This is a genomic window from Saccharophagus degradans 2-40 (genome assembly GCF_000013665.1).
Classification (GTDB): Bacteria; Pseudomonadota; Gammaproteobacteria; order Pseudomonadales; family Cellvibrionaceae; genus Saccharophagus; species Saccharophagus degradans.
Map to the genome: position 1 here is coordinate 3,448,185 of NC_007912.1, position 57,671 is coordinate 3,505,855.

Below are 57,671 nucleotides of genomic sequence, written 5' to 3' on the forward strand. Positions count from 1 at the left end.
GCGCATTTTCAAACTCTTCTTCGGTAACTAAGCGCTTATTGCCACGGGCAGCTAGCAAAGCGGCCTCGTTAACAAGGTTGGCCAAGTCGGCACCAGAGAACCCTGGCGTACCGCGCGCAATAATAGAAGCTTTAACTGCATCGCTAATGGGCACTTTACGCATATGCACTTTAAGAATTTGCTCCCGGCCTCGCACATCTGGCAAGCCAACGTTTACTTGGCGGTCGAAACGGCCTGGGCGAAGCAATGCTTTATCCAGTACATCTGAGCGGTTCGTTGCAGCAATAACAATTACACCTTCGTTACCTTCAAAACCGTCCATCTCTACTAGTAACTGGTTGAGCGTTTGCTCGCGCTCGTCGTGACCCCCACCATGACCACCGCCGCCACGATGGCGACCCACGGCATCGATCTCATCGATAAAGATAATACAAGGAGCCTGCTTTTTAGCCTGCTCAAACATGTCTCGCACGCGGGATGCACCCACACCAACGAACATTTCTACGAAATCTGAGCCCGAAATAGAGAAGAAAGGTACTTTCGCCTCACCCGCAATTGCTTTTGCGAGCAGCGTTTTACCTGTACCGGGAGGCCCAGACATTAAAACACCACGGGGGATTCGGCCACCTAAGCGCTGAAACTTGCTTGGATCGCGCAAATATTCCACCAACTCAGACACTTCTTCTTTGGCTTCATCTACGCCGGCTACATCTGCAAAGGTTGTTTTAACCTGATCTTCGCCAAGCAAACGCGCTTTACTTTTAGCAAAGCTCATAGGCCCGCCGCGACCACCGCTACCACCCTGCATTTGACGCATAAAGAATATGAACACAGCGATAAACAACAATACAGGTACGGTTGCCAGTAGCAAGTTCTCAAAGAACCCAGCCTCTTCTTTTTTCTCGGCCTTAAACGCTACGCCGTTTTCAACTAGCTCGCTGCGTAAATCCAAATCGATTGTTGGTAGCATTACCACTCTAAACGGCTGGTTGTTATACCCAACACCGCGAATAATGTTGCCCTCAAAAACCACTTCGCGCACATTACCTGCGCGCACTTCGGTAACGAAGTCTGAATAGGCCATTTCTTGCTGTACAGCCGGCTCATTAAAGTTTTTAAAGACCATAAACAGTACAGTGGCAATAACCAACCAAAGTACCAAATTCTTAGCCATATCGTTCAAGGATGTTTCTCCTTCGTTTATTCACGGTGCTGGCAAGCACCAATTCCCTAGCATTATTAATTAGCAATACTAAGAGTCTTACTTACTTTTTACATTACGGGCTAGCTATTCTATTAAGCCTAGCTTAACTCTCACTAACCTTTGTAACCTTTTGCGACAATATACACTTCGCGCGAGCGAGGCCTAGAGGCAGAAGGTTTTCTTACTAATACTTTCTGAAAACACTCGCGACAAGCTAGTACTAACTCATCAAAACCTTCACCTTGGAATACTTTACAGGCAAAACTGCCGCCAATTTTAAGGGTGGTTTTGGCCATATCCAGCGCTAACTCAACTAAATACATCGATTTTGGCTGATCAACATCGGCTATACCACTCATATTGGGGGCCATATCCGATATTACAAGATCTGCTTTCGCCTCCCCCAGTAATTCAAGCAACTGCTCAAGCACGGCTTCTTCGGTGAAGTCGCCCTGCACGAAATCAACGCCTGCAAGGGAATCCATTGGCAGAATATCAGAAGCGACTACTCTACCTCCATCGCCAACAATCTGCGCGGCCACCTGAGACCAGCCACCAGGGGCTGCACCTAAGTCAACCACGGTTTGACCAGACTTAATAAGCTTATCTTTGTCGTTTAGCTCAATAAGCTTATAGCTTGCGCGAGACCGGTAACCATCTTTCTGGGAATCTTTAACGTATTGATCGTTGAAGTGCTCTTGCAGCCAGCGGCCACTACTTTTAGAACGGGACATATATAAATGACTACAAAATAGACTATATTAAAGCCGTAAAACATGTTTACGGGTGTGCGCTAACGCAACAACGGGTACAATAGCGCGCTTTTACGGCTATGTTAACGCCTAAAGCGCCTTTTATGGGTGACTCAACGCGTTTTTCTCACATTTCAGGTTCACTTTATATGCCTCTTAGTACAGATCGCAAGAAACAATTTCGCTCAATTGCTCACGCACTTAACCCTATAGTAACAATCGCAGGTAACGGCCTTAACGATGGTGTTCGCGCCGAGCTTGAGCGCGCGCTAGACGACCATGAGCTTATCAAGATCAAAATTGCGATAGCAGACAGAGAAATAAGAAAAGAAGTGATCACAGAAATGTGCACCTCCTGCCGCGCAGAGATGGTTCAACAAATAGGCAAAGTCGCTGTTATTTACCGCGAATCAAAGCAACAGCCTGCACCGCGTAACTCTAACGTTCGCTAACGCCCCCCTGCGGCCTCGCCCTTAGCCATTTGCGGCTTAGGGCCTCCCCCCAAAACTATGCAAACAAATAGCAAGTCGCGAGCCCCATATTGAAATAGTGTGGCCAGCTAGCAATACTCACACTATGAAAAGCATTAAATTTAAAATCTGGCTCGCCTTTTTTATTACCCTTACCGTATGTATGGCTACCATGCTTGTGGTAACGCATACCACAATGAAAAAAGGGTTTTTGCGATACGTAAATATCGAAACCATCAACAAGCTAGATCTGCTCAAAAATGAAATAGCTGAAATTTACACCCGCACTGGGTCGCTAGAGCTATTTACCACCAAGCCGCACCTTTGGGACAAACTAAAATACAAAGCCTATAGCCCCTACTTAAAAATTCGCGCAGACCAACGACGTAACGACGGCCCACCAGCGCCCCCCAAAAGTAAAGAGTTGCCCCCCAAAGACAAACACGGTGTGGGCCGCCATCAACGCGAGTTTATGGAAAGGTTAATTTTGACCGATGAGAACAAAAATGTAATTTCTGGTCGCTACCGCAAAAACTCTGATTACAGCTGGTCGGCAATAAAAGCAGAAGACAAAATCATCGCCTACGTGGGTTATGTGGCCCCCTCAGAATTTTTGCGCGATGTAGATAAACACTTCTTGTATAACCAACTTCGCGCGCTCTCTAAAATTAGTATTTTCTTGGTGATCATCTCATTCATAACGGTGCTAATCATCTCCCACAAGCTGGTTAAGCCATTAGTTGCCCTATCGCGCAGTGCAAAGCAGCTAGCTGCCGGCGAGTACAACGTGCGCATACAACCTCAAACCTCCGACGAGGTTGGCGAGCTGTGCCACAACTTCAACGAGCTTGCCCACACCCTAGAGGCTAACGAACAATCTCGGCGCCAATGGGTAGCCGATATTAGCCACGAAATGCGCACACCATTAGCTGTAATCAAAGCGCAGATTGAATCAATGCAAGATGGTATCCGCCAGCCCTCCCAGGCCAACTTAGCCCTTTTAAAAGACAAAACAGATTCGCTAAATGCGCTGGTTAACGACCTCTACGAGCTTTCGCTTTCAGATTTGGGCGCGCTTACCTATAGCAAAGAGGTATTTAGTTTTAACCAACTGTTTGAGCACACGCAAGACGAAGTGGAAGTGCGCACCAATGGCAAAGAACTAACGCTTACCATCGAAAACAACTTAAACGAGCAGCATAAAATTTACGGCGACAGCAGCCGCTTAGCGCAGCTAATTAACAACTTGATTGAGAACAGCCTGCGCTACACAGATACCCCTGGCCAAATAAAAATATGGTCTGCTGAAACGCAGGGCAATCTTGAGTTCCACATTGAAGACAGCGCGCCAGGCGTTAACCCAGATCAGCTAGATAAAATTTTTGACAGGCTTTACCGCTTAGATTCTTCGCGCAACCGCGCTACAGGCGGCGCCGGCCTAGGCTTATCTATATGTAAAAACATCGTAGAGGCCCACAACGGCACTATTCGAGCACTGCAATCGAAGCTCGGAGGCATTCATATAATCATTTCACTGCCACGTTGGACGAGGTAACCCCATGACAGATTCAATTGCGCCTAGAGTGCTTATAGTAGAGGACGAGCCAGACCTCGCGCAGTTATTGAATGAATACATGCAAGCCGCGCAATATAGCACTACAGTTATAAATAACGGCACCGACGCAAACGACTGGCTACAAGCTAATGAAGTAGACATAGTACTGCTAGACCTAATGCTGCCCGGCATGAGCGGGCTAGACATTTGCCGCGACATACGCAAAGCGTCGGATGTACCGGTAATAATGATTACCGCTAAAGTAGAAGAAATAGATCGCCTAATAGGGTTAGAGCTTGGCGCCGACGACTACATCTGTAAGCCCTACAGCCCGAGAGAGGTGGTGGCCAGAACAAAGGCGGTGTTGCGACGCACACTTTCTGATACATCCAGCAGTGAAGATCAAAACCAAAGTGTGGTGCTGTGTGAAGAGCGCAGTAGTGTTATTGTACACAAACAAGAAATTGAGCTTACTCAAATCGAATACCGAATGTTTAAGCTATTATTTGAACAACCCGGACGAATATTTTCACGGCAGTTCATTATGGACAACATCTACACAGACTATCGTGTGGTAAGCGACCGAACTGTCGACAGCCACATAAAAAAATTAAGGAAGAAATTGCAAGCCGCCGCCCCAGAGCAAGACATCATTCGCTCGGTATATGGCGCGGGTTACAAATTCGAAAACCTGTAACGATGATAAAAAGCGCAATAAAAAAAGTAACAAGTAACATAATAATCAAAAGCACCCTAGCACTAGCCGTTGCAGTCACCCTGCTGCAAGGCTGCACAAGCTACGATGTTCCAGCAGGTAGCAGCCTGCAATTTAGAACAAAAATCACTAGCACTGCTTTAAAACACTTTGAAATTAAACTTCTGCGCAAAGACGGCAAAATCGGCTCTGGCGCCGAAAGTATTATTCCTCCCAGAAATCAACCCGCGACAGCGGCTAGATCTGGCCGCCAACTTAGCCAAACCGATAAGATTGAGCGTATTCTTGCAGTACAACTAGAAGAAAAGCTGAAAGAAACCGAATATTGCCGCACAGGCTTTTGGGTGATTGATAAATATTCCTATGGCGAAGAGCCCTACTTGCGCGGCGAATGCAATGAAACGGCCACTGCCGAAGATCGCAAGCAGTTTCCCGACACGCTCGCCAACTGGTAGCACATTCACCTTCCTTTTTTCGTCCATTTTCTTTGCACAGTGTATTGGGATACTAAACCTGTAGTAACCCTGTAGTACCCCTATAGCAACCCCATACCCACTGGAGAATAGATATGAAAAAATGGTTAATTGCCTTCACCCTAATCAGCGGCTTTTCTGGCATTGCACTAGCAGGCTCTGGCAACCACGAAGAAAAAGCCGACAAAATCATTTCAAAACTTGAGCTAGATGACGGCCGCGCTACAGAAGTTCGCGCAATTTTAGAAGCCACTCACACGGCTCGTAAAGCTCTACACGAAGAAATGCGCGAAAAGCAGCAAGCTTTACACGCCCAAGCTAAACAAGACTTAGCAACCGTACTTACTGAAGAAGAGCTCGCTAAGTTCGACGCCATAATGGAAAAGAAAAAAGATCGAATGAAAGACAAGAAGAAAGACAGAAAAGAGTGCAAAGACGATAAGTAAGTTCTTGAGGTTGGCAACAACTTAACACTTGCATTAAAAATGCAGACATAAAAAAAGCAGGCCTAGGCCTGCTTTTTTTCGCTTAAACAAAAATTAAATATGTTTTACTGAATCAATTTCATATTCAATTTCGCCACCGGGCGCACGCACAACGGCAACATCACCTTCCTCTTTACCAATTAGCGCACGCGCAATGGGAGAAGTCACTGATATTTTATTTAGCTTAATACTCGCTTCATCTTCACCCACAATAGTGTAAGTGATGGCTTCATCGGTTTCTACGTTAATTAAGTCAACGGTTGTACCGAAAATCACCTTACCTGAGTGTGGGATAGTCTTAACATCAATAACTTGCGCGTTAGAAAGCTTGGCTTCAATTTCTTGAATTCGCCCTTCGCAAAAACCCTGTTGCTCACGCGCCGCATGGTACTCGGCATTTTCTTTTAAGTCGCCGTGCTCACGCGCCTCTGCAATAGCTTGCACAATGCGTGGACGATCGACTTTTTTCAGCCTTTCCAACTCTTCGCGCAAAGCAAGTTCGCCTGCGACAGTCATTGGGTATTTAGTTAAGCTCATTTAATTATCCTTATATTACGCTTTTGCAAGTTTTGCAGTACGTACATGCAGTTCTTGCAGAGTGCGCACTTCGTGATTTTTACCAAATCGCAATGCCATACAAAGCGCATTAGCCGCTGCCAACGTTGTGGTGTAGTAAACATGATTATTTTCGGCGCTGCGACGAATAGACGCAGAATCTTTAATCGCTTTTTTGCCTTCGGTGGTATTAATTACCATAGCAACTTCGCGGTTTTTAATCATATCAACAATGTGTGGGCGACCTTCGCCTACCTTGTTAACCACTTTAACGCTTAAGCCGGCCGCCTCTAACGTTTTTGCGGTGCCGCGAGTAGCAACAACACTAAAGCCCATATCGGTAAGCTCTTTAGCAACTACCACTATGCCGTCTTTATCAAAGTCTCGCACACTAATAAATGCCGTACCAGATGTTGGTAAATCACCACCACTGCCAACCTGCGCCTTAGAGTAAGCTTCGGCGAAGGTATCACCTACACCCATAACTTCACCGGTAGATTTCATTTCTGGCCCAAGTATTGGGTCAACAGCAGGGAATTTATTGAACGGGAATACCGCTTCTTTCACGCTGTAGTAATCGGGCACGATTTCTTCGGTAAAGCCTAGCTCTTCTAACGTTTTGCCTGTTTGACAAAGCGCAGCAATTTTAGCAAGCGATACACCAATACACTTAGATACAAACGGTACAGTACGCGAACCACGAGGGTTAACTTCAATCACGTAAATACGACCGTCTTGATATGCAAGCTGCACGTTCATCAAACCAATAACGCCTAGCTCGCGCGCCATTTTGCGCACTTGCTCGCGCATTTCATCTTGCACATCTTCAGGTAGAGAGTACGGCGGCAATGAACATGCAGAGTCACCAGAGTGAACACCACATTGCTCAATGTGCTGCATAATTCCGCCAATAACAACGCGCTCGCCGTCAGACACTGCATCAATATCAACTTCAATTGCGTTATTTAAGAAGTGATCTAGCAATACAGGCGAATCTTCAGAAGCCTGCACCGCTTCGCGCATGTAAGTTCTTAATTCGTTTTCGGTGTATACAATTTCCATAGCGCGGCCACCCAATACATAAGATGGGCGTACAACTAATGGGTAACCAACGGTAGGTGCTATATGAATAGCCTCTTCTGTTGAGCGCACAATAGCATTAGGTGGTTGCAACAACTCTAATCGCTGAATCATTTGCTGGAAGCGCTCGCGATCTTCCGCGCGGTCGATAGCTTCTGGGCTGGTACCAATAATAGGTACACCTTCAGCTTCTAAGGCGTTAGCTAGCTTAAGTGGCGTTTGGCCACCAAACTGCACAATTACACCTTTTGGCTTTTCTCTATGAACAATTTCTAACACGTCTTCTAAGGTAACCGGCTCGAAATACAAGCGGTCGGAAGTGTCGTAATCGGTTGATACTGTCTCTGGGTTACAGTTAACCATAATGGCTTCGTAGCCCGCTTCACGCGACGCCAAAGCAGCGTGTACACAGCAGTAATCGAACTCAATACCCTGTCCAATACGGTTAGGCCCGCCACCAATAACCATGATTTTTTCACGGCTCGTAGGGTTAGATTCACACTCTTCATCGTACGTGGAATACATATACGCAGTAGAGGTTGAGAACTCTGCTGCACAGGTATCTACGCGCTTATACACAGGGTGCACGTCTAACTTATGACGATGCCCACGCAAGGTTTTTTCGGAAACACCTAACAGCTTACCTAAGCGCTTATCGGAAAAACCTTTGCGCTTAAGGTTGAACATAATGCGCTTATCAACATCTACCAACGGCATAGAAGAAAGCGCCGTTTCGGTGTCGATAATGTCTTTAATTTGCACCAAGAACCAAGGGTCAATAGCAGATTGCTCGTGCACTTCTTCTACGGTCATACCTGCGCGGAATGCGTCGGCCACATACCAAATACGCTCAGCACCCGGGGTAGAAAGGTCGCGACGAATAAGCTCTAACGCATTGTCGCCAGTCAAATCTACACGCGGTTCGAAACCAGCAGAACCAACTTCTAAGCCGCGCAATGCTTTTTGCAAAGACTCTTGGAAGTTGCGACCAATTGCCATTACCTCACCTACAGATTTCATCTGCGTGGTTAAGCGCGCATCGGCATCGCCGAATTTTTCGAAAGTAAAACGAGGGATTTTTGTTACAACGTAATCGATACTAGGTTCGAACGAAGCAGGAGTTGCGCCGCCGGTAATATCGTTTTGCAATTCATCTAGGGTGTAACCTACAGCGAGCTTGGCTGCAATTTTTGCAATTGGGAAGCCAGTAGCTTTAGAAGCAAGCGCGGAAGAGCGCGATACACGCGGGTTCATTTCAATTACAACTAAACGGCCATCTTCGGGGTTAACCGCGAACTGCACGTTGGAGCCACCCGTTTCAACACCAATTTCACGCAGCACCGCAATCGATGCGTTACGCATAATTTGATATTCTTTATCGGTAAGGGTTTGCGCTGGCGCAACCGTAATAGAGTCACCGGTATGCACGCCCATTGGGTCAAAGTTTTCGATGGAGCAAATAATAATGCAGTTGTCGTTTTTATCGCGAACAACTTCCATTTCGTATTCTTTCCAACCCAACAACGATTCATCAATAAGCAATTCGTTGGTTGGCGATAAATCTAAACCGCGCGTACAAATTTCTTCGAATTCTTCCCAGTTGTAGGCAATACCACCACCGGAACCACCCATAGTAAACGACGGGCGAATAATACATGGGAAACCAAATTCTTTAGGTACTTGGTTTGCTTCTTCCATGGTGTGTACAATTTTAGCTCGCGCACACTCCAAACCAATTTTCTTCATGGCTTGGTCAAAACGGTTACGGTCTTCTGCTTTATCAATTGCGTCTTCGGTTGCGCCAATTAGCTCAACACCAAACTCTTCAAGCACACCGTGTTTGTGCAATGCCAAAGCACAATTCAGCGCAGTTTGGCCACCCATAGTAGGTAGTACCGCGTCGGGGCGCTCTTTCTCAATAATTTTTGCTACCGTTTCCCAAGTAATTGGCTCGATATAAGTTGCATCGGCCATGGAGGGGTCGGTCATAATGGTGGCGGGGTTAGAGTTAACCAAAATAACTCGGTAGCCCTCTTCGCGTAGTGCTTTACAAGCTTGCGCACCGGAATAGTCAAACTCACAGGCCTGTCCAATTACGATTGGGCCAGCACCAATAATCAAAATACTTTTAATGTCTGTACGTTTTGGCATGTTTACTCCGCAGAATGCGAGACGTTAATGTTAAACACCCGAAGGCGTGCGACGAATGCGTAATAAAATTACATCTCGCTTTTTGCTTCATTCATCAAATCAATAAAATGGTCAAACAGTTCGGCAGCATCATGCGGGCCAGGGCTTGCTTCTGGGTGCCCTTGGAAGCTGAATGCGCGCTTGTCTGTGCGTTCAATACCCTGCAGCGAGCCATCAAACAATGACTTATGGGTAGCAACTATATTGCTAGGCAACGATGCTTCATCCGCAGCAAAACCGTGGTTCTGACTGGTGATCATTACCTTGCCCGTTTTTAAATCTTGCACAGGGTGGTTCGCGCCGTGGTGGCCAAATTTCATTTTTACTGTTTTTGCGCCACTCGCCAACGCCAACAACTGGTGGCCAAGGCAAATACCAAATAGAGGAATATTTTTATCTAGCAGCGTTTTAATTGCTTCAATAGCGTAGTCGCATGGCTCGGGGTCGCCTGGGCCATTAGAAAGGAACACACCATCAGGGTTCATGGCTAGTACATCGGCAGCCGGTGTTTGCGCAGGCACAACGGTAAGCTCACAACCGCGATCTACCAACATACGCAGAATATTGGCTTTAGCACCAAAATCGTATGCCACTACTTTAAAGCGATCGCCTTCTGGCAAACCGCCAAAGCCTTTGCCTAGCTGCCAAGAGCCGGCAGTCCAAGGGTAAGCCTTTTCGGTAGACACAACTTTTGCTAAATCCATGCCCTGCAAACCGGCAAACGCTTTAGCTTTAGCAAGTGCAATGTCTTCGTCCACTTCGCCAGCCATAATACAACCGCTTTGAGCACCTTTATCGCGAAGAATTCGCGTTAAACGGCGTGTGTCTATGTCGGCTATACCTACGATATTTTTAGACTTCAAAAAGTCTTCTAGGGTTTGCTCGCTGCGGAAATTACTCGATACCATTGTCATATCACGAATAACTAAACCAGACGCCCAGACATTACTGCACTCGTCGTCTTCGGAAGTTGTGCCCGTGTTACCGATATGAGGGTATGTAAGAGTCACGATTTGCTTCGCATAGGAAGGATCGGTGAGAATTTCCTGGTAACCCGTCATTGCAGTGTTAAACACCACTTCACCAACAGAATCGCCATCAGCGCCTATCGCTGTACCACGAAAAACACTACCGTCCGCCAAAACCAGAATGGCAGGCCGTAATGCCACGTTTAACAAATGCCCACTCGTCAAATGAAAATCCTCCGCGATAGAGTGTTGCGCTAAAGCAACGTTGCTGTAATTTTAGGTCGTACGAAACAGCCGCGCTTAACGCACGGTGCCATTTTGGGTGGCGAGGTATTCGAACGGCTACTTGCAAAAAAGCGAGGAGAAGACAGCTTCACCTCGCTTTTGCTAATTCTTGAGCCCGCTAGCCCTAAGGTTTTACTGGTAGCGCGCATAAGGCATGAGCCAAATTTGCGAGGCAGTTACAACCGATTTAAGGAGTCTAGTAGGGTATGGCGGCATGCACCAAATCTGAGGCGGAATTGTACGGGAAAAGCGTTGGCAGGTCTATGGATAAAAGAGAGGTTTAAGGCGACAGTTTACAGAGGGCAGCTTTGGTGGAGAGTTTACTGAGAGATTAGCTACCGGAAAGTAAAGAATGCGGCTGCTTAATGCAGCCGCCACGGTAATTACTTTAGGCCTAGCACATCTTGCATGTCGTAGATTTTGGGTTCTTTCTCAACCAACCAGGTAGCGGCACGCACAGCGCCTCTGGCGAAAGACAGGCGACTCGACGCCTTATGGGTAATCTCCACTCGCTCTCCTTCACACATAAACGACACAGTGTGGTCTCCAACCACGTCACCACCGCGCACAGTGGCAAAGCCGATGGTATTGCGATCGCGGGCGCCGGTTTGCCCTTCCCTACCGTAAACCGCCACTTCGTTTAAATCGCGGTTTACCGCATTGGCCAATACTTCACCCATGCGCAATGCAGTACCAGACGGGGCGTCTACCTTGTGGCGATGATGCGCCTCGTATACTTCGATGTCTGCATCATTACCCATTACACGAGCGGCAATATCCAACAATTTAAAGCACAAATTTACACCCGTACTAAAGTTGGACGCCACACAGGTAGGTACTGTACTTGCGTCGGCTTCGAAAGCAGCTTTTTCTGCTGGGCTAAACCCTGTGGTACCAACAACCATAGGTTTGTTATGTGCTTTACATACACTGGCATTGGCTACGGTAGCCGAGGGCGACGTAAAATCGATTAGCACATCGAAATCGGCTACAACAGTAGAAAGATCGTTAACAATTGCGACGCCCTGCTTGCCAACTCCGGCCAGCTCGCCCGCATCCGCGCCAACCAAACTGCTGTCTGGCGCCACAATGGCGGCACCCAGCACGGCGTCTTCACTTTGGCATACTGCTTCTATTAAGGCTTTGCCCATGCGCCCCGCGGCGCCTGTAACGGCTATTCGTGTTGTCATGCTTTTACGTACCCTTCATTCAAATCTATTCGTTTTAACTTGCACGCCGCTTGGCGCTCTATTTAGTGTTTTTTGCCGTCATATCAGCGGTTAGCACCTGCTGCATAGCCTTATCTACTGGGATATCCAACCATTCACACTTGTCTTTATCCACGTATGCTAAATAGCCGCCCATTTGCAAGCTCATTGGAAAGTATACCGCGAGCAAGCCGGTTTCAGTATTAAGCGTTGCGTTTTCGTTGGTAACAAAGCCAATTAGGCGCACACCGGGCTGAAAAGTGACACACACCACCTTTTGCATGTCTTTTTCTTTGTTGCCTATAGCAAAATGCATCAGGTCGCGCGCGCTGCCGTAAAGCGTTTTTACAACAGGTATATTGCCAAGCACCCATTCCAACAGTGCAAACAAGTGCTTAGTAAAGTAGTTTTGAACAAGAATGCCGCAAACAAAAATCAAACCAAATGCCGATATCACCCCCATGCCCGGTACATACCACCCGCTGGGCAGTACAGCTTGCAGCGGTATGCGCAGCATTTGCTCGGCGCCGTTAAACAGCCAAAACAGTAAACCAAAGGTAATAACAAGAGGCAAAACAACGAGCAGGCCCTTAAGAAAAATATTGGCCAAGAATTTCATGGTGTGCAGCCTACAGAAAGGAACCCAATACCGGGCAAAGAATGCGCGAGGGTACACCCTCGCGCGCTGACTTACATTTTCAAATCACCAAAAAAGTTTTTCATACCTTCAAACCAACTCTCTTGCTTGGGCGAATTTTTTTCACCTTTCATGCTGGCTTTAAGCTCTTCCAGTAACTCTTTTTGCTTTTTAGTGAGGTTAACCGGTGTTTCTATAATTACTCGGCACATCAAATCCCCTGCTGCGCCGCCGCGTACAGGTGTTACCCCTTTACCGCGTAAACGGAATAACTTGCCGGTTTGAGTTTCTGCCGGAATTTTAAGTTTAACGCGACCGTCTAGCGTGGGCACTTCTAGCTCACCACCTAAACAGGCATCGAAAAGGCTAATGGGCACTTCACAATACAAGTTGCGCCCTTCGCGCTGGAAGAATGCGTGATCTTGCACGTCTACCTGTACATATAAATCACCTGCTGGGCCGCCATCGGCACCCGCTTCGCCTTCACCTGCCAAACGTATTCTATCGCCGGTATCCACACCGGGTGGCACCTTAACAGAAAGGGTCTTAGTTTCTTCAACGCGACCGTGACCGTGACACTCTTTACACGGGTCGGTAATCATTTTGCCCTGACCGCGACAGTTAGGGCATGTTTGTTGTACCGAGAAGAAGCCTTGTTGCATACGCACCTGCCCATGACCACCACAGGTAGTACATGTTTGCGGGCTAGTACCGGGTTTGGCACCCGAGCCACCACAGGGCTTACAACTAACCAAAGTGGGCACGCGGATTTTAACCGTTGTACCCTTTACGGCATCTTCTAAGCTTAAATCTAAGGTGTAACGCAAATCGGAGCCGCGCGATGGCCCACCGCGACGACGGCCACCGCCGCCACCGAATATATCGCCGAATACATCGCCAAATATATCTGAGAAATTCCCTGCACCAGCGCCGCCGCCCATGCCTGCATTACCGTCTACGCCTGCATGACCATATTGATCATAAGCTGCACGTTTTTGCGCATCAGAAAGCACTTCGTAGGCTTCACTTGCCTCTTTGAATTTATCTTCAGAGTTGGGATCATCCGAGTTGCGATCCGGGTGATACTTCATAGCCACCTTGCGGTAAGCTTTCTTTAACTCTTGCGGACTCACATCTTTAGAGACGCCCAGCACTTCGTAGTAATCGCGTTTAGACATGTTTGTATTGGCTTCGTCGTAAGGCTAAGTGGTACAGCCTGGTGGAATTAATAAATATTAGCTACAAAACATAAACGCGGGCAGGCCCGCGTTTAGTCGTTCGGCCCTATAAGTAAGCGCCTTTTGGCACTTAACAAGGGTTAACAAACAGCAACTTACTTGCCGTCGTCTTCTTTTACTTCTTCAAACTCAGCGTCAACTGCGCCATCGTCTGCTGGCTGATCTGCGGCGGCATCAGCAGCGCCTGCTGCACCTGCACCCGCAGCGCCTTGCTCTGCATACAGTTTTTGAGCAAGAGAGCTAGATGCTTCAGTTAGCTTTTTAGTAGCCGCTTCCATCGCATCTTTATCTTCGCCTTTAGCTGCTTCTTCGGCTTCTGCAATTGCGCTTTCGATTGCAGATTTTTCGTCTGCCGTCGCCTTATCACCCGCCTCTTCAAGCGTTTTCTTGGTTGCATGAATAAGCCCTTCCAGCGTGTTTCTCGCAGTCACAACTTCTTCGAACTTGCGGTCCGCATCGGCGTTAGCTTCTGCGTCCTGCACCATTTTTTCGATTTCATCATCGCTTAAGCCAGAAGAAGCCTTAATAACGATAGATTGCTCTTTACCTGTAGCCTTATCTTTAGCAGACACATTCAAGATACCGTTGGCATCAATATCGAAAGTAACTTCGATTTGTGGCATGCCGCGTGGTGCAGGAGGAATGTCCGCCAAGTCGAAACGACCTAACGATTTATTCTGCGACGCTTGCTTACGCTCACCCTGTACTACGTGAATAGTTACAGCTGTTTGGTTGTCGTCTGCAGTAGAGAATACTTGCGACTTTTTAGTCGGGATAGTCGTATTCTTCTCGATTAATGGCGTTGCTACACCGCCCATGGTTTCGATACCCAAGCTTAATGGGGTTACGTCTAGCAACAATACGTCTTTAACGTCACCAGAAAGTACCGCACCTTGAATAGCTGCACCCATTGCTACTGCTTCATCTGGGTTTACATCTTTACGTGGCTCTTTACCAAAGAACTTGGCAACAGCAGCCTGCACCATTGGCATACGGGTTTGACCACCCACCAAAATTACGTCGTCGATGTCGCTTACAGAAACGCCAGCGTCTTTAATAGCCATTTTTAACGGCTCTAAAGAACGGTTTACAAGCTCTTCAACCAAAGACTCTAACTTAGCGCGCGAAAGCTTCACTACTAAGTGTTTAGGGCCAGTGGCATCGGCAGTAATGTATGGCAAGTTAACTTCTGTTTGCTGGCTAGAAGAAAGCTCGATTTTGGCTTTCTCTGCCGCTTCTTTTAAGCGTTGCAATGCAAGCGGATCGTTGTGTAAATCGATACCGTTTGTTTTCTTAAACTCTTCTGCCAAGTATTCAATTAAGCGCAAATCGAAATCTTCACCACCAAGGAAAGTATCACCGTTAGTAGAAAGTACTTCGAACTGGTGCTCGCCATCTACATCGGCAATTTCGATGATAGAAATATCGAAAGTACCACCACCTAGGTCGTATACAGCAATAGTGCTGTCGCCTTTGGATTTATCCATACCGTAAGCCAGTGCCGCTGCTGTAGGCTCGTTAATAATACGCTTAACGTCTAAACCAGCAATTTTACCGGCGTCTTTAGTTGCTTGACGCTGAGAGTCGTTGAAGTACGCAGGTACCGTAATAACCGCTTCGGTAACGGTTTCGCCCAAGTAATCTTCAGCGGTTTTCTTCATTTTTTTCAATACTTCAGCAGAAATTTGAGGCGGTGCTTTTTTGTCGCCTTTCACTTCTACCCATGCATCGCCATTATCTGCCGCGATAATTTTGTACGGCACCATGGAAATATCTTTTTGTACAACGTCGTCGGTAAACTTACGACCGATCAAACGCTTAACGGCAAACAAGGTGTTTTGCGGGTTAGTAACAGCCTGACGCTTAGCGCTCTGACCTACTAGAATTTCGCCGTCTTCAGTAAATGCAACAATAGAAGGTGTAGTGCGGTCACCTTCAGAGTTCTCAATTACTTTTGCTTTGTTACCTTCTAAGATGGATACACACGAGTTAGTTGTACCCAAATCTATACCAATAATTTTACCCATTTTGTGTCTCCACCTTTTGTATCTGTATCCAGCGCCTGGCGCTGGGCATTTCAATCGTTAACAAGGGTAAGCTCTTTTTGAAACCTACCCGATTAGTAATATTCGCTACTTGCAATATTGGTTCTAGCGAGAATTATTCAAGGGCTAAAACCATTTAAAGTAAGAAATTCTTACGCTTTAGATACCACCACCATAGCTGGGCGCACCAAACGACCGTGCAGGGTGTAGCCACGCTGGAATACATTGATTACGGTGTTGGGTTCTACATCTGGCTGCTCGATCATTGTCATAGCCTGATGCAATTGCGGGTCAAAGGGCTCGCCTTGAGGGTCTATTTGCTCAACCTTATGGCGCTTCAAACCATCTACTAAAGTTTTAAGCGTTAGCTCAACACCTTCTACCACCACACCTAAATCGGCACCTTCAGCTTTAGCTGCGTCGATTGCGCGCTCTAGGTTGTCTGCAACAGGTAAAATGTCGCCAACAAACTTTTCTAAACCAAATTTATGGGCCTTTTCTACATCTTGCTCGGCTCTGCGACGCGCGTTTTGCGCTTCGGCGGCAGCGCGCAAGGCGTTTTCTTTAGTGGTTTGCAACTCTTCATTCAAACGCGCTATTTCGGCTTGTAGTGCCGCAACGTCGTCTGAAGCAGGAGCTTCTGCGCCGGAGTCTGCAGCCTGCTGCGACTCTAGGGTTACCTGATCATCATCAAGCAGTTCCGAATTATCTTGTTGATCTTGTTCGTGATTAGTCACTGTGTTCTCCAAACCTTTAACCAAATAAGCGTTGAAACTGTTGAGCGCAAAAGCCAAAAAAAGGCCACACCCTAACGAACTGCATGGAATATGGGGGCACCCACTCAACATTCAAGAGCAAAAAAGCACTTTACAAGCAATTCAAAACCACTGTATAAATAACCATACCCCTTAACTGTGAGCCAAAAACCATGCTTACCCACCTGCATATCAGTGACTTCACCCTTGTTGATACGCTCGATCTTGAACTGCAACCAGGCCTTACCACCGTTACCGGCGAGACCGGCGCGGGTAAATCTATCACCCTAGACGCCCTTGCCTTGGCCCTTGGCGACCGAGCCGACGCAGATAAAGTGCGCCCCGGCGCTAAAAAAGCCGATATACACGCAAGCTTTTGCTTAAAGGCCCTACCCTTTGCTCGCAAGCAACTCGAAGAGCAAGACCTAGACCAAGGCGACGAATGTATATTGCGACGTGTCGTTACCTCCGAAGGCAGGTCACGCGCCTACATAAATGGCCACACGGTTACTCTGCAGCAGCTGCGCAGCTTTGGCGAAAGCCTTATTGATATTCACAGCCAGCACGAACACCAATCGCTGCTAAAAACCAGCACCCACCGCCGCTTATTGGACGATTTTGGTGGCAATGAAAATTTGGTTAAGCAAATAAAAGCCGCTTTTAACCAATGGCACACAGCCAATCAAACCCTTGAACAGGTGCGCAACAACAGCGAAGAAATTAACGCGCGCTTTCAATTACTGCGCTACCAAGTAGAAGAGCTAGACCAATTAGATTTACAAGAGGGCGAGCTTGAGGCACTCGAAGAAGAACAGAAAACGCTCGCTAACTCAGAAGAAATTCAACAGGGCTGCCAACAAGTTAGCGCACTGTGCAGTGACGATGAACAAGGCTTAAACGCGGCCTTACACCAAGCTATACACATACTAAGTAAACTGCCGGGCAAGTCTAAGCATTTAGAAGAAGCCGAAAGCTTGTTTCGCAGTGCAAGCATCCACGTAGAGGAAGCCCAACGCGAAATAGACCACCACACCGACAGCATAGAAGACGATGCATCGCGCCTGCCTGAAGTAGAAGCGCGCTTGACGGTAATATACGACATAGCCCGCAAACACCGCATACAGCCAGAAGAACTTATTGCACTACACCAGTCACTAGCTGACGAACTTGCCAGCCTGCGCAGCGGTGACGACCAATTAGAAGCGCTTGAGCAAGAAGCCGCCCAAACCAAGGCAGAATTCGATACCTACGCAGCTAAGCTCAGCGAAAAGCGCGCGCAAGCAGCAAAGAAACTAAGCACCCAAGTAAACAAAAAACTTAAGCAGCTAGCAATGGAAAACGCCCTCTTCGATATCTCGCTGCCTGCGGCCACCACCAAACCTAATCGCCACGGCAACGAAGAGGTAGAGTTTCTTATTTCTACACACCCAGGCCAAGCACCCAAAGCACTCAGCAAAATTGCATCCGGCGGTGAGCTTTCACGCATAAGCTTAGCCATACAAGTTGTTACCGCACAAACCTCCACCACCCCCACTATGGTATTCGATGAGGTGGATGTGGGTATTGGCGGCCCCACGGGCGACATAGTTGGCCAGTTGTTGCGAGAATTAGGCGAAAAAGGCCAAGTTATTTGCGTTACTCACCTTGCCCAAGTGGCGAGTAAGGCCCACCAACACTTATATGTGAGCAAATCGGTAAGCAAAAAAGACGTGAAATCTGACGTTAGCTACTTAAGCCAAGAGCAAAAAATTGCCGAGCTTGCACGCATGATGGGTGGCGACACTGCGTCTGCACAATCGCTTGCACACGCTAAAGAGATGTTAGAACAAGCCGTGCCAGCTAGCTAACAAGCAAGTGCTAACCAAACAGAACCATACAAAATAAAAAAGCTTGCAGAGTTACCCCTACAAGCTTTCAGGCTGGTCATAAACCTGATTCTGGTATCTCAGCGAGTAAATTCTTAGGGAGGAAGATCAAAAATGCTCAATTCATGGACGAATTGAGCAAGTTATAGGGACATATTCATACGTTTTTTGAGCTTTCACCCTAAGAATTTGCGGATTTAGAAAGACTAATCTCTTCGCAAAATAATTGAGGGGTTTATCCGTAATCTGAAAGCTTACAGAGTTACCCCTGCAAGCTGTTGCAATAACACGATAATCCGCGTTACTTTTTAGGTTTTACGTAAAGCACCAAGCTGTGGCCGCTAATTTCGTAGCCATGCTCTGCAGCAATTTCTTCTTGCAGCTGTTCAATACGCTCGTTGTGGAACTCAATGACTTTGCCAGATTCAACACACACCATATGATCGTGGTGATCACCTCTATCCAGCTCAAACACCGAATGGCCGCCATCAAAATTATGACGTTCTACCAATCCCGCACTCTCAAATTGGGTTAACACGCGATATACGGTGGCCAAACCAACATCTTCACCAGCTTCCAACAGGGCTTTATACACATCTTCTGCACTTAAATGTCTATCTTGGGAATTTTCCATGATTTGCAGAATCTTAACCCTCGGAAGGGTGACTTTGAGGCCGGCTTTTCTCAACTCTTGATTTTCTATCGCCATTAACGCTCTCCTACAGGGCTTCTCAGGTCACTTAACAAACGGTATTATCCTTGGCTGACTCGGATTCGGAAACCCCTATAATGCAAAAAGTAGTAAAAACGATAGTAATTCTATTCGCAATTGGCTCATTGGTCGCTTGCTCTTCCTTCAGATTCCCCGGTGTATATAAGGTTCGCGTACAGCAGGGCAACTATATTGAGAAGAAAATGGTGGACCAATTAGAAGTAGGCATGACTCGCCGCCAAGTGCAGTACGTAATGGGGTCTCCGCTATTAGAAGATACCTTTAACACCGACCGCTGGGACTACCTATTTATGGTTAAGCGCGGCGGAGAAGTATTGGTAGATAGACGATTTACCGTATATTTCGACGGTGATAGCCTCGCCAAGTGGGAAACAGACATTGAATTCAAAGACGACGAAACACCGCAATCGTCCGCAGAAAAAGAAGAAGTGCCCGACCCCAAAATGAAATAACCCGCTTTTAAGAAGCGTTATTTTCTCATCACACATAAAAAAACCGAGCCATTTTGCTCGGTTTTTTTTATGATTTATACCTGCCCACTTACAACGCTATGCGTCTTTTTCGGCCTTCGCTTTTTCGGCACGCTTGCGGCGAACTTCTTTAGGGTCGGATATTAACGGCCTATATATTTCTACTCGATCACCCGCCTGCATCTCGTACTCTTTCGCTGGTTTTAGCCCTTTTGTACCCAAAGCTTGACCAAATATTCCCATTTTCGCCGTTTCCACATCAATTTCTGGAAATATTTTTGTTATTCCAGATTTGCACACAGCCACATAAGCTGTTGTGCCTGGCTCCACCAAAAGCTCAATGATTTTTTGCTTATCTGGTAGTGCGTAAGCCACTTCCACACTAATGGGTTCTATATCTGTCATTGCTTGTTCTCTTAAATACGCATTTTTGTGCGGCCGAATTATGCCAGCTAAACAAATACTTGTCGTGCCCGCTCACACAAAGTACTTACCTGCTCGCTCGCCACTTGCTCAAATATCTTGCCAGCAGCAAGTGCCAGCAGCTTGTTGGCAAACTCATATTCTAAACTAAAGGTAATTTTACAGGCGCTTTCGCTTAGTGCATCAAACTGCCAGCGCCCCTTAAAAGCAGAAAAAGGCCCCGCTACCAGCTGCAAATCCATACTATGCGGTGGTTTAAGCGTATTGCGCGTTGTAAAAGATTGCTTAAACCCGGCGCGCGATAAATCTAAACGCGCCTCCAGCCAACCATCCCCACGCGCCAGCACCTCAGCTCCAGTACAACCGGCCATAAACTGTGGGTATGACTCTATGTCGTTAACCAAACTAAACATTTGCTCGGCGGAATATGCCACCAAAGCGGTACGCTCTATTTTCGCCACACATTAACCCGCAAATGTATTCATCAATGTCATTACAAACACTATTACCACCAATACGGGCGATATATAACGCAATACAAACAACCAAATATCCAGCATTGGGTGCCCTTCTGCATCCATTTCATCTTCCATAACCGCTTTAGCCATTCGCCAACCTACAAAAATCGCTATAAATAAACCACCTAAAGGAAGCATTACTTGGGCCGTAAGAAAATCTAAAAAGTCGAACGGTGTGCGATTTGCTAAGAATAAAGGTTTGAAGTCGGCAAGTAAGTTATAAGAAAGCGCGCAGCTTATACCAACTAGCCAGCTGGCCCCGCCCAACACCAAGTTAGCGGTAACCCTGTTGAATTTACCGGTTTCAATTAACCATGCCACCCCAGGCTCAATAAGTGAAACAGCCGAGCTCCAAGCTGCAATAGAAACCAGAATAAAAAACAAGGTACCAAAAAACAGCCCGCCCGGCATATTGCCAAAGGCGACCGGTAAACTTTGAAACAGCAAGCCCGGCCCACTTGATGGCTCTATACCACTTGCAAAAACAATAGGGAAAATACACATACCTGCAACCAAAGCCACCAGCGTATCCAACACGCCCACGGTGACTACCGTTTGGCCAATGTTTGAATGGCTAGGCATATAAGCACCGTACGCCATAATAGAGCCCATGCCCAAGCTAAGCGTAAAAAACGCATGGCCCATAGCAATAAGCACTCCATCCCACGATAGCGCAGACACCTTAAAGCTAAACATAAACTTTGCAGCGCCAACATAGTCGCCCGCGGCCATGCCATAGCCCAACAACATAATTAACATCACAAACAACAAGGGCATTAATACCCGCGCAACCATAGCCAGTCCGCGCGTTACCCCGGCCATTACCACGCCGACGGTCATCAAAATAAACACCGTATGCCAGCTAATTAATGCGGTGTTATTAGAAAGTAATTCACCGAACACGCCCTGAGACACTTCACGCGTTGCCCCCTCAAACGCCCCCGTGCCGGTTTGAAACACATAATGCAGCGCCCAGCCAGCAACCACACTATAAAAAGAAAGAATAAATAAGCCTGCCAGCACTCCCATCCAACCCACTGCAGACCAGTTGGAACTTAAACCCGCTTCTTTGGCCACATAACGCATGGAGTTAATAGGACTTTGGCGACCGCGGCGACCCAGCAACACTTCGGCCACCATAATAGGAATACCAATTAGCGCTATACACAGTAGGTATACAAGTACAAATGCCCCGCCACCGTTTTCGCCGGTAATGTAAGGGAACTTCCATATATTCCCCAAACCAACCGCAGACCCAGTGGCCGCCAACACAAACGTCCATCGGTTAGCCCACACCCCATGTATACCTTGCTGAGCCATATAAGCCCCCATTTAATTTTTCTTTTTATTTGCTACTGCATGCCAGCCGGCTCGCAGTGCTATTTGTAATTCGTATATATTTGCGATTGTAGCGGGTTTACCACTTTATATTAAGGCGCAAGATCCCAACCTTTACAGCAGGAACTACAAGACACACCCGAAACAGCCACGTATAATGCGCCCCATGAGCAAAGCAAACAAAAAGAAAAAACCACAAAGTAGCACCATTGCCCAAAACAAACGGGCAAGGCATGACTATTTTCTAGAAACCAAATTCGAGGCAGGCGTAGCCCTGCTTGGCTGGGAAGTAAAAGCCTTGCGCGCGCAACGCGGCCAAATGACAGAAAGCTACGTACTGGTACAAAATGGTGAAGCGTGGCTACAAGGGGCACAAATTCAACCGCTGCCCCAAGCATGCACCCATTACGTTACCGAGCCTGCGCGCCCGCGCAAACTACTGCTTAATCGCAGAGAGCTAAACAAAATAGCTGAAGCCAAAGATCAAAAAGGCTACACCATTGTGGCAACCAGCCTTTATTGGAAGGCCCATATGGTGAAGTGTGAAATTGCTATCGCCAAAGGTAAGCAACTTCACGACAAACGCCAAACAGAAAAAGAACGCGAGTGGAACATCCAAAAGCAGCGCGTGCTATACGACAAATAACACCTGTCGCTGTAGGCTTGTTAGATTCAAATAAAAAAGGTCGCAGCGTGCGACCTTTTTTATTTTTTAACTACAAAGGGGCAACCGGTTTACGGCCACCCAATTAAAGCACTTAAATTAAAGCGCGGCACGACCAGCCTGAAAAGCAGCAAAGGCGGGCAAAATATCGGCTCGCAAACTCTCAGCCTCAGAAACCTGTACATTTTTCGCACTAACATCTACAAACAAACCCAACTCTTGCTGAATAATTTGCTCAATTTTTTCTTCTGTAATTTCACCGTCAACAGCAATTGCGCGCATATTTGCAGCTAAAGCATCGGCTGAATCGCCAGAAATAGCCGCCTGCGTGTTAGGCAAATAAATAGTGCCCGTATGAAAATCTACAGCAAATGCCACCAAACCAGGCACCAAAAAGAACAGCAACCCAATGCCATCTAAAATAGCCACGGCAGGGTCTATACGCCCCCCTGTTTGACCTTGTCGCTCTGGGTGCAACAACATACCGCAACCAGTGGAACTTACCAAATAAGTACCCAACGCCAAACCTGCAATAGTCTTCTTAAATTTCATAATGCCCCCTTAATGTAAATTAAATACCGCACAACCAAAGCAACATAACTGTAAGCTTGGTATATGTATAGCTCATTGCTAGCAAAAAGCGTATACTACGCAACTGCTCGCGGAACCATACCACATAGAAAACCTCTAAGTGAATGTAAACGCCAATAAGCGTTAACAAACCGTGAAACAAGTACACCCGTCATAATGTACTTGTTACTTAACATAAAGCTATTTATGTAGCCTGTTAAGCGCAACCCTTCAAACTAGCTTTTACACGCTGGGGCGAAGCCAGTTCAATGCTATATGGCGCAAGCCATGTAACAAAGAAAGGGGGCGATTAGGATTCGACGCCGGTAACAAAACCCGAAGTGCATGTCGTGAGGGTAGCCAATCACGTAAATCCAAAGCTGCAAATTATCAGTTGCCAATGATGACAACTACGGTGCTCAACTAGCTGCGTAAGTAGCTTTTTGTTACACCATCTAGCGGTACGCCGCTAGCGGTTTTTAACAAGGTGCCAGTACCGCGTTAACGACTGTCACTTAGAACTGGATCGCAGTGAAGCCTGCCTGGGGTGGATCAGCTAAACTTTTACAGGATCGCGCTTTTCGTCCCGCCCGCTGGGCTGTAAAGCGTTAAATCAATAAGCGGTTCTAAGCATGTAGAGCTGACGGCGGAGTACTGACGGACGGGGGTTCAAATCCCCCCGCCTCCACCACACCAAGGTTCGTCTAACAACTTAGACGTCCAGAAAGCCACTCCCCACAAGGGTTGTGGCTTTTTTTATGTCCGCCAAAGGTCGCTGAGGCCTTGTAAGAACCGCTCAATTTAGTAATATCCATAGCAATACTCCCTTTTAGAGACTATTTCAGGTATTACTACCATGCCAAGAAAGACAACTCCGCTTACAGCTACACAAGTATCTAACGCCAAACCAAAGGAAAAGGTATACAGCCTATCCGATGGCGGAGGCTTGCAGCTCGTAGTAAAACCGATAGGCTCCAAGCTTTGGCAATTTGATTATTATCACCCTGCAACTAAAAAGCGCGCTCGCTTAAGCTTTGGCCCATACCCTGAAGTTTCATTAGCTATAGCCCGAAAGCAACGGGAAGAATGCCGCAAACTTGTGCTCCAAGGCACAGACCCAAAAGCACATCGAGACAACGAGAGATTACAAGAACGACTCGCTCACACGGATACTCTTAAAGCGTCAGCCAAAGCTTGGTTTGAAATTAAAAAAACGACTATCACCCCCAATTATGCTGACGATATTTGGCGATCACTTGAAAGGCATATATTCCCAAAACTTGGCAGTGCACCTGTAAGCAAATTAACCGCCCCCCAAATTATTGAAGTGTTAACCCCCATTGCCGCGAAAGGCAGCCTAGAAACAGTAAAACGGCTTTGCCAACGTTTAAACGAAATCTTAATTTGGGCTGTAAATACCGGTAAATTACCTAGCAACCCCATATCAGGTATTCGCTACAACTTCCAAGCGCCACAAAAAAAGAATATGCCAGCATTAAGGCCAGAAGAACTTCCAGAGCTAATGCGCGCACTAAACACAGCTAGCATCAAACTAACCACACGCTGTTTAATCGAATGGCAACTTCATACCCTAACTCGCCCCTCAGAAGCAGCTGGCGCGGAGTGGAGCGAGATAGATGAAGTCCATAAAATTTGGAGAATTCCCGCTATCCGTATGAAAAAACGCAGAGACCACGCTGTACCACTCACACCCTCGATGCTAAACCTACTCAACATAATGCGCCCCATAAGCGGTGATAGCGAATATATATTCCCTGCGGACAGAAGCCCTCGCAAACACACTAACGAACAAACAGCGAACATGGCATTAAAACGCATGGGCTTCAAAGACCGCCTTGTAGCACACGGTCTACGCTCGATCGGCAGCACGGCTTTGAACGAGCAAGGATTTGAATCAGATTTAATTGAAGCTGCGTTAGCCCATGTAGACAAAGACGATGTACGCGCTGCCTATAACCGCGCAGAATACATTGAGCGGCGCAGGCCAATGATGGAATGGTGGAGCACGTTAATCATTAGCGCCTCGTCAGGAGGCACCAGTCTCGCAAACGTCACGAATATGACACTGGGATGCAAGCATGTTAAATGATACCGATAGCCGATGGATCAAAACGCCCGTATTGAAAACTAAAACAAAAGAACAACTCGCCAATCTACTTAAAATAAACGTGGATTCATCAGATTACCAATCAATTACCGAAGCTTTAGAAATAGCTACAATAATCCAAAAACCCATGTCTAAACTCGGCTTAGGATTGACCCAAACGGAGTTTAAGAAAGCACTAATTTCCATTAAAGGGCACCTCGAAGCAAGCTTAAAATCTTTACGAGAAATTCCGGATTCCTATCTACAACTATTAGAACAATCATGCTGGTATGCTAACAATTTTGACAAGAACTATATTACCCCTCCCAAAGATCGCAGCAGCCTAATTGACATTCTATCAGCCATGTTAGCCGGAATTGATTTTCACCTTCAAAATATGAATCCAGCCACCAAAGAGAAGCACGTACACACCGCCGGCATTGCTTATATCCGCGACAAATACTCAAATATATTTAAAGACAAACCTATCTCTGCCCACAGAAACTCTATTTTCACTAAGCTAGTCACATTTTGGATCGAAAATTACCTTAATGAACCAGTTTTTCAACCACAAAGACAGGTAGAAAAAGTTTTAGGGTAGCAAAATCACCAAAATTATTTTTATTTTGCTACCTAGATGATATCCACCACTTAACCAACAATAGCCATACGTTAACTAAAAAGCCCTTTAGGAGGCAAACGTATGTCGATTTCTACCTTGAAAATCATTCGCCGTGAAGCGGTCCTTAATCGCTTTGGCAGAAGTAAAACATGGCTAGCGGACCAAGTCACCAGTGGGCTAGTCCCTCCACCCATTTCTCTAGGTGGACGAGCTGTCGGATGGCTTGATCACGAAATTAATGCCGTGATCGCCGCCAGATCCGTTAACAAACCTGACGAAGAGGTAAAAGACCTAGTCTTAGCACTAATAGAACAGCGCAGCTTCACCGCCAACCAAAGTTTAGAAGCTTTTGACTCTTGATAGCTACAGTCCCCCAATGAGCTTAATTAAAACCTACAGCGAGGGATACGCTATAGAAATACGCAATGGTGAGATTTGGGCCGTACCAGCGGATGGTGCTCCCTACCTCCTTTCAAAACGCCACCCAAAATGGCAAGCAATTGCGAAGGAAGTCGCCAAATTGGTTAGTGCAGAGTGCTTTATATACAGTCACCACACAACCAAACCAAGGCCAGACCGTAAAGATGATCAGTTAACACTTGTTTTCGATTACCTATTGAGGTTTCAGACTGCAGTAGTTTTTTTCAACGTAGACACCCACTACCAACGCAATTCGAAAAAGCACAAAAAAGGAGCACGACGGGCTCGAGGCCATTTTACGGCAGCAAAACGCAGCAGCTTAGTTAAGCTTTACAATCACCTAGGTCTAAAATTACCCACTAGATTTTCACAATTCCACCAAGCGCTCGCTCAACTGCAAGGCAAAATATTCACAGCCCAAGAAAGTGCCACGGCGGGAATTTCCACTATTAACAAAACGAGCCTGCAGCTCCTCAATATATCCTCTGGTGAATTAAAGGCGTTATTCGACAAAAAAAACCAACAACCAATCTACGGTGGCACTACCAATCAACGACAACAATACGACAGAACAAAAAAACAAGAGCCCCAACCTACCTCAGGTGCCGTAACGTATCCTGAGCAATCCATGTACAAGCACGGCGCACTACAAACAACATGTAACCAGCAACGTGTAACCTCAACACCAGAACAACAGTCTGTAAAAGAATGGCTAGAAGATTATACGCGCGCTGACCAAATAACATACTGAATTGCTTATGCCCCCAAGCAAAATCACATCTTCACCACACTCCCTATAAGTTATATTATAAGTCGTCACTAAAGCCTTTTACCCTCAACACATACAGCTAACGAAATAAAACGACCAAACAAATATGCATGCAGGCTCTAACTAGGCTCATAAATGGCAAGACCGCGGTTCGAACCAGCAATTAGGATGAACCCCGAAGTCTCGACCACAAAAATATTGTTTTACATGCCACTCAGCAGCCTGTGACTGATAAGTTAAAACATAATATCAAGCATAGTAGGCTTGCAGCACTCAGACCGAAAACACGATTGGCATGATTCTTGACACCGTTAAAGCAGCTAATTAGCAACAGAGAAAAGATTATGGAAAGCTATACCCTTCCCAAAAACTTGAACTTTTCTGGCATCGAAGAGGCATTTAAGAAACTTGAGGACAATGAAAATCTAAAGCTGCGGCTACCCAACGGACTCAAAGAATCGGGGGTTTTTGGTTTGGAAGGGCTTGTTTGCCAACTTATCGCAACTTGGTTACGTAATAATAAAGGTGAGAGAATATTCCACTGCTTTGCCGATAAAGCCGAACCAAACAGTTTCGATAAAATTAGCTCCAGCTTTTATGGTATATGCATCCTAAGACTGGCCGATAAAATCCTACTTAGCAACAAAGAAGAAGTTGCGACAAGCATTGCATTAGCAACGGCGTTTGAGCGGGTAAAAAAAATAATCGGCGGCGATTTTGAATCCGCATACAAGGGTTTATATGTAGCGATACCATCTATAAAATCCACGGGAGTTAACCGAGAGTTTAACAACCCGCTCTATGCTCGTGACGAAGTCATAGGCAAAGAAGCTTTTTACAAACTCACCGAGAAAGCCTTGGCCACAGTAGTTCCGCAACACTCGAAAAGCGCTCATATCAATGACGTAAAAGAACATGTATCTAATATAATTCGCGAGCTATTTGACAACACACATAAACATGCAAGAGAAAGCGAAAAAGGCGACATCTTACCTATAAATTTTAGGGGTATTATTTTCAACTCTGTCAGCGTCTCTTCCGTCCGCTTAAGCGAGCTCATCTCAAGTGTCGGAGGGAAAGACATGCTTCTTTTCTCCGCAGAGTGGAGAAAATGGATGGATGAAAATAAAAAAAACTTACCGGTATTGGATATTACTGTTGTTGATGCTGGACCAGGATATGCAAAGCGCTGGACAGGTAAAGCCAAGGATGAATTAACACAAGAAGATGAAATTGAAGCAGTCCTTCAGTGCTTCGTTAAAAACAACTCTACAAGCCCAAATATTGGGGACGGGTCAGGTTTAACACATGTACTTTCCGGCTTAAGGCGTTTGAGAGGGTGGTTTCGCTTACGCACAGGCTCGGTTGCAGTATCGCGATCCTTCTTTGAAGGAACAGGGTCGCTAAAAATAAATGCAAACGATGTAAATAAAATGAGCACTCATATTGAGGGTGTTTCATTTAATATAGTTATCCCGCTTGTTAGCTTCGAGCAAGAGGGGAAAAACCATGTATAGTTTCAAATTAAAATTAAAAGATCAAAAGACACTAGTGCTTTTTACTGCTCAACTTGAGGGTGATGACGGTCACTATGGATATCTAATTGACAAAATAATAAAACGAAATGGAGAGCCATATTCTCAAATTCTATTTTTGTGCCCCGATTACCTTTGGCCAAAAATAGGAAGCATGTTGAATTCATCTAGTTCTGAGCTAGTAAGCAATATAACTCGAATATCTCAGGTCAAGCAAATTAACTTCTATGTATTTGATGGCTATGCAGATCTAAAACATTGCAGAGAAATTTTAAATAATTCCTCCTCACCTACAGAAACAAACAAATTAAAACACGACATTATTACACAAGGGCTATTAGCACTTATAGAACACCGCAAAGATAAAGTGATTCAGAAAGCGCCTTCCGGTACGGTATTCCAAAAACCTTCAGGGGATAAATTTTCGGAATTTATTAAAGCTTCGGAATTAGCCGTAGGTTTTTCGGAGAATCAATTTGTTGCCTTTGCACTATTAGCCCACCGACCTCGACGCGAGTGCAAGCATGCCATTCAACATATATGGATTGACACGTCAAGCATCGCCAGCTACGTTGAAGCACTGATCTACTTTATAACTAAGTTTAATGAAGACACTTTCAAACCTTTACAATACCACAGCTTTCAATCCTATGGTGAAGGCGATAGTGAAGGTTATAAAACCTGCACACCTCAAGTGAAAGACAATGTTTGGGTAATAATCTCAGCATCTCGAACCAACAACCTAGGAGTTAGTATTTATGAGGAATGGCAAGGCTTAAAGCACGATCAAATAATTACCTTACTTTCATATACCGATTCAAAAGGTATAATGCAACCGCTATGCGGTAGTGATAGAGAACCGTCCCACGAAGCCTTTCGGTCTGGCGACAATATTGTGGTGAACATTTCCAAATTCTCTGATGCCCACACCCAAGCAGCCAAGCATGGCTATGAAATGCCGGTTAAGATAGTTGGAGAGAATTTTACTGCCCAAGTTAAAGACCCAACCACCGTATTACTGAAAAAAGTACATGGCCCCGCAGAAATTAGAAATTTCATTGAACCGAATAAGCATTCCAAAAACTTACGCGTTCATTGCTTCCGCCAGAAGAAATTGCGCCCCATTTTCTTTGACTTTGAAGCCTTCACCAAAAACGAAGACGCTTTCAAGAAAGAATATCTTGACTGGTTACGAAAAATCGTAAAATGGTATGTTCCGAGACCAATTAGCGCTGTAATTTTTGACAAGAATGATTCTGCTAGTTGTTTACTACATAAGCAGCTATGCGACGAATTTAATTTTTTAAAAAACATTAAAAAAATTGACATAAATACACTAGAGAGTCTAGATCACGACGGCGCTATTATCGCATTGCTACCAGTGATGACCCGAGGTAACTCTTTAATAAAGCTGAATAGCGACCTCCGTTTAATAGGCCACAAAGGCCAGCGCATTTTTATAACTCCATTTGCTATTACTCCGTCAAAACGTGACTATATCGCATTTGAAAGCAGCCTTACATTTGGTCCTAAAGGCCTTAAATATCAATTTTTAAACTTTAGACGCGTGTTTATTGGCCATCAGGAAGAAAAAACGTCTTGGGCACAAGAGTATGAAGTAATAAGTGGGTTCTCTAATCAGAAATGGCAATTACGCAAGAAAACCCTAGAGTCGCGATCATCCGGCTTGATAAGTGATATAGGAATATCATGCGACCCAGAGAGTACTAAGCTGGCATTCAACCAAGACTTCGCGTTTTGGGCTCCAGAATACGATGCACATAAAGTAAATCCCTCGGCAGTATACCTAACCGTAAGCGCAATACTGCAAAACCTCCGAGAAACTCCTCCTGTTACTACCGGTAGCGACTCGCTTTATGCGCAGGTTTACCAACACTCGGTGCTAGCTCCTAGTAATTTTAGCAGGTTTAACGACCCTCTATTACAATCCTGCTTATGGCGCTGTGCTTATAGTAGAGAGCTTGACTACCGATATCAAGATGATCTAAGCAGAGCATTCAGTGATATCGTAACGCGGTTGGCGCAATGCCGTGCCAATGGAGACCACAACGCAACACTCGATATTCTAATTGGGATTGCGACTCAAAAGATTCAATTATCTAAAAGCAGCCTACAAAATTTAATTAATTCGTTAAGACATATTTTGACTTCCCACGAGGAGTATATTGAGGTGCTTGACTTCATAGAAAATGATTTTAAACACCATTCTAGCGGAACAAAGGTAATATAACCCTCCCTATAACTAGGCCGCTGATATCGTCCGATGACATATCTATTGTAAAATAGCGGAACCAAAATGTAAGGGGTGAAAACTAACAGTAAGATAAATCAACATTCGAAGCTTTAGATATCTTTGTGATTACCAATCATTTTGTCAACACAAAGATATAAGTAAAATTAATTAAATATTAGGAACTACAAACTATTGAAAATTACGGCATCACAGCAGGTATCATTTTGGGAAGGCACTCTCTTTTACAAGAAAAAGGCGCCATAAATTAATACACATCAGCCTAACACACGTTAATTTTTGTTAGTTTGAGACATTATTAATGTCACTACAGCTACCTTACTGAAGAGGGGGATAACAGCAAACACGTTTTGTCACATACGCCGAGCTGGAAATTTATCTAAGGCTATCCCCTAACTATTAGCACCACAATACCCCGTATTGTAACGGTAACTATACAATCCTGAATCACGCCCCCAGTGACAACTGTTACTGGAGACTGAAAGCATAGAAAGCATACGCTTAATTTGTAGAACCCGCTCTATGCAATTCATACTCAGACATAATAGTGGATTATAATAACGACCGTAGATTAGTAGCCCTCCCCCCCCCAAAAAAAGAAATCTTGCTGGCGAATTATGAACAATACTCCATTTTCAATTCCCACAGTCGAAAAAAATATAAAGCTATACTACCCCCACAAAAAATATTAACCTCTTATGTATACTCGCTCGACACTAATTTAATAGAGAGACTCGACAGGCAACCGAATGATTCCAAATAGGTACCAGTGTTTCACTTTTCTATATTCACTTTATATGCGAGCGACTTGGATTTAACTTTATTAAATTACTTCAAAATAAAGGGGGGGGCATTGTTAGATTCCCAAACTATAGATTTATCGAGCTTTAACACTATAGAACTATTGCGCCTACAGACTAAAGTTATTGGCGAGCTCAAAGGTCGCAGCATTGTGCGTACAAACAACAACCCCCTTGCAGACTACGCTGAATACTTAGCTGCTAAAGCGCTGGGGCTTGAATTGTGCGTGAATTCACAAACAGGGCATGACGGTAAAGATGTGCACGGCCTGCGCTACGAAGTTAAAGCTCGCCGAGTTACTACAACAAACCCATCACGCCAACTTAGCTCGATAAGAAAGCTCAATGAAAAGCATTTTGACTGGCTTTTAGCCATTATCTTTGATGAGGCTTTCATAGTAGATCAAGCGATACTTCTACCCCACGAAGCAATTGCAGACTACGCCACACATCGCGATCATACCAACTCGCACATTTTGGTAATGAAGGGAGCTGTGCTCAAAGATCAACGCCTAAAAGACATCACAGAACGCATACGTGCAGCCCAACTTGAGAGCTGACTTATTTTGCTCTAAGTCCGATCAAGCGTAAGTACGACACAGCCAAGGTATAACGACCACACACCGTTTAAAGGCGTTTAAACACTGTATTAAAATCGCATACCAATTATCTACATCTAAACGTGGGGGCAACGCTACCGTGGCCGAAGCCGCTGTCGTCGCTATACAAATCGTATACATTAATGTTTCGGCTCGCCTCCCCGTTAATCAGCTTCCGACGGTTACGAACTACCACTCCCTGCAATTTAAGCCGAATGAATTCAGAGACAGATATTTGCTCTAAATCTGCACAATCCTGCAATTGCCTGAGGAGGCTTTCACTTAAGCGAATATTACATTGTCGATCTAACATAGCGGTCCCACCCTAAAATATAACGTACCGGTACGCACCGTTCGTCGGAAAGTAATCAAAACTTTCAAAGACAACAAACTAGTATGATGAGCTTTACTTTTAGTAATACCTTTAGTAATACCCACAGGATAAAAGTAAAGAATATTATATATTTATCAACGACTTACCAAGTAATTTCAGATCCCCCCGCCCCACCAAACCAATAAAAAAGCCTCACCCGCAAGGGTGGAGCTTTTTTATTGGCTGTGAGCCTGAGCTTTGGACTTGCACAGTCGGGGTTCACAAAATTGTCAGGAACAATTTTGGACGACCGTCAGGTCGCCCCCCAGGGGTGAGGGCCAAGGATGGCCCGAATCCAATCCCCCCGCCGATTGCCGAGGTAGGTTATTGGCCACTAAGAGCCATACGTACCGAAAGATAAAGAACGGCTTAATCCCCACCAATAAAAAAGCCTCACCCGAAAGGGGCGGGGTTTTGTATTGGCTGAAATTCGGATACCGAACTTGCACAGTCGGAGTCGAAAGGATCAAGATTATCTTTTTCTACTGATGACCGGGAATATATAGCGCAACGTTTAATCTGGAGCTGAGATGAGCCGTCTACGCCACGAAGATCAGACATGAAAATGAGTTATGCTTGAAGCAAGCGACGCTGGAGAAGAGATTGCATATCGCGGCGACCATCAGCGATCACCATCACGTAAACATGCTTCCCAATTATTCGGAAGATAATACGGTAAGGCTTGAAATAGAGCTCTCGATACTCTCGCATGCCTACAGCGAGTAACTCATTTGGGTAAGTTCCGCGCTCTGGATTGTCCGCTAAACTTGAGAATGTCTCCTCGATTTTATCGAGAACGTAATCAGCTTTTTCGGGCGCATCATGAGATTCGATGTAGCCGTATAAATCTTCAAGATCGTAAGCTGCATCGTCAGTGAGAAATACCTGATAACTCATTAACGATTCTTGCTCCGGCTACGAAGCTTGGCAACAACATCACCCGCAGGCTGAACTTTTCCTTCGTCGATCTGGCGCTGACCCAGTGCCAACATCTTAAGCAACGCCATAGTCTCTTGTGTTTGCTCATAGCTTTTAATGCCCTGCATTACAGCCTTGGCCTCACCATTTTGAGTGATCACTAAGGGCTCCACTTGAGTCGACAGGTTGCGCACGACTTCTGCAGCATGAGCTTTCAAATAGCTAATAGGTTTGATTTGATCTGATAATTTCATAAACACCTCTCATTAAGACCAAATATAGTCCGAAAACAGGTCTTTAGTCAATTTAAAAGGTCCTTTGATACTTGCTCTCGAACGGCTTTTCATATTGATAATTGCCACCAAATTAAAAAGGTGAACTGATCTCAGTTCACCTTTTTTTATGCCTGCGCCCCGCGCTACAGGCCTTATGTGGCAAGGGTTTAAGGACTTCGCCACCTGTGTAATCGCGGACTTCTACCGGCAATTGTTACTCGGGCTTTCCGTGCCCTCGCCCTTTCAGGGTCAGCTAAAGATGTTCAAATTCATTCGTGCTGAATTTGCCTCTGAATGGCCGACCAAATGCCTGGAGCATTTTGTGCCGCGTTGCGCCCGAAGGGGCTAAGCCAGGGATGGCTTAGAGTACATACTCTAAGTGCCTCTCCCTATCCCGCCAAGCCCAAGTCCATGAGCTGAGAACAGATAACCCTTTAAAATCAGCGGCTTATTGTCGGGCTCAGGAAAGGAGTTTGATTGACGAATTGGGTGGGCGAAGGGAAATGCGTTATTCCACAATCGCCTTCAACAGCGCATCCCTTGCATCTTGGTAGAACTGTATATCGATCTTGGTGGCCATATCATCCGAGAGGTCATATAGCTGCCTGCGACAGGTCACTGGCATCAACAATGACGACGCGCCTTTTTCAACCGCCAGTTCAGCAATATTCACAGCACTGTGTATCGGTTCAATCGAGCCCCCCAGGTTTATTTCTCCTACGACGATCAGGCCGCCTTTCACCGGTTTCTTGAGCAAGCTGCTGCACATAGCGACGAGAGAGGCTATGCCGAGCTTCGATCCCTTTTTAGAAGCGTCAAATGCCCGGAGCTGTATCGTGAACTCATGCGCTCTGGGGTCGCGATCACCTACCAGCTGCATAGATCGAGAATAGAGGTTTTGTTCAGCGTAACGGACAGACTCCCTGAATGCTGGCGGAACCGGGTTGTTGAGGATTTTGACACCAGAGCCAGGGCCTTCATTAACCTCGATGCGGTACAAGCCAGGGTTGTCGTCAATGTCCTGACCACCCTCGCTGACCGTCCAAATCTGGCCTGGTTCTAATGGATCATCGCCAATTTCGTTATCGGATCGCAGCTCAGGCGTGGCGACAAACTTCTCAACACCGTCATCACCCAGGAAGTAGCTAAAGTGGGTGTTACGGAACTCTGCGGCACCCACGCGCTTCTGCTGCTCTTTGACGCGACGACGAACTTCCAGACCGAGCCTTACCGCCCACTCAAGATCTTCGTCGCTGATCTCCATATCCTGAGACGGGTACATCAGCTTTAGCAGGCCAGAAACGGTTTTGTTCACGGCATTAACATCACGACCACTTAGCGCACCGCCAAAATGAACACGATTTTGCAGTACGCTAACTCGGCTCTGGAATCTCAAGCGGCTTAAACACTCAGAGAAAAAATCACTAACCAAACCAAAATGATCGGTCGTGAGTTCTTTGTGCATTTTGGGCACATCCCAGCCGGGCAGATAACAATGGATGCGATCCATCCAAGCGGTATCGTCCCGCATTTCTTGTGGCAGCGGTCCAAACAAATGGCCAACGCGCTGCTGATGCTCTACATCCACATCGAAGTTGCCAACAAACACCATTGAGCCATCTGCGCGAATACTCTCTTTACCACGAGAGAACTCACCAGACTCCATGTAGCCCTTCATGATGTTGATCCCTTCTTTGGAATCGAAGGAAATACCGCTTACTTCATCAAAACAAACCACATCGTATTGGCACACCAAGCCGCGGGCGCCCGAAGCGTTATTCACGAACATCTTGGCGATGGTCGCTTTACCGCCGGAAATTAAATGTGCATAGGGGGAAACCTGCTGGAAGAGATGGCTCTTGCCAGTACCACGTGGCCCAAGCTCTACCAGGTTATAGTTGCGCTCTACAAACGGAACCATACGCAATAAGTTGGCATCCTTCGCGCGGTCGCTCAAAACGTTTGCTTCAAGACCAGTGCTACGCAAAAGGAAATCCTTCCATTGCTGGCTGGTAAACTGCTTTCTTGCTTCAGCTAAATCATCCAGTACATCCCGCTTAGAAAGCTGAATGGGCCGTAAGTCTTTAATACCGAAGGCATCGCCTTTTTCTTCGGCGATCAGTGAGTCATATTCCAAGGTGATTTCGGCATAAAATCCACCCGTTAACAGTCGCTCATTATCGTCTACGACGTTATCATTAATACGCACTCGATTAAGCTGTACGCTGGGCAAAGTAGCCACATAACCATTGTCTTTTTGACTGAATCGAGCGCTAACCAAATCGATCAGCTTTACCGTACCGTTCTTATAGGCTCTGGCTTTAAACAGCTCTTCTTCACCAGCCCTGACCGTGCGCGACTCCAATTGACGTTGAACAATCTCCAACCCTTCCTCAATTTCATCCGGGTCGGTACTGGCACAATATCGGCCCAGCAAAAACTCAACCACATAGGTAGGCACAGGAAATTGCCGAGCAAAGGTTCTCACCAAATCTTTACGAACTAAGTAACCTTCCAAATGCGCAGCGGCAATTTGATCGAGTTGGTCTAATTCCATTGTTTATTCTCCGCCGATACGCGTTTGCTGCTGAGCGATAAGCTCACCACTTTCGGTAAGCAAAACGATGACTGCAGTAACGCCGTCTAAATCTTCATCATCTACAACTACTGAGCCTACACCGGAATCTTTAATCGTTTTGGTGCTCATTACTTTGCTGGTCGATGCATCACCCGCGTCTAAGCGCACGTCCAACAATAAACCTTCAAACGCACCCTCTACGGCCACATTGCAGCGCAGGCCACGCCAGGAAACATCGGTGATTTCTGCTTTAACATCAACATAAGCATTGCCCGCCTTACGGATGATCAGCTCCGGTGTTAAGCATTCCTGCAGACTGAGGCCACCATGGGTATATTCTTCACCCAATTTGTAGCAGCTAATACCGTTGGCTAAAGCAAAGTGCTGCTCAGCATTCCAATGCCATGGGTACAGTAGTTCATCGGTGTGAGAACCCGGCTTAATCGAGGCGCAGCGACCCCACTTGCTATCCACCAGCGCAGCGGGTAGCTCCGTCTTAGGGAGTCCACCTGGCAGCAATAGCCAACCGTGGTCGGTGACTAATCGAACTTGCTTCCAGCCCGCGCTAAACAGCCCATCAATACGATCCTCGACCTCAGCTAAAATGGCATCAATATGCTTGGCGAGTTTCCAGCCACGGTCATGGCCTTCTGAGTCTATGTCCCCATACTCGCACCAAGCTTGTCCAGTGCTTTCACCGGTTTCGGCTTTCGCCAACTTCTGCCAGCCGCTGGTTTCCAGCAGTTTTTGAAAATGATGGCCGCTTAGCTTTTGCTCGGTTTCCTTAACGCAGGGTTCGAAGGCGTCACTGCCAACAACCCCACTAATGAGTTGGGCCACAGGTGATACAGCGGGTTTAGCCGTCGCCGTTACACTTGGCAAGGCTGACCACCGCGTCGATAACTCCACACTGTAGCCTTTGGCTTCGAGTGTTTCAGCGAAGCGCTTGCCCACATCAAAGCGCAAGCCATCCACAAAAAATACGGTCTCGCTTTTGGCGTACTTAACCGGTTTACGCTCGGCGGCACCTAGCCCTGGGTAGCCGTGTTTCTGTACGGAATCCTGCAAATAGCGGGCAGCATCTTGTGCCCAATCGGTATACATGGCTCTAATGGCCGTAGAAACCGCATCAAAATCTTCTTGTTGATCAATGGGCTTTAATGCCTGCACCGCCGCATCATCCGCCTGCCAGGCGACGGTTTGATAGGTATTGGCCATATCTGCGATCGTGCCGCCAGCAATCGAGCTTTTGGTTACTTCGGCGAGCTTTTTGAGCCACTTCAATGACTGAGCCAGTGGCGACAAGCCGAGCTCTGCCCACACCAGGGTTCTGCGCTCGCCATGAGTGTTATCCAAATCCGCAATTGCTTTGCGGGCTTGCGCTGGTGATGACTGCTCAAGGCGCGTGAGTGCCAGGCGCAACTCATGTTCTTGCTGCCGATTCCACTGCGGCCAGCCGCTCTTATCGGCAAACATATCCATAGGCAGCGCTGTTTTTTCCAGCAGCGCTGGAATGTTTGGGTAACGCTTTGGCGCCTCGCAGTATCTATCCCATACCGGTTGCCAGGGGCCTTCGTGGGCCGCCAACAAAGCCGCCGCGCTCAATGTGCCTTGTTTGTCGGGGTCAAAACCCAGCTGCGACTTAATAATTTCAACAAACGCAGGCCAGGCCGTGTCACCCTTGGCGGCTTTAAAGGCATCACCCTGATCCAGCCACTGCAACAGATCGCGAATCGGGTCGCCATCAATTAACAGGGTATTGAAATAGTCTTTGTCTAAGCGTTTGCCCTTTAGCAGGCTGATGTCTACATCCAGTAGGCGATACAAAGCCAATTGCATGGCATGCAAAGCAGCGCGATCTTGCGCCACATCCAGCCCCAAGCCACCCTGGTCAGAGCGTAAAAAGGCCAGAATGGTCCAGTCTTTGGCATTCACTTGCGACCAGATCACACCTCGGTATTGCAGCTCCGCCAGGGGCTTTAGCGCTTCTGGGCAACTCTCAATGGCGCGGATTTCCTGGCGGCTAACACCGGGTAAATACAGAATGGGGATGGCACCGGCCGCATCAACACCCTCCACACGGTTAGCCATGGCACAGCGCAACCAAATGGCCGGTCCGGTTTTTTGCTCCGGCGCATAGTCGCCTAAGGTCCACAATTGTGGGAGTCTCGCTTGCAACTGGCCAATAACGGGCTGCCACAAACGGTCTTTATCCGGCCAAAGCACGGCCGCGGGAGCCACTTCAATATCGGGGTTGAACGAACCTGAATTCAGTAAGGCGTGCTCTAAGGCTGCTAAAACGGTGGTCATGCAGCAATCTCCAATGCCAAAAGTTGCCCGACCCAGTCATTAAATAAATGGCATTCCTCGCGCATGGTGGTGATCCCAATATCTAACGCGACTAAAGACCCATGGATGACTTTGTCATATTGATCAAACAACGCCTTAATGCGCTTACTTGGTGCGGTCGCGCTACTGTTGTTGACGTGTTCTGGAGAGTCGAACGCATTGCGAATGCGCTCAAACTGAGCGGCTAAACCAGCTTCTCCTATTTCCGAGGCAATCGAATCAGGTTTGCTGAATAGCAGCCCCTCAAACTCATACATTTGCACATAGGGGATAAACCGGCGCATCGCGTCTTCGCCGATATGGGCCGTCAATTGCTCAACGAGCCTTTCTTCCACCCGGCGACGCTTATCTTCAATGTTCGGCAAGGCCAATGCTTCTGTTTTGCCTGGGAAGTCTTCGGGTAAGCCATAAAAATCAAAGAAGGTGGTGCAATAGGCTTGGGTATCACCGAGCAGGCGGCTTTTAACATCGTGCAACACGCGCTGAAACTTAAAATTGCCACCTTTGTGGCCTGGCTTACCCACTAAAGAGGGGTAGAGGTATATGCCTTGTGGTTTGAAAATATCCGCCATCACTTCATTGACGAACATTTCTTCCGTTTGCCCTTCGCAAATTACATGCACTCGAATCATCGGGATGGTCTCCCACCCAAAATGTTCTTCTGCCAAAGCTCACTCACAGTGTAGTCATCCAGCCAGTTGGTGAAGTCTTCCTCGTTGAGCCGTTTAAACACCGTCGCGCCTTGCTCGCGTTCCACCACGATCAAATCGTCGATAGAAAACTCATCCACCAGCGGTGCGGATTGGGTAGATACAATCACTTGCATGCGCTTAGAAGCTGATCGTAATAAACCTGCCAGCAATGCAATGGCAAATGGATGCAGGCCCAGCTCTGGCTCATCAATAATGATGGTCGAAGGCGGCTTTGGTTGAAGTAATGCGGTTACCAAACAGATAAATCGAATCGAGCCATCGGACAACTGGCTTGGCCAAAGTGAATAGTCGCTGTCTTTTTGCTTCCACAGCAGGCGGATTTGCTCTTCTTCCGTCGGCAGCTTTTGAGGCTTTAATACAAAGTCATCAAAAAACGGAATAGCTAAGCGTACTGTTTTAACAATCTGCTCATAGGCTTTGCTCTCGCTTTCTTTCAGCGAATACAAAAACGCCGCAAGGTTAGAGGCATCGGGTCTAAGGTAGGCATTGTCGTGAAGTGCGCCCAGTCGTTTCACACCCGCGGTGTCGCTGGTATCGTGAAAATGGTAAACCCGCCAGCTAGAAATGGAGCTATAGCAGTAATCGGCTTCGCTGCCTTTATGCCCTTTTTCAAAAGCATCTTTAAGCTTTGCTTCAGCATGACCTGCTCCAAGCTCTATCCATTTATCACCATAATAAGGCCCTTTAAAGAAAAGAGCTTCACGAGCAAACGTGAAGCCACCATCTGCTGTGGTCTCAAGGTCAAATTGATAGCCGTTCAATCCAAATTTAATAAACGACGAAAACTTAGTCGTCTCTTTAACGCCATAAGAAACAACCCTGTCTGCACCACCTTGCTTACTGGTCCAAACTTGTAGGCGTTTATCCAGCATTTCACCGAGTAATCGAAAGTAAGAAACAAAGTTACTTTTACCGACACCATTGGCGCCGATAAGCACATTCAAGCTATCAAGGCGTAACTGCTTTAAATCTTTGATTGATTTAAAACCCTGAATCGTCAAGTTGTTTATTGGATTGATTGTTCCCATGTTAAGAACTCTCGCTTAGTTGTTCGCGCGCCGCTTTTTTCTCAGCCAGGCTCAAATGGTGTTCGTTAATGCGGTCGCCTTCTTTGCCGCCGTAGTGCGGGCCGAGGTGGTACCAGGGGGCGCTTTCGACATCGGCGCCGCGATCTTTGGTCCATTTGATGCTGGGGATTTTATGGCGCAGTACGCCGGCACCTTTGACTTTCACGTCATCCACCAAAATGAAGGGGCGGATGTTCAGGCGTATGCCGTCGTTTAAATCCGGGTTCCAGCCGATGGCTTGTTGTTCCAGAGGCTTCCAGCGTACAAAAATATCCAGCGGGGCTTCGCCTTCAAGGATTTTAATCAGGCGTTTACGCAGTGCTTCGGCGGCGGCCAGGCGCTCCTGTGCGCCATCAACGCCTGCATTGATTTCGTCTTTCTGGCGTTTGATCCAATCACCTAAGTAGGTGTAAATGAGGGTTTCGAGCAGTTTTTGGTCGAACTTGTGGTAGTTAATCAGCACCGCAAAGCCGTCATTAAGGCCATCCCAAATGTGCCAAATAAAGGGGCGATTTTGGAACAGTTTGACATGCTGCTCAAAGAACTTATCACGCAGCCAGGCATCCAGGGTTTTACCGGCATAACCCACAGACGAGAGCAGCTGGTTGATCGTCGACGGCGTCCAAGCATCGCCATAGGCAGCAGCAAGCAGATTGATTAAGCGGTCATAGGCCAAAGCCTCGCCACGCACGGCGGGAATACAGACAATGCCATCGTCATCGGCCAGTGGCAGCAACGCTTCGCAACGCTTTACCCATTCGCGCTGTTCGTCGGCCAGCTCCATGGATGCGTCTAGTTCGGCTGGCCAGCGGTAGCCGAGTAAACGGGCTACTGCTATATGCAATACGGATTCATCGGTACGCAGCGCGCCGTGAGCTGTCCATTTTTGCGTTTCATCCCAAACCACCGAGCCGCAAGGGTGGCCATGGAAAATCCACTGGGTCGGGTCATCGGTGTAGGGCTTGGGCAGGCCATTGGGGTATTTTTCTTCGGCGACTTTGGTCCAGTGGTCGAGGTCGAAGGGGACTTTGGCCAGAGTAGCGCTTGTAACGCTCATCTTTTGATCGAGTTGACGCACTGCCTCGTTATATTCTGTCGATGAGCAATAACACCAAATCGCTGGAATCTCATTTTCGTTGTTTGGTACAAATACGGCCGTGTTGTTGTCAAATGCAGACTTAGTGTAGAAAGTAACTGGGAGCACGCCCATTTGACTTATCAGAATTCCATGTTTTCCCCAAGCGCCTGTGCCATCTTTCCTGGCGCCTTGAAGTTCCAGAATTGGTCCTTCGCCGTTATCCCAACGCAAAATAGATTCATTACCACCGTAATGCTCCGAATCCCGAACTGTACTTTGAAATGGAATCCAAATAGCTGATGTGTCACAAATCTCCCAATGCGCAAACTTCATCCGTGGTGTATCCCCGGATGTTAATCCATGATGTGAATACCCATATTTTTCAATAAGCTCTCCCTCTAGCGAACTTTCTAGTGCCACCCTCGCATCCGGATTCTCCAACTGCTTAGCTTGCTCAACGCTTTTCACTACCACCGTAATCAACTGCTCGGCTTTTTCCGCCGCTGTGCGCGGTTCCGACACATCCACCCCTCGAATCAGTTGACTGTGTTCAGCAGCGCCAAACAACCCGCCCGATTCGCCAGCGGAATTGCCACGACTGAGGTTAATCAATATAGCTTTAACGACCTCGCCGCTAATGGTTTCAAACGCACCGGGCCCCAAACGCGCAATCAAATGCCAGGTATCTTGCGTGAGTAATTTTTCCCGAAACTTTTTATAGCTGGTTAAGAACAACCAGTTTTGCGGCAGCACTATGCTGCTGGTGCCACCTTTTACACAAAACTCCAGACACCGGTCTAAAAAGGCGGTGGCTAAATCATTTTTACCGGCGGGGTAATGCTGTTCGATAAAGTCTTTGAGTGTGTCTTCCTGCTTGCCCCGCGCCAAATAGGGCACATTGGTAATTACCCACTGGTATTGGCTGGCTAACAACTTGGCGGCTTTGGCCATGCCTTGGGCGACCACGGCGTTTTCATGCTGCTCGTTAGTCTGCGCTACTTCAGCCTCGTCGTTTGCGAGGGCTTTATCGAGCGCTTCGGAGAGTTCCTGCCAGCTCACCAAGCCTGCGGCTTTGCTTTTGGCCGGGTTCATTAAACTGCCGAGTACCGGCGCATTTTTAAGGTTGTCGTGCAACCAATCCAAAGCGATGCTGAGGTTTTGCTTGCCGCCCATGTGCGCGGCCAGTTGTTTCCATTCTTCTTTGGCGGCGTTAATCGCCAAACCGGAACAGGCCACCTGGACTTCCGGCAAAGTGCGGTAGCCACCGGCATTGGGGTATTTCCAGGCGCTGATGGCAATAGCAAAGGCTGCCAATTCGACACAACGCTGATCTAGCTCTAAGCCATGGATGTTTTCGCGCAGTACGGCATCCACCGCTTGCTCAGCATTCAGCTGCTCAAATTCCATACGCAGTGGCACCAGCATATTAAAGGCGGCCACCAAAAAATGGCCGGAACCACAGCTTGGATCGAGGGTAGAAAGCTCACTTAATTCATTAGGCCAGGCTTCAAACTTGCCAGAGGCTGGCTCCCACACACCTGCTTCGTTTTTAACAAAACGCAAATATTCCAGAGGCACGCCATCAATGGCTGCCTTTTGGCGCAGCTCTTCCTCGCTGCTTGCGTTTTTCAAGTGGTCTTCACTTAAACGACGTGCTGCCCACCACGCGCCCAGGGAGTTATCGAGCAGAAAGCTCACCATATAGGGTTCGGTAAACAACTGGGTAACGGCTGGCAGCTCGCGCGCACCAATTTTGACTTCAGATTTATTAATGCGCTCTTTGTTGTTGGCTTGCCAGAACTGGTACACCCAGCCTAAAGAATCCGACGCGGTGAAGACTTCGGTCGGCAGGCTAATCAGCAGTTTTTCCAAATCCAGTTGATGGTTGGGGGCGAGCTTGAGTTCAAATACGGGCGAGTCGACACGGAAGATTTGCGGTAGCATCTGTGAGGCGTAACGCCCGGCCAGTTCCCAGCCGTTGGCCGCGCCTTCGTCGGCGGCCAGGTCTTCACATTCTTCCAGGGTGATGGCCACCGGCTCGTCCGGGTCGGGGTACATCAGCAGGTTGTTTTCTGCCAAAAAGCGGGCAAATAGCATGCGGTGCCAATGCTCGTAGGCCACTTCCTCTTGCAAGCGCTCGATGCTTTGCTCGCCGTCTGGCTTGCGCGCATCACCCAGGCTACGGGCATGGGCACGCAGGCGAACCCGCAGGTTTTGTTGGGCAGCATCTAAGTAATTGGGCTTAGTTTTTTCACCAACGCCCAGTTGTTCCAACACAGCCAGCGCCGCTTCTTCGGCAATATCGCGGGCCTTTTTAACCGTGTTTTCCAGCTGACTGCGCAGCTTTTTATCCAGTGGTTGTAAATGGTTCATCCTATAGCCCCCTTTATTGCAACACGATTGGCCCTTCGGCCAAGGCGGTTTTGAGTTGCTGTTCTACCTCGTCTAACCAGGCGGTGATTTCGGCCTCGGTTTTCAGGGTGCGGCGTGGAGTGCGAATAAACTGCGCTTTCGGCTCCATCTCTTCGGCGGCTTTGATAGAGATGGCATCAAAGCGGCTTGGCATGGCGGCAATGCGTTCAGCCAGCATGCCAATGCTGATGCGTTGCAGCGTCTTTTGAATATCGTCGCTAGAGCCGACGGCGATTTCGGGCTTGTCGGTTGCGGTGAGCTTTTGCTCGGCCAAGAACTGGTGCTTTTGCTCTTGTTCCAGCTGCTGCCAGTTGCTGTCTTCGTTCAGGCGCTGCATGCCTTTGGCATGGGCGTCGTCATAGGCCTGTTGCAGGGTGTTTAGCTCATCGCGCAGTAACTGGGTGTAGCTGGCCATGAGTGGCGCCATGAGGTCGGGCTCGGCCAGCAATAAACGTTGTTCTTTAATTTGATCAACCTGGGTTTGCAGCACCTCGGCGCCATCGAGTGATTTGGCGTGGTTAGCGAAGACTTGCAGGCTTTGCCAGGCCGGTAGGCGTTGTTGAATGCTGGCACTCAATGCCTGCCAATCATCAATTTGCTGCTTGAGTTCATCGCGCAGGTTGTAAATGGCGAGTAGCTGCTCATTACCGGCTGCACGACGAATATCGTCCAGGTGGCTAGTGTTGGGCTTGGCAGGGCGTGGCGCATCGCCACCAGCGTTTTCCGCCAGCTGACTCAGTTTTTGTAGAAACTCTGGCAATACCGCCAGCTCTTCATTTTGTTTGGCTTGGCAGCCCACTTGCTGCAGCAATTTGCGGATTTGGATGCGCTGCGGCGTGGTGACTACGGCAGTTTCTAATTTAAAAAAACTCAGGCCAATTTTTTTACGCTCCAGCTCGCGCGGCTCAATGTTCTGGCCGCGATCGGTTTGGGCACGCACCACACCTGCCACCACCAATACTTGCAAAGCACCATCCACGGCGTCACCTGGCCAACCGTAGGGCGCACCTTCAAATTGTGTACGAATATCGGCGCCTTTTTTGCCACCGGCCAAGAAGTTAATCACGGCTTTACACACGGGGTTCTTGGCGGGTTCACCGTCGTCACCTACGGCTTTCAGCGCGTCTGAAGCACCGGCTTTGGCTTTGTCGTAAACCTTGCTCCAACCGGTGTGGTCAGCGACATGGAATTGCGGATACAGGCGGGTGAGCGAATTCTCAGCCGCTTCTAAAATCATCTCTTGCAGGTCGTTGCCCAGCACTTCATTACCGCCGGCCTGGAAGACACGGACACCATCGAGGATGTCAGCTAGCAGGTCATTCACCTTGGATTCGGCCATTGCCTGAGCCGTTTGCATGGCGGCTCGGGCTTCCTTGCCTTCTGGGGTATCGGGCGAGCCTTTTTCTTCTAAGGTGGCGATGGCGGCCTTGAGGTCGATCAGGTGATGACGCAGGTCGTCTGCCGAGCGCTTGGGGATATGCACATAAATAGTGGAAGCTGTATTGCCGGCCTGGCGGGCATCCACACGCACCGAGTTTTCGTCGATACTCCAACCGTCACGCACCCACACATAGATTTTGCTATCGGCATCGGCGGGCAGTGAGGCATCAAACAGTGCTGACAAGGCTCGCGGCACGTTGGACTGCCCATGGTTAACAGAAAACTTCTTCACCCGCTCGGCGAACTTTTTACGGATGCGGTCGGTACGTTCGGTCTCCAAACGGTGCGCTTCGTTGGCAAGGGTATTGCGGTGACGCAAGTAAGCATCGTTCCAGGCTTGGCTTTCCTCTGTTTGAATGCGGTATTCATCGCCGACTTTCATCAGCAATTCGCAGTTATCCAACAGGCCCGCCAGTTTAGTGCGCAGTGCCGAACTGCTTTGGTTTAAATCCTCAACCATCAAGTCAGCCAGGGTTTCCAGGTTGGCTTTGATGCCGATCTCTTTGTTCTCGGATTGCAGTTTACCAACCAAAAAGGCGAGGCCACAGGCTCGGGCTAAGAGTTTCTGCTCGTCGTTGCCTTTCATCCAGCTGAAGGTTTTTTCGTGTACTTTGCGCGGCAGCACACGTGATTGCAGGAGCTTATCGGCCCCGTCGAAGTAGAGGTAATCAGCAGGGATCACACTGCCCAGCGGTTTATCCAGGTTAGATTGGATGCACTTGTGGATCATGCTCAGCTGGTTACGTAGTTGGCTGTCGGTACCGGTTTGGTCGAGTACACGCAGGGTGTTTTCCCAGAAGCGGCGGCGTACCGGCAGGATGGGATAGTCTTGGGCGAAGAACTGAATGTCATCCTGTCGATGACCAATTTTGGACTCTGCTAAGTGGCGGGAAATCTCGCCCAGGTTTTGCTGCAAGGTCTGTTCAATTTTGGGTAGCGATTCCGCCTTTTTCGCCAAGATCACCTGGCGGATAACCGCGTCCACATCGGCATCCGAAAGCTCAATACGGACGGTAAAACGGCCTTCCAGTTTTTTGAGGTTAGATGTACCCGTTACAGCGGTTTGACCGGTACCGATAAACAGCAGTTTGCCGCCAATGTTTTTACAGCAAGCTTCTACCGCTTCTTGCACATCGATGGAGCGCTGGCTGTCTTCACCGATGTACTGCTGAACCTCGTCGAGCACGATGAGTGTCAGCGGAAACTTGCCATTGTTCGACAAGGCCGCCTTGATGGTTTTGATCATGTCATCGGAGCTGACATCCTGCACATAGGGGTACAGGTTGTTCAGAGTTTCCACACAGGAAACCGGTGACGAGAACAGGTTGGGCTTTACCACACACAGAGCCTCATGTAAGCCTTCTGCAACGTAGAAGTTATCAAGCTCTTCATTCCAATCGTGGCCATTGTTCTCGACGTGCTGTTGGACTTGCTCGTAGATGCCTTCCGACTTGAGCCACATAACGAAACGGGCAACGGGATATTGCTCTGGCAGCCCCACCGACTTAAACACAATGCGCAGCAGCGCCAACCGAACACTGCCGCTGGCACCAGCGCCCAAGGTACCCGAGGCGGCGTGCAAACCACCGTGGCGTTTGCCCTGGGTAGTAAGCTCGGACAATAGGTCTTTGACGTTTTGCGGCAGCTTGGCAATGCCGCGCGAACTGGCGCCATCGGGGAAGGTCATATCCGTCCATAAGGCGCGTAGCATTTTAACCAGGTGCGATTTACCCGAACCATAGAAGCCGCTGATCCAAACCGCTGGCTGCTGGGCTTGATCAACATTCTTAAGGTAGGTATCTAAAATATCTTCGATGCCTTTTTCGTACTGGCCATCGCAGACGAAGGTTTCCAGTTCGTACCTGAGCACATTCAGTGCTTCTTGGGTTTTATCATCATTAACGCTGGCAACACCTTCGTTAACCAATTTACGGCTAGATGGGCTGGTTAAATAAATATCCTGGTTAATCATGCTTAGGCGTCCTATTTAATAAATCTTTTCGGCGGTGATTGGCACGGCGAGGTAGTTCCAGCCGTCGTAACCATCGAGCAATCGGTAATTGTTGTTTTCGTAGCTGCCAGGAAAAAACACCAGCAGGCGGCCAGGCACCATTGGCGCTAGCTTATCGACGATGTCTTTCACCTTTTGAAAACCGAATAAGCTGCCCACCCCTGACACGGCAACGACGGTGCTGTTGTCGGCTCCGGCGCTGGCAATGTGCTCTTTAAACTGAGCGGCGATGTATTCGGCGTATTTTGGCAGTAGCGTGTTGATCAGCTGAGGTTTTTGAAAATAGCTCTTGGCATATTTTTGACTTGCCAACCAATCAGCAAAGGTATTGGTAAGATCAAAGTGACACCATTGATGGCCCTTTGCTTTGGTTGCCAGTTCAAACTCATCAATGGAGACCCGAAGCCGAAGCTCATCATTCTCGTTATACACACAGAAAATGACACGCTGAGCTGCTGCCGCTTCACTCCAGGGTGTTGCGATGTAGTTGCCATAGTTTTCGACAAGGCGTTTAAGCTTGCTCACGCACCCACTCCATTTCTTTTTGATTGATCAATGAAGGAAACGCCACTTCGACAACCGAGCCAACACGCTTAAATACTGCCCAACCTTTGCGAGCGGAAGCTTCGATAAGGTCTATTGCCTTGTCTGGGCGACAATCGAGTAATTGAACGTATTCGCTAGTGAAGAGCTCTTCGCCGCGTGTACCGCGAAGATAGGCCATTAAAAGTGCGAAGCATACAGCTGCTTCGCTCGCTTCTGATGTGCAGCGCATTTTCTTGGCCTTGCCCGTTAAATAACCTGCTTGTGTCCAAGTTGCGTTGATATTTTGGGCGGTCGATTTGAGGGTTGCCTCGCTAAACCGGTCGGGAAATTGGTTACTGATGATGTCTTCAATTCCCTGCCGTTGAATTTGCACGCCGGGGCTTGCGGATAAAATATGTTTAGCGCTCATACGCAAGATGGGGTCACGTGCGTAGGCAAGCAGAAGCGCTAGTTGTGGGCGAGCTGCTTCTGCGCGATACCAGAAGAATTTCAGGGCACGAAAAAGTAGGAAGGCATTATCGAGACCATAAAGGTCTGCCAGATGGCGGGCGGTTAATAGACGGGTGCGCGCTGAGCGCTTTGACAGGCAGTTGTCGTCAACGATCGCCTCGAAATAGGCAGCTTTAGTAGCTGTTGCTTCAGGCAAAAATTCAAAAAGCTGCGTTAATTCTGGCAACATCATGGTACGCGCCAGGTGTGCGCCGCCGGCAGAAAAGCTGAAGCCTAAATTTTCGAGATTATTGTTTTGGGTCACGTTCACCATCCGAGTCTGCAGCGCCACCAGATCTTACCCACTGATCGACTTCATCCATTTTGAATTTCCAAAAGCGGCCAATTCGGTGCGCTGGCATGTTCTTTTTGTTGATCCAGGCATACACGGTGTCTTTACTGACACCCAAGTATTCGGCCATTTCTTCTACTGAAAGCCAGCGCTCAGACATTAGATATTTTTCCGTCAAACAGTTAGAGGGGCGGTAGCGTGATGGAGGATTACATAGTTCAAGCACTATGTAAATATGATTTGATAGGATTAGATCGGATTGGGGCTGATAAGAATGGAGTTAGGATAGGTATATATTGGACTCGGCTGAGCGCCGGATTGTTAGGCCAGGTAGCTTATTACCTCCCGCCCACACCCAACGCATAAACTGCTCAGGCACTTGGCTATGGGCCTGCCGGTTGACCATGCGTCGCAGAGTCGATCGCTGCAAAGCGCCAGCACCCAGGTTGAAGGTAAAGGACACCAGCGCATCAAACTGGCCATCGGTCAGGGGTACTTCGATCAAGCGCAGGACTGCGTTTTCCGCTGCCCGGACGTCACGACGGAGCAGTTCTTCGGCCTCAGCCTCGGTAACACCCCGCTCGTATTGCGCCGCTTCCCTAACGCATCTACAAAAGCCTGTCCGTCATTGCCTGGAAAATCACCGGCACACAATGGTCTAGCCCGCTGTTCTTTGGCTTACGCAAGGAAGTCTACAAGAGCAAAACCAAGGGGCGAAAAGGCTGATGAGTTCCGAAATCAAAAAGCGCCTGCGGTGTGCTGTCTACACACGTAAATCAACCGATGAAGGGCTCGACCAGGAATACAACTCGATTGACGCCCAGCGAGATGCGGGCCACGCCTATATCGCCAGTCAACGCGCTGAAGGCTGGATCCCAGTCGAAAACGACTATGACGCCCCGGCATACTCCGGCAGCAATATGGACCGCCCTGCGATGCAACGTATGCTGGCCGACATTAAGGAAGGCAGAGTCGATGTTGTGGTGGTCTACAAGATAGACCGACTGACACGCAGTCTGATGGACTTCTCGAAAATGATCGAAGTCTTTGAGCGACATGGCGTGTCCTTTGTATCAGTGACCCAGCAATTTAACACCACCAATTCGATGGGGCGGCTGATGCTGAATATCTTGCTGTCCTTTGCGCAGTTCGAACGAGAAGTCACCGGTGAACGCATCCGCGATAAAATCACCGCCAGCAAGAAAAAAGGGCTCTGGATGGGTGGCATTCCGCCGCTTGGTTACGATGTCGTCGATCGCTGCCTGGTGATCAATCCGCAGGAAGCCAAACTCATCAAGCATATTTTTAAGCGGTTCACGGAGATCGCCTCCACCACCCTTCTCTACAAAAAGCTCAGATTGGAGAATGTCATGAGCAAGTCGTGGACAACACAAGACGGTCGTCATCGCCCAGGCAAGCCGATTGATCGGGGGCTGATATACAAGCTGTTAAACAACCGGACCTACCTTGGTGAGCTGCGACACAAGGACCAATGGTACGAAGGAAAACACGAACCGATTATCGACAAAAAGCTCTGGGGCGATGTGCATTCGATTTTGGCTGTTAACTTCCGGACGCGAGGCAACTACACCAAAGGCAAAATCCCATTTCTGTTAAAGGGTATGATTTTCGGCGAGGATGGCCGCGCTTTGACATGCTGGACCTCGGCCAAGAAGAAAAGCGGGCGCCGATACCGGTATTACATCAGCACCCGGGACACTAAGGAGTTTTCAGGGGCTTCCGGCCTGCCGAGAATACCGGCGGCCGAACTTGAATCGGTGGTGGTCGATCAGATTCGTGGCCTGCTACAAACGCCACCGGTCAGAGAGCGAATCGCGGCCGTTACCGGCCAGCGGGAAGATGCCCTGGATGAGGCTCAAGTAGCGGTGGCCCTCAACCAAATAGACAAAGTGTGGGATCAGCTTTTCCCAGAAGAGCAGGCTCGGATCATCCGGCTGATGGTCGAGAAGGTGGTGGTCAGCCCCGATCGCGTGGATGTGCGGCTGAGGGACAACGGGGTTGAGCGGCTGGCCCTGGAAATCACCGACTCCTACAAGCAGGAGGATGTGGCATGACAAATTTTCAGGATAGAAAATTTGCACAGCCGCAGGCTGCCCGTCAGGGTGCAGCACATGGAGGTGCTGCATGACTAATTTTTCAGGAAAAAATTTGGACCGCTCTGCGGGCCGCAAAGCGGCGAACCCCAAGGACGGGGTGAGCAACAAAGGTAGCGGCTACCACTTTGAGCTCGAGCGACCCGGCGCAGCCAGTGTGGTCGAATCCAGTGACGGCAAGTTGAGTATCAACGTGACCATAAACCTGAAGCGCCGCAGCGGGCGGCGCTTGATCACCTTGCCGGACGGAACCGTCCAAGAGCCGAGGCCCTGGGATACCCAGCCAACCCCACTGCAGCTGGCGCTGGCTCGAGGACACCGCTGGTTGCAGATGCTGGAAACGGGCGAGGTCAGCTCTTTGCGCGAGATTGCCCAACTGGAGGGGCTCGACAATAGCTACATCAGCCGGATGGTTTACCTAACCACGCTGGCGCCGGATATCGTCGAGGCCATTTTGGACGACCAACTGCCGCCTACTATCACCCTGTTTGATTTGGCGGTGGATCCGCCAAGACTGTGGTCGGAACAGCGGGAAAGGCATATGGTTTGAAATATTGCCGATTGTTAAACACTAGCTGCCCCTTGCCGGTGTCACAACGGCATTTACGAAAAATTGGCGTGGTTTAATGCTATCAAAATCAATAGATCGGCGTTTGCTTCATTCAACAACAAACACATAGGTTACAAAGTCATGATCCATCATTCGGGTGGGTAATTTTTTTATAGCCATTTTTTCAAGAAACTTGTACGACTTTCGTGTCGCCAGAAGATGAATAAGTACTCGATCATGCTTCAGATCTTTTGCCCATAGCATAAGCTGTTTGAAAATTGTTAATCCTATCCCCCAAAAGGACTCATCGATCACAATGGCAAGCTCATATTTGTCTTCATCTGGCTGAATACCACACCAGCCCGCCACTTGATCGTCAACTATTACTGCGCGCACGCGGCATTTTGGTTGTAGGTCGATACGCTTTTTTTCAGCTATCCACTCGTTAAACGAAAACAAATCAAACTGATCGTGAGCCACAAGGTGTGTGCGTACTTTTTGTTTATTTAAAATACTTAGAAGCGCCACTGAATCAACAGCTTCTAAACGTTGATATTGAATATCTCTCACTATTTTTTACTCATTAAAAGCCAGGGGAAAACGCATTGCGCCTTCCCCCTTGTACTACTTTGATGATTTAAAAACCATACCCGACACCAATATCGCTAACGCGAGACCAAGATGCAACCAACGGTCGGCTTCATTAATATGCACAATGCCCAATAGCATGTCACCTTTGGTGAAGAAACCCAGTATTGCAACGGCAAAATATAGCCCGCCTAGCACGAGTATGACCTTGTGTTCCCTTCCTCTAAACAGATAAACCCCAGCAACAAAGGCAACACCTGTAAGTAGATGAACCAAATTATGAGCCAGATTCACCGCAAATACGCCATGCGGAGAAACCAAGGGATTAGGAACAAAACCTAAAAGCGCAACTGCAATAAATGTAAAACCAAAAGCTAGCGCTATGTTTTTGCTGTGAAGTATTAACGCAGTCATGTTAAGCCTCCAATTTTTTACCGTTCATGCGTTGTATCAACGACACTCTAGAGCGACTCTGGTGATTTGCTCGCAATGCGTTTCCAGTTTTTATCCGCCTCTTTGATTTTACCAGGAACATCTTTCAACCACTCCGATTGAATATTGGCATCTAAATTAAGGTAAAGCTTGCCTTCTACAATTCGCCATACTTCAGGATCACCAATAAATTTCTTACCTACCGATACACCAAACGCACAGTATCCGTTGTAGGCTGGCGCGTATTTTTCTGGTGACTTTTTAAACTCGCTTAGGTTCTCTTCGCTCGAGAATAAATAGGTAGCACCATTATGTGTCGCTACATAATGCCCATTACCTTTAGCTGGGCGTTTTTCGATGTGGTACGACACAACATCATAGCCTTGTACGGCAGGAGCACTATGATCTGCACTGCCGGCATTGGCTGCTGCTGAAAAAAACACACTTGCGATTAATCCAAATACAATTTTTTTGATACTCATAACATTACCTTTTAATGAAAAATTGTTGATGTGTATGGCCACGATCCCGCTTTCACTGTTGGCGGCGCTACATACGTTGATTGCTGAATTTATGGCGCCAGGTCAATGTTGATTTCAAACACCTTTCCTGTACCGGTTTCGACCACAAAGGTTTTACCACCCGTACCACCTTCGTTTACTTTGCCACCTGTGCCGTTGCCGGCGCCTTTAGTGCCCGTACCATTACCAGCGCTTTTGCCACCCGTACCGGTACTACCTTCAGCGAACGCTAAACTTGTACAAAGTGTCGTTAACATCAAAATACTTAAGGCCGTGTTTTTCATACTTATTCCTCTTGGATTAAATTATGCAACTTTCGATTTTTGAGTTTCCACTAAGGGAAAATCGATATCGGTTTGCGCGATGTGGTTGAAGTAGTTGGTAAACATGTTCAAACCAACATGTGCGATGATTTCGACAATTTCTTCTTCGCTGTAATTCGCCGCACGGATGGCTAGAAGGTCGCTGTCGGCGATGTGTCCACGCTTGGTAACAATGGCTTTAACAAAGGTAAGTACCGCCTGTGTGTGCGGGTGATCTGAACGCAAAGCGAGATTCGCCGCGAGTTCAGCCTCGCTTACACCTGCTTTTTTGCCCAACAGTGTGTGGGCCGAAGCGCAGTAATCGCAGGCATTTAGCGCTGCTGTCGCCACGGCAATCTGTTCTCGCAAGTCGGACGATAGGGCGCCGCCTGCAAGCGCAGAAACCTGGCCTAAATAGGCTTCCAATACGGCAGGCGCTTGGCCAAAGGTAAGAAAAATATTGGGAACAATGCCAAGCTGGCGCTGCACAGTCTCATAAAGACTTTTGGTTTTACCCTCGGCCTCGCCTACGGGAAGGGTGGGAATACGAGCCATAGTGTTTCTCCTGATTGATTAAAGGATATGGAACATTACGTCCATGCGCTTATAATCACCCAGAAAACCTGCACTTTTAATATTTTAAAGTCCGTCTTTTACACTAAATCGTATTTAGTATTGTTTTATATGACTTATAAAGGGAAAATAGTGCCAACACTCCAATAGAGAGACTTATCGTGGACGCCTTAACCGATATCCTGAACACCCTGCGCATGCAGAGCAGCCTTTACTTTCGCACCGAGATGAGCGCACCCTGGGGAGTAGCTGTACCAGCAAAGGGCAAGGTGGCGCGATTCCACATTGCCATACGTGGGCAGTGCTGGTTGCGTGTTGAGGGAGAAAACAAACCTTTGTTTCTCGCCAATGGCGACCTAGTGATCATCCCCCATGGGGCGGCGCATGTGATGGGCGATACTCAAGAGACTGCGGCTAAACCATTGGGTGACGTACTATCGGAAACGCAATATACCGGTGAAGGTCCCTTGGTCTATGGCGGCGGCGGCGCAGGTTGCACCTTAGTCTGTGGTGAGTTTGCTTTTGACGAACGTGAGACCCATCCCTTGCTTGATAATCTACCTTCCGTGTTATCCATTACAGCCGATCAAGGACACCACGCAAAGTGGTTAGATGCCGTAATGGGTTTTGTTGCGCATGAGGCCGCGCAAATGCGCCCAGGTGCGCACGCCATTATCCACCGCCTTTCCGATATTATTTTTATTCAGGCTATTCGTTTACTACTCGACAGTAGTCCGCACAATATTCCTTTTCTTTCAGCCTTTGCCGACAATCGAATCAGCATGGTGTTATCACGTATACACGCTGAGCCACAGCACAAGTGGAGCGTCGAAAGTTTAGGGCAAATTGCCAACATGTCGCGCTCGGCCTTTTCCAATCGGTTCTCTGAACTTACTCAAATGTCGCCTTTACAATATGTGATGTTTATTCGGCTCAATCGCGCCAGCCGCTTGTTAATTGAAAGCGATTATTCCTTAGGCCAAATTGCCGAATTAATTGGCTACCAAAGCGAAGCGGCTTTTAGTTTGGCTTTTTCTAAACAGTTTGACTGTCGACCTGGTGAATATCGCAAGCGGGCTAGCACGCAATAATTCGGCGCTGTAATTCAGGTATCGCAATTTCTTCAAACCAGGGGTTTTGTTTAAGCCAAATTTGATTGCGAGGTGATGGGTGCGGCAGAGGAAAGTAGTGTGGTAAATAGTCTTCCCAATGTTTGACCGTGTCGGTAAGGTTAGTGAAGCCTTCTTTTAGATAATATTTCTGCGCGTACTGACCAATCAACAAAGTAAGCTGAATATTCGGCAGTGATGCAAGCATACGCGCGTGCCATTTTGGCGCACACTCTGGACGAGGCGGCAGGTCACCCGAACGACCCTTGCCGGGATAACAAAAACCCATTGGCATGATGGCGATCCGCGATTCATCATAGAACGCTTGATCATCAATACCCATCCATTGGCGCAAACGTCTGCCACTGGCATCATCCCAGGGAATGCCACTGGCATGCACTTTGGTGCCGGGGGCTTGGCCGATAATTAAAATCTTTGCATTCGGAGCACCACGTACGATGGGTCTAGCTCCCAATGGTAACTCGGGTTCACAATCGCGACACTGCCGAATTTGGTTTATCAATGGAATCAAGCGGTTCATGTTCAATCTCATTCTGTAGGATTAGCGCCCTAAATTGTGGCCATTGCCTTCAGAGCGCCAACGCTCAAGACAAGCCTCACTAACTTCCCAACAGAAGGGCCAGGATATTCTCCATACCCTCTTTCTTTCGCTGAAAAGCGGTTTGTCTTAGTACTTCCCAATCTTCAATGCGGAAGCCACGGAAAGATGATGTTATGCATTCACCTCTCAATTGTAGTAACAAGGAATCCTTCTTCTGGAGACGGTTCTGCAAAATATTGGGTTACCCTCAGAAACATGTCCTCGGTATCCGTTGCGGCGCGCTCAGGCTGTTCAATACGCCTTTTGGCAATTTGCTGCAAACAGACATCGTCCGTCACGTTCAGAAATATCAACTCGTGGTTGGCATTTATTTCAGAAAAAATGCTCTTCAACCATTGCCTTTGCGCCACTGTATTAGCCGGAAAATCCATAACTACGTTTGCGCCAGACTTTAGAATGCCCTGCACCAATGACTTAACTAATGGCTTTATCAAATTAGAAAGGCGCACATAATCTTCAATGCGGAAAATTTGGTCCGGAAATAAAGCACTGAGCCAGTGATCTTCCGATATCAAAACCGCATTTCGCTCCTTGGCCAACTCGATCGCTTTCGTCGATTTACCTGCCCCCATTTTTCCACATAACAGCACTAACATTTTCTCATCCCTTGTCCATCTTGGAATAACGCTTTAACGAGCCGGAAGCCATTACTTCCCGCCTTTCATGAGTAGCCAAATCGCAAAGGACATCTCGCCCAATAGGCCTGGAATCGCGACAAGCGCCAGGAAGAGGGTTGCATATTCTGAATAGTCGGGTAATACAAAATGTGCGACGGTATCGATCATATACATGGCACCGGCCACTATGAGAAGCCATTCTACGATTCTTATTCTTGAGAAGATAATTCCCAACAACACGATATGGATACCAAAGAAGAAAAGCCCCAACAACCAGATCGTATTAAAAATGGATACTTGCTGCAGAATTTCTTCACTGCTGGCCAAAGTCAACACTTCGGGAAGTGCAAAAATAGCCACTCCCATGATGGCCGCATGCATCATTCTGAACAGCGTGCTTAACGCAGACAGCGGATGCTCTTTGAACAGCTCGTTAAGCGACCAAGCGACAATCACGTCGAAAACCACCGTTATCAGAAAAGCGAGAATGCCTGCTCGCAGCAGACCATGGTGTTGTTGGACGGTTGCAATAGGGTCAGCGATCAACGTTTCAAGAACAAAGAAATTGGCGAAAATAGCGGCGAAGAAAATCACCCAGTAACTTCCGCCGGCTACTAACGACAGTGTCCTCGCATTCAATGTTTTGGTCATGCTGGATCTCCTTGGTTGGGAAAGCAATGTCAGCTCACATGATTAATGAAACGACCCAGGTCGCTCAGTGTCGCAGCCTCAGCTGCGCTGGGGCCATGAATTCTCGACACGACGTGCGCCCAGTTTCAGCCCGAGCACAACGAACAATGCACCGATCCAGATACCGAAGGAATAGGACTCTTTAAACCACAGGGCACCGATCATCAACCCAAACAGCGCGGCGACAACTCCCAATTGACTGTAGAAAACCGGATTGGATCGCTTTTGCAATTCAAATGCACATAAATAGGTTAAAGCCGTTAGCCCCCCTTGCAAAGCCAGGATCGCGAACAGGTTTGAATCAAGCAGGTCTGGCAATAGGTCGGTTCCAGTCGACCGCGCAAACACAGCAAGCGTCAAGGCGCTGGTGAGCAAGGTACCGGCTGCCAGGGTGGTAGGCTTTGCGTCCTTGGGCCAGGCGATTGAGCGATAGATGTTTCCAATGGAGAGCATGAAGGGAATAAGCAGGCCCAAGCCGAACCATAGTGGATTCACCAACCCCATTTCCTCATGCCGTTGTGACACGATCCAGGAACAGGCCAACACGGCCATGCCAAGCCCGGCGAACCGGGTCCATGCGAGCTTTTCGAGCCTCAAGGTCAAGGCCAACAGAAACGTAAACAGGGGTGGCAGCGCGTACATGATGCCGGTAAATCCGGCCCCCAGACGCGTCACCAGATAAAAGGCTATCA

General features: G+C 47.7%; 55 protein-coding genes, 1 other RNA gene and 1 pseudogene (2 of these 57 cut by a window edge). 20 read left to right on the forward strand and 37 right to left on the reverse strand.

Going from position 1 to position 57,671, the window contains the following annotated elements:
* Nucleotides 1–1,174, reverse strand: the 5' portion of a protein-coding gene (ftsH, locus tag SDE_RS14235) for an ATP-dependent zinc metalloprotease FtsH (protein WP_049762796.1). It extends 743 nt beyond the left edge of the window; 1,174 of the gene's 1,917 nt are visible here — the first part of the coding sequence; it begins with the start codon at nt 1,172–1,174; the stop codon falls past the left edge of the window.
* 143 nt (nt 1,175–1,317) lie between these two features.
* The gene (gene rlmE, locus SDE_RS14240) at nt 1,318–1,938 is read right to left on the reverse strand and encodes a 23S rRNA (uridine(2552)-2'-O)-methyltransferase RlmE (RefSeq protein ID WP_011469198.1); all 621 of its coding nucleotides are present in this window, start codon (nt 1,936–1,938) and stop codon (nt 1,318–1,320) included.
* A gap of 167 nt (nt 1,939–2,105) precedes the next feature.
* On the opposite strand from rlmE, the gene yhbY reads away from it, so the two are divergent.
* From yhbY to SDE_RS14265, 5 genes are all read left to right on the forward strand, one after another.
* Nucleotides 2,106–2,408 carry a ribosome assembly RNA-binding protein YhbY gene (yhbY, locus tag SDE_RS14245; protein WP_041325799.1) on the forward strand — a complete coding sequence of 101 codons (303 nt, stop codon included), beginning with the start codon at nt 2,106–2,108 and terminating at the stop codon, nt 2,406–2,408.
* Nucleotides 2,409–2,532: 124 nt separating this feature from the next.
* Nucleotides 2,533–3,981, forward strand: coding sequence for an ATP-binding protein (locus SDE_RS14250; RefSeq protein WP_011469200.1), 1,449 nt, complete (start codon nt 2,533–2,535; stop codon nt 3,979–3,981).
* Nucleotides 3,982–3,985: 4 nt separating this feature from the next.
* Entirely contained in the window at nt 3,986–4,678 is a 693-nt protein-coding gene (locus tag SDE_RS14255; protein ID WP_011469201.1) for a response regulator, read from the forward strand.
* Nucleotides 4,679–4,680: 2 nt separating this feature from the next.
* Nucleotides 4,681–5,151: a hypothetical protein gene (locus tag SDE_RS21405; protein ID WP_011469202.1), complete on the forward strand. Its 471-nt coding sequence runs from the start codon at nt 4,681–4,683 to the stop codon at nt 5,149–5,151.
* Nucleotides 5,152–5,264: 113 nt separating this feature from the next.
* Entirely contained in the window at nt 5,265–5,615 is a 351-nt protein-coding gene (locus SDE_RS14265) for a hypothetical protein (RefSeq protein WP_011469203.1), read from the forward strand.
* A 93-nt stretch (nt 5,616–5,708) separates the two neighbouring features.
* Here the strand turns inward: SDE_RS14265 and greA are convergent, their stop codons facing one another.
* From greA to grpE, 8 genes are all read right to left on the reverse strand, one after another.
* Nucleotides 5,709–6,191, reverse strand: coding sequence for a transcription elongation factor GreA (greA, locus tag SDE_RS14270; RefSeq protein WP_011469204.1), 483 nt, complete (start codon nt 6,189–6,191; stop codon nt 5,709–5,711).
* 15 nt (nt 6,192–6,206) lie between these two features.
* Nucleotides 6,207–9,440 carry a carbamoyl-phosphate synthase large subunit gene (gene carB, locus SDE_RS14275; RefSeq protein ID WP_011469205.1) on the reverse strand — a complete coding sequence of 1,078 codons (3,234 nt, stop codon included), beginning with the start codon at nt 9,438–9,440 and terminating at the stop codon, nt 6,207–6,209.
* A 68-nt stretch (nt 9,441–9,508) separates the two neighbouring features.
* Complete coding sequence (gene carA, locus SDE_RS14280; protein WP_011469206.1) at nt 9,509–10,672, reverse strand: glutamine-hydrolyzing carbamoyl-phosphate synthase small subunit; 1,164 nt, start codon at nt 10,670–10,672, stop codon at nt 9,509–9,511.
* Between the two features lie 443 nt (nt 10,673–11,115).
* A complete protein-coding gene (gene dapB / locus SDE_RS14290) occupies nt 11,116–11,922 on the reverse strand; it encodes a 4-hydroxy-tetrahydrodipicolinate reductase (RefSeq protein WP_011469207.1) in 807 nt (268 codons plus the stop codon).
* Nucleotides 11,923–11,980: 58 nt separating this feature from the next.
* On the reverse strand, nt 11,981–12,559 hold the full coding sequence (locus SDE_RS14295; RefSeq protein WP_011469208.1) for a DUF502 domain-containing protein: 579 nt from the start codon (nt 12,557–12,559) through the stop codon (nt 11,981–11,983).
* Between the two features lie 71 nt (nt 12,560–12,630).
* Nucleotides 12,631–13,755: a molecular chaperone DnaJ gene (dnaJ, locus tag SDE_RS14300; RefSeq protein WP_011469209.1), complete on the reverse strand. Its 1,125-nt coding sequence runs from the start codon at nt 13,753–13,755 to the stop codon at nt 12,631–12,633.
* 155 nt (nt 13,756–13,910) lie between these two features.
* Nucleotides 13,911–15,842 carry a molecular chaperone DnaK gene (gene dnaK, locus SDE_RS14305; RefSeq protein WP_011469210.1) on the reverse strand — a complete coding sequence of 644 codons (1,932 nt, stop codon included), beginning with the start codon at nt 15,840–15,842 and terminating at the stop codon, nt 13,911–13,913.
* Nucleotides 15,843–16,012: 170 nt separating this feature from the next.
* Nucleotides 16,013–16,597, reverse strand: a complete 585-nt coding sequence (grpE, locus tag SDE_RS14310) for a nucleotide exchange factor GrpE (protein ID WP_011469211.1) — start codon at nt 16,595–16,597, stop codon at nt 16,013–16,015.
* 191 nt (nt 16,598–16,788) lie between these two features.
* Here grpE and recN point away from each other — a divergent pair, with 191 nt between their 5' ends.
* Nucleotides 16,789–18,462: a DNA repair protein RecN gene (gene recN, locus SDE_RS14315; protein WP_011469212.1), complete on the forward strand. Its 1,674-nt coding sequence runs from the start codon at nt 16,789–16,791 to the stop codon at nt 18,460–18,462.
* 319 nt (nt 18,463–18,781) lie between these two features.
* Here the strand turns inward: recN and fur are convergent, their stop codons facing one another.
* On the reverse strand, nt 18,782–19,189 hold the full coding sequence (gene fur / locus SDE_RS14320) for a ferric iron uptake transcriptional regulator (protein ID WP_011469213.1): 408 nt from the start codon (nt 19,187–19,189) through the stop codon (nt 18,782–18,784).
* A gap of 80 nt (nt 19,190–19,269) precedes the next feature.
* Here fur and SDE_RS14325 point away from each other — a divergent pair, with 80 nt between their 5' ends.
* Nucleotides 19,270–19,665 carry an outer membrane protein assembly factor BamE gene (locus SDE_RS14325; protein WP_011469214.1) on the forward strand — a complete coding sequence of 132 codons (396 nt, stop codon included), beginning with the start codon at nt 19,270–19,272 and terminating at the stop codon, nt 19,663–19,665.
* A 96-nt stretch (nt 19,666–19,761) separates the two neighbouring features.
* On the opposite strand, the gene SDE_RS14330 is transcribed toward SDE_RS14325, so the two are convergent.
* The 3 genes from SDE_RS14330 to SDE_RS14340 are packed head-to-tail and all read right to left on the reverse strand — an operon-like array spanning nt 19,762 to nt 21,944.
* Complete coding sequence (locus tag SDE_RS14330) at nt 19,762–20,088, reverse strand: RnfH family protein (protein ID WP_011469215.1); 327 nt, start codon at nt 20,086–20,088, stop codon at nt 19,762–19,764.
* Between the two features lie 47 nt (nt 20,089–20,135).
* Entirely contained in the window at nt 20,136–20,567 is a 432-nt protein-coding gene (locus SDE_RS14335; RefSeq protein WP_011469216.1) for a type II toxin-antitoxin system RatA family toxin, read from the reverse strand.
* A 3-nt stretch (nt 20,568–20,570) separates the two neighbouring features.
* Entirely contained in the window at nt 20,571–21,944 is a 1,374-nt protein-coding gene (locus SDE_RS14340; protein WP_011469217.1) for a sodium-dependent transporter, read from the reverse strand.
* Between the two features lie 184 nt (nt 21,945–22,128).
* Here SDE_RS14340 and smpB point away from each other — a divergent pair, with 184 nt between their 5' ends.
* On the forward strand, nt 22,129–22,608 hold the full coding sequence (gene smpB / locus SDE_RS14345) for an SsrA-binding protein SmpB (protein ID WP_041325803.1): 480 nt from the start codon (nt 22,129–22,131) through the stop codon (nt 22,606–22,608).
* A 117-nt stretch (nt 22,609–22,725) separates the two neighbouring features.
* Here the strand turns inward: smpB and SDE_RS22955 are convergent, their stop codons facing one another.
* A complete protein-coding gene (locus SDE_RS22955; RefSeq protein WP_011469219.1) occupies nt 22,726–23,178 on the reverse strand; it encodes a hypothetical protein in 453 nt (150 codons plus the stop codon).
* 320 nt (nt 23,179–23,498) lie between these two features.
* Here SDE_RS22955 and ssrA point away from each other — a divergent pair.
* From ssrA to SDE_RS14385, 8 genes are all read left to right on the forward strand, one after another.
* Nucleotides 23,499–23,887, forward strand: a transfer-messenger RNA (tmRNA) gene (ssrA, locus tag SDE_RS21945).
* A 165-nt stretch (nt 23,888–24,052) separates the two neighbouring features.
* Nucleotides 24,053–25,306 carry an integrase domain-containing protein gene (locus tag SDE_RS14355; protein ID WP_011469220.1) on the forward strand — a complete coding sequence of 418 codons (1,254 nt, stop codon included), beginning with the start codon at nt 24,053–24,055 and terminating at the stop codon, nt 25,304–25,306.
* Nucleotides 25,296–25,904, forward strand: coding sequence for a hypothetical protein (locus SDE_RS14360; protein ID WP_011469221.1), 609 nt, complete (start codon nt 25,296–25,298; stop codon nt 25,902–25,904). Before SDE_RS14355 ends, SDE_RS14360 begins: the two co-directional genes overlap by 11 nt.
* Nucleotides 25,905–26,006: 102 nt before the next feature.
* The gene (locus SDE_RS14365) at nt 26,007–26,285 is read left to right on the forward strand and encodes a helix-turn-helix transcriptional regulator (protein WP_011469222.1); all 279 of its coding nucleotides are present in this window, start codon (nt 26,007–26,009) and stop codon (nt 26,283–26,285) included.
* Nucleotides 26,286–26,301: 16 nt separating this feature from the next.
* Nucleotides 26,302–27,096 carry a hypothetical protein gene (locus SDE_RS14370; protein WP_011469223.1) on the forward strand — a complete coding sequence of 265 codons (795 nt, stop codon included), beginning with the start codon at nt 26,302–26,304 and terminating at the stop codon, nt 27,094–27,096.
* Nucleotides 27,097–27,458: 362 nt separating this feature from the next.
* Nucleotides 27,459–28,631, forward strand: coding sequence for a hypothetical protein (locus SDE_RS14375; RefSeq protein WP_011469224.1), 1,173 nt, complete (start codon nt 27,459–27,461; stop codon nt 28,629–28,631).
* Nucleotides 28,624–30,900 carry a hypothetical protein gene (locus SDE_RS14380; protein ID WP_011469225.1) on the forward strand — a complete coding sequence of 759 codons (2,277 nt, stop codon included), beginning with the start codon at nt 28,624–28,626 and terminating at the stop codon, nt 30,898–30,900. The genes SDE_RS14375 and SDE_RS14380 overlap by 8 nt, the downstream gene beginning before the upstream one ends.
* Before the next feature lie 874 nt (nt 30,901–31,774).
* On the forward strand, nt 31,775–32,281 hold the full coding sequence (locus tag SDE_RS14385) for a hypothetical protein (protein ID WP_226986431.1): 507 nt from the start codon (nt 31,775–31,777) through the stop codon (nt 32,279–32,281).
* A 106-nt stretch (nt 32,282–32,387) separates the two neighbouring features.
* Here the strand turns inward: SDE_RS14385 and SDE_RS22690 are convergent, their stop codons facing one another.
* The 13 genes and pseudogenes from SDE_RS22690 to SDE_RS21950 all read right to left on the reverse strand — a co-directional run.
* Complete coding sequence (locus tag SDE_RS22690) at nt 32,388–32,633, reverse strand: hypothetical protein (RefSeq protein WP_143710899.1); 246 nt, start codon at nt 32,631–32,633, stop codon at nt 32,388–32,390.
* Nucleotides 32,634–33,263: 630 nt separating this feature from the next.
* Nucleotides 33,264–33,590, reverse strand: coding sequence for a type II toxin-antitoxin system RelE/ParE family toxin (locus SDE_RS14390; protein WP_011469227.1), 327 nt, complete (start codon nt 33,588–33,590; stop codon nt 33,264–33,266).
* Nucleotides 33,590–33,865: a type II toxin-antitoxin system Phd/YefM family antitoxin gene (locus SDE_RS14395; protein ID WP_011469228.1), complete on the reverse strand. Its 276-nt coding sequence runs from the start codon at nt 33,863–33,865 to the stop codon at nt 33,590–33,592. The genes SDE_RS14390 and SDE_RS14395 overlap by 1 nt, the downstream gene beginning before the upstream one ends.
* A 529-nt stretch (nt 33,866–34,394) precedes the next feature.
* On the reverse strand, nt 34,395–36,443 hold the full coding sequence (gene brxL / locus SDE_RS14400; protein WP_011469229.1) for a BREX system Lon protease-like protein BrxL: 2,049 nt from the start codon (nt 36,441–36,443) through the stop codon (nt 34,395–34,397).
* A gap of 3 nt (nt 36,444–36,446) precedes the next feature.
* Nucleotides 36,447–38,774, reverse strand: coding sequence for a BREX-1 system phosphatase PglZ type B (pglZ, locus tag SDE_RS14405; protein WP_011469230.1), 2,328 nt, complete (start codon nt 38,772–38,774; stop codon nt 36,447–36,449).
* The gene (locus SDE_RS14410) at nt 38,771–39,481 is read right to left on the reverse strand and encodes a DUF4276 family protein (RefSeq protein ID WP_226986432.1); all 711 of its coding nucleotides are present in this window, start codon (nt 39,479–39,481) and stop codon (nt 38,771–38,773) included. The genes pglZ and SDE_RS14410 overlap by 4 nt, the downstream gene beginning before the upstream one ends.
* Nucleotides 39,442–40,554 carry an AAA family ATPase gene (locus SDE_RS14415; RefSeq protein ID WP_011469232.1) on the reverse strand — a complete coding sequence of 371 codons (1,113 nt, stop codon included), beginning with the start codon at nt 40,552–40,554 and terminating at the stop codon, nt 39,442–39,444. Before SDE_RS14415 ends, SDE_RS14410 begins: the two co-directional genes overlap by 40 nt.
* Nucleotide 40,555: 1 nt before the next feature.
* Nucleotides 40,556–44,044, reverse strand: coding sequence for an Eco57I restriction-modification methylase domain-containing protein (locus SDE_RS14420; protein WP_011469233.1), 3,489 nt, complete (start codon nt 44,042–44,044; stop codon nt 40,556–40,558).
* Nucleotides 44,045–44,057: 13 nt separating this feature from the next.
* The gene (brxC, locus tag SDE_RS14425; protein ID WP_011469234.1) at nt 44,058–47,495 is read right to left on the reverse strand and encodes a BREX system P-loop protein BrxC; all 3,438 of its coding nucleotides are present in this window, start codon (nt 47,493–47,495) and stop codon (nt 44,058–44,060) included.
* A 15-nt stretch (nt 47,496–47,510) separates the two neighbouring features.
* Nucleotides 47,511–48,059, reverse strand: a complete 549-nt coding sequence (locus tag SDE_RS14430) for a BREX protein BrxB domain-containing protein (protein WP_011469235.1) — start codon at nt 48,057–48,059, stop codon at nt 47,511–47,513.
* Nucleotides 48,046–48,834 carry a hypothetical protein gene (locus SDE_RS14435; protein WP_041325807.1) on the reverse strand — a complete coding sequence of 263 codons (789 nt, stop codon included), beginning with the start codon at nt 48,832–48,834 and terminating at the stop codon, nt 48,046–48,048. Before SDE_RS14435 ends, SDE_RS14430 begins: the two co-directional genes overlap by 14 nt.
* The gene (gene mads1 / locus SDE_RS14440) at nt 48,818–49,021 is read right to left on the reverse strand and encodes a methylation-associated defense system helix-turn-helix domain-containing protein MAD1 (RefSeq protein ID WP_011469237.1); all 204 of its coding nucleotides are present in this window, start codon (nt 49,019–49,021) and stop codon (nt 48,818–48,820) included. The genes SDE_RS14435 and mads1 overlap by 17 nt, the downstream gene beginning before the upstream one ends.
* A gap of 120 nt (nt 49,022–49,141) precedes the next feature.
* A pseudogene (locus tag SDE_RS21950) lies at nt 49,142–49,435 on the reverse strand (lysozyme); the annotation flags it as partial.
* Between the two features lie 32 nt (nt 49,436–49,467).
* Between SDE_RS21950 and SDE_RS21955 the strand changes: the two are divergent.
* The 3 genes from SDE_RS21955 to SDE_RS14455 all read left to right on the forward strand — a co-directional run bounded on the left by SDE_RS21955 (nt 49,468) and on the right by SDE_RS14455 (nt 51,525).
* Complete coding sequence (locus SDE_RS21955; protein WP_338056767.1) at nt 49,468–49,587, forward strand: DUF2924 domain-containing protein; 120 nt, start codon at nt 49,468–49,470, stop codon at nt 49,585–49,587.
* Nucleotides 49,587–50,936, forward strand: a complete 1,350-nt coding sequence (locus tag SDE_RS14450; RefSeq protein ID WP_011469238.1) for a recombinase family protein — start codon at nt 49,587–49,589, stop codon at nt 50,934–50,936. Before SDE_RS21955 ends, SDE_RS14450 begins: the two co-directional genes overlap by 1 nt.
* A 70-nt stretch (nt 50,937–51,006) precedes the next feature.
* Nucleotides 51,007–51,525 carry a hypothetical protein gene (locus tag SDE_RS14455; protein WP_011469239.1) on the forward strand — a complete coding sequence of 173 codons (519 nt, stop codon included), beginning with the start codon at nt 51,007–51,009 and terminating at the stop codon, nt 51,523–51,525.
* Nucleotides 51,526–51,633: 108 nt separating this feature from the next.
* Here the strand turns inward: SDE_RS14455 and SDE_RS14460 are convergent, their stop codons facing one another.
* The 5 genes from SDE_RS14460 to SDE_RS14480 all read right to left on the reverse strand — a co-directional run bounded on the left by SDE_RS14460 (nt 51,634) and on the right by SDE_RS14480 (nt 53,923).
* Nucleotides 51,634–52,095 (reverse strand): hypothetical protein, encoded by a 462-nt coding sequence (locus tag SDE_RS14460; protein ID WP_011469240.1) that lies wholly within the window; start codon nt 52,093–52,095, stop codon nt 51,634–51,636.
* Between the two features lie 54 nt (nt 52,096–52,149).
* On the reverse strand, nt 52,150–52,527 hold the full coding sequence (locus SDE_RS14465) for a DUF4383 domain-containing protein (RefSeq protein WP_011469241.1): 378 nt from the start codon (nt 52,525–52,527) through the stop codon (nt 52,150–52,152).
* A gap of 47 nt (nt 52,528–52,574) precedes the next feature.
* Nucleotides 52,575–53,027, reverse strand: a complete 453-nt coding sequence (locus SDE_RS14470; protein ID WP_011469242.1) for a YHS domain-containing (seleno)protein — start codon at nt 53,025–53,027, stop codon at nt 52,575–52,577.
* A gap of 89 nt (nt 53,028–53,116) precedes the next feature.
* Nucleotides 53,117–53,350, reverse strand: coding sequence for a hypothetical protein (locus tag SDE_RS14475; protein WP_011469243.1), 234 nt, complete (start codon nt 53,348–53,350; stop codon nt 53,117–53,119).
* A 21-nt stretch (nt 53,351–53,371) separates the two neighbouring features.
* On the reverse strand, nt 53,372–53,923 hold the full coding sequence (locus tag SDE_RS14480) for a carboxymuconolactone decarboxylase family protein (protein WP_011469244.1): 552 nt from the start codon (nt 53,921–53,923) through the stop codon (nt 53,372–53,374).
* 179 nt (nt 53,924–54,102) lie between these two features.
* Here SDE_RS14480 and SDE_RS14485 point away from each other — a divergent pair, with 179 nt between their 5' ends.
* A complete protein-coding gene (locus SDE_RS14485) occupies nt 54,103–55,032 on the forward strand; it encodes an AraC family transcriptional regulator (protein ID WP_049762655.1) in 930 nt (309 codons plus the stop codon).
* Here SDE_RS14485 and SDE_RS14490 read toward each other — a convergent pair.
* The 4 genes from SDE_RS14490 to SDE_RS14505 all read right to left on the reverse strand — a co-directional run.
* A complete protein-coding gene (locus SDE_RS14490) occupies nt 55,019–55,591 on the reverse strand; it encodes a uracil-DNA glycosylase family protein (protein ID WP_041324727.1) in 573 nt (190 codons plus the stop codon). The genes SDE_RS14485 and SDE_RS14490 overlap by 14 nt on opposite strands.
* Nucleotides 55,592–55,791: 200 nt before the next feature.
* The gene (locus SDE_RS14495; RefSeq protein WP_011469247.1) at nt 55,792–56,268 is read right to left on the reverse strand and encodes an AAA family ATPase; all 477 of its coding nucleotides are present in this window, start codon (nt 56,266–56,268) and stop codon (nt 55,792–55,794) included.
* A 51-nt stretch (nt 56,269–56,319) separates the two neighbouring features.
* Complete coding sequence (locus SDE_RS14500) at nt 56,320–56,940, reverse strand: DUF4386 domain-containing protein (protein ID WP_011469248.1); 621 nt, start codon at nt 56,938–56,940, stop codon at nt 56,320–56,322.
* Between the two features lie 78 nt (nt 56,941–57,018).
* On the reverse strand, nt 57,019–57,671 hold the 3' portion of the coding sequence (locus SDE_RS14505; RefSeq protein ID WP_049762656.1) for a DMT family transporter. Its footprint extends 274 nt past the window's final position; the window shows 653 of its 927 coding nt (coding positions 275–927); its start codon lies off the right edge, out of view; the stop codon is at nt 57,019–57,021.

What these genes read in the sequence shown, in the direction of transcription:
- SDE_RS14420 (WP_011469233.1), bottom strand. Translation starts at nt 44,044, where the DNA reads ATGAACCATTTACAACCACTGGATAAAAAGCTGCGCAGTCAGCTGGAA.
- SDE_RS21405 (WP_011469202.1), top strand. Translation starts at nt 4,681, where the DNA reads ATGATAAAAAGCGCAATAAAAAAAGTAACAAGTAACATAATAATCAAA.
- yhbY (WP_041325799.1), top strand. Translation starts at nt 2,106, where the DNA reads ATGCCTCTTAGTACAGATCGCAAGAAACAATTTCGCTCAATTGCTCAC.
- rlmE (WP_011469198.1), bottom strand. Translation starts at nt 1,938, where the DNA reads ATGTCCCGTTCTAAAAGTAGTGGCCGCTGGCTGCAAGAGCACTTCAAC.
- SDE_RS14480 (WP_011469244.1), bottom strand. Translation starts at nt 53,923, where the DNA reads ATGGCTCGTATTCCCACCCTTCCCGTAGGCGAGGCCGAGGGTAAAACC.
- SDE_RS14340 (WP_011469217.1), bottom strand. Translation starts at nt 21,944, where the DNA reads ATGGCTCAGCAAGGTATACATGGGGTGTGGGCTAACCGATGGACGTTT.
- dnaK (WP_011469210.1), bottom strand. Translation starts at nt 15,842, where the DNA reads ATGGGTAAAATTATTGGTATAGATTTGGGTACAACTAACTCGTGTGTA.
- SDE_RS14295 (WP_011469208.1), bottom strand. Translation starts at nt 12,559, where the DNA reads ATGAAATTCTTGGCCAATATTTTTCTTAAGGGCCTGCTCGTTGTTTTG.
- SDE_RS14490 (WP_041324727.1), bottom strand. Translation starts at nt 55,591, where the DNA reads ATGAACCGCTTGATTCCATTGATAAACCAAATTCGGCAGTGTCGCGAT.
- SDE_RS14470 (WP_011469242.1), bottom strand. Translation starts at nt 53,027, where the DNA reads ATGAGTATCAAAAAAATTGTATTTGGATTAATCGCAAGTGTGTTTTTT.
- SDE_RS14255 (WP_011469201.1), top strand. Translation starts at nt 3,986, where the DNA reads ATGACAGATTCAATTGCGCCTAGAGTGCTTATAGTAGAGGACGAGCCA.
- SDE_RS14450 (WP_011469238.1), top strand. Translation starts at nt 49,587, where the DNA reads ATGAGTTCCGAAATCAAAAAGCGCCTGCGGTGTGCTGTCTACACACGT.
- SDE_RS14370 (WP_011469223.1), top strand. Translation starts at nt 26,302, where the DNA reads ATGAGCTTAATTAAAACCTACAGCGAGGGATACGCTATAGAAATACGC.
- SDE_RS14375 (WP_011469224.1), top strand. Translation starts at nt 27,459, where the DNA reads ATGGAAAGCTATACCCTTCCCAAAAACTTGAACTTTTCTGGCATCGAA.
- SDE_RS14455 (WP_011469239.1), top strand. Translation starts at nt 51,007, where the DNA reads ATGACTAATTTTTCAGGAAAAAATTTGGACCGCTCTGCGGGCCGCAAA.
- carB (WP_011469205.1), bottom strand. Translation starts at nt 9,440, where the DNA reads ATGCCAAAACGTACAGACATTAAAAGTATTTTGATTATTGGTGCTGGC.
- greA (WP_011469204.1), bottom strand. Translation starts at nt 6,191, where the DNA reads ATGAGCTTAACTAAATACCCAATGACTGTCGCAGGCGAACTTGCTTTG.
- dnaJ (WP_011469209.1), bottom strand. Translation starts at nt 13,755, where the DNA reads ATGTCTAAACGCGATTACTACGAAGTGCTGGGCGTCTCTAAAGATGTG.
- SDE_RS14415 (WP_011469232.1), bottom strand. Translation starts at nt 40,554, where the DNA reads ATGGGAACAATCAATCCAATAAACAACTTGACGATTCAGGGTTTTAAA.
- smpB (WP_041325803.1), top strand. Translation starts at nt 22,129, where the DNA reads ATGAGCAAAGCAAACAAAAAGAAAAAACCACAAAGTAGCACCATTGCC.
- SDE_RS14265 (WP_011469203.1), top strand. Translation starts at nt 5,265, where the DNA reads ATGAAAAAATGGTTAATTGCCTTCACCCTAATCAGCGGCTTTTCTGGC.
- SDE_RS14500 (WP_011469248.1), bottom strand. Translation starts at nt 56,940, where the DNA reads ATGACCAAAACATTGAATGCGAGGACACTGTCGTTAGTAGCCGGCGGA.
- SDE_RS14250 (WP_011469200.1), top strand. Translation starts at nt 2,533, where the DNA reads ATGAAAAGCATTAAATTTAAAATCTGGCTCGCCTTTTTTATTACCCTT.
- fur (WP_011469213.1), bottom strand. Translation starts at nt 19,189, where the DNA reads ATGGCGATAGAAAATCAAGAGTTGAGAAAAGCCGGCCTCAAAGTCACC.
- recN (WP_011469212.1), top strand. Translation starts at nt 16,789, where the DNA reads ATGCTTACCCACCTGCATATCAGTGACTTCACCCTTGTTGATACGCTC.
- SDE_RS14325 (WP_011469214.1), top strand. Translation starts at nt 19,270, where the DNA reads ATGCAAAAAGTAGTAAAAACGATAGTAATTCTATTCGCAATTGGCTCA.
- SDE_RS22955 (WP_011469219.1), bottom strand. Translation starts at nt 23,178, where the DNA reads ATGAAATTTAAGAAGACTATTGCAGGTTTGGCGTTGGGTACTTATTTG.
- SDE_RS14360 (WP_011469221.1), top strand. Translation starts at nt 25,296, where the DNA reads ATGTTAAATGATACCGATAGCCGATGGATCAAAACGCCCGTATTGAAA.
- mads1 (WP_011469237.1), bottom strand. Translation starts at nt 49,021, where the DNA reads ATGTCTGAGCGCTGGCTTTCAGTAGAAGAAATGGCCGAATACTTGGGT.
- SDE_RS22690 (WP_143710899.1), bottom strand. Translation starts at nt 32,633, where the DNA reads ATGTTAGATCGACAATGTAATATTCGCTTAAGTGAAAGCCTCCTCAGG.
- SDE_RS14495 (WP_011469247.1), bottom strand. Translation starts at nt 56,268, where the DNA reads ATGTTAGTGCTGTTATGTGGAAAAATGGGGGCAGGTAAATCGACGAAA.
- dapB (WP_011469207.1), bottom strand. Translation starts at nt 11,922, where the DNA reads ATGACAACACGAATAGCCGTTACAGGCGCCGCGGGGCGCATGGGCAAA.
- SDE_RS14380 (WP_011469225.1), top strand. Translation starts at nt 28,624, where the DNA reads ATGTATAGTTTCAAATTAAAATTAAAAGATCAAAAGACACTAGTGCTT.
- SDE_RS14465 (WP_011469241.1), bottom strand. Translation starts at nt 52,527, where the DNA reads ATGACTGCGTTAATACTTCACAGCAAAAACATAGCGCTAGCTTTTGGT.
- brxL (WP_011469229.1), bottom strand. Translation starts at nt 36,443, where the DNA reads ATGGAATTAGACCAACTCGATCAAATTGCCGCTGCGCATTTGGAAGGT.
- SDE_RS14365 (WP_011469222.1), top strand. Translation starts at nt 26,007, where the DNA reads ATGTCGATTTCTACCTTGAAAATCATTCGCCGTGAAGCGGTCCTTAAT.
- pglZ (WP_011469230.1), bottom strand. Translation starts at nt 38,774, where the DNA reads ATGACCACCGTTTTAGCAGCCTTAGAGCACGCCTTACTGAATTCAGGT.
- SDE_RS14475 (WP_011469243.1), bottom strand. Translation starts at nt 53,350, where the DNA reads ATGAAAAACACGGCCTTAAGTATTTTGATGTTAACGACACTTTGTACA.
- SDE_RS14390 (WP_011469227.1), bottom strand. Translation starts at nt 33,590, where the DNA reads ATGAGTTATCAGGTATTTCTCACTGACGATGCAGCTTACGATCTTGAA.
- SDE_RS14330 (WP_011469215.1), bottom strand. Translation starts at nt 20,088, where the DNA reads ATGACAGATATAGAACCCATTAGTGTGGAAGTGGCTTACGCACTACCA.
- SDE_RS14395 (WP_011469228.1), bottom strand. Translation starts at nt 33,865, where the DNA reads ATGAAATTATCAGATCAAATCAAACCTATTAGCTATTTGAAAGCTCAT.
- SDE_RS14355 (WP_011469220.1), top strand. Translation starts at nt 24,053, where the DNA reads ATGCCAAGAAAGACAACTCCGCTTACAGCTACACAAGTATCTAACGCC.
- brxC (WP_011469234.1), bottom strand. Translation starts at nt 47,495, where the DNA reads ATGATTAACCAGGATATTTATTTAACCAGCCCATCTAGCCGTAAATTG.